Source organism: Streptomyces sp. NBC_01257 (assembly GCF_035917255.1).
Classification (GTDB): domain Bacteria; phylum Actinomycetota; class Actinomycetes; order Streptomycetales; family Streptomycetaceae; genus Streptomyces.
Window position 1 is genome coordinate 170,925 of the sequence record NZ_CP108472.1, and the last position, 56,212, is coordinate 227,136.

Sequence of the window (56,212 nt, forward strand, 5' to 3'; positions counted from 1 at the left end):
ACATCCGCAGCCGGTTGTAGACGCCTCGCCAGTTGCCGTACTTCTCTGGGAGGTGGATCCACTGCGATCCCGTCTGGAACTTCCAGGCGATCGCGTCGATCACTTGTCGGTGATCCCGCCACCGGCCACCCCGCTGCGGTGTCCGATCTGGGAGCAACGGCTCGATCCGCGCCCACTGCGCGTCAGTCAACGGCACACACGAACAACGACTGGCGGTGCTGGTTGGAACGGCACCGCTGTCAGGCGGTCGGCCCAGTGCGAAGCCGCCGCACGTCCCGCACGAGCGTGCACGAAGCGCTGAGGAAGATCACGACTCCAGCCACGAGCCAGAGGACCGAAGCGCCAGAGCGGTACTCACGAACGCCCGCGACGGCCACAATCACGCTGGCAAGGACGCCGAAGGCTGAGATCAGAGCGCTGAAGCGGTGAGTCACATGGACATCATCAACGACAACCTCGGCCAGCGGAGGTGATCCAAACGAAACGGCCTAGTTCCACGAACGCATCGAACGCGGCTTCAGCCTTCGCGCCTTCGCACGCGACCTCCAGCTCAGCCGCGGCACGGTCAATCGCTTCACACGCGCCGCAGAAGTCGATGAACTCCTCGTCGCAGTCATCAACCGGCCTATCCTGATCGACGACTACCGCCTCTCACCGCACCATCGCTGGACGGCAGACTGCACGAACGCTTCCGCGCTCCCGGGAGACCCGGAGCCGGGCTATCGCGGAGACGTCAGCAGCGTCCGCCAGCACTTCAAGCCCTACCGCAGCGGTGCGATCCCGGCTACCGCCCCCTGGCCCCACCCGGCCGTCCGCAGGGTCAGCGACTGGATCACGCGCCGGCCTGAACACCTCACAGACGTTGAGCGAAAGAGTCTCGACGAACTGTGGGAGCGGAGCCCGGAGCCCCGCGCCGGCGACGACCGGGGAAATACGCACACCGCCCCGCACTCATGATCCGCGAACGTCGCAGCGAACACCTGGCCCTGGACATCTGGATCGCCCACGTCGCATCGACGGCCAACGAGAACCCCGGGCTCTGGCCAACGACATGCGATGCGAGCACGCAGCGGTCCAGGCCGTCCTCGCCATGACCTGCACCTCCGGGGCCACCGAAGGCAGTCACCAGGATCAAGTCACTGAAGAGACAGATGTATGGCCGGGCCAACTTCGATCTCCCCCCGACGCCGCTTCCTGCTCGCACCATGATCAAGAATGCAGTACCTCTTAAATCGATACAGAGCTTGAGAGTTGAGCCAGAAACACGACTCGTGGATGAGGCCACCCGGGCGCTAGGGTCAGCGAAATCGGATGGACCGGCATGGAATACGGAGTAAAAAGTGATCAAGGGACTCGACCGGCTTGAGGTCATCACGCTCTTCGTCGAGGACGTCGTCGAGGCGAAGCGGTTCTACCAGAACGTCTTCGGCCTCGAGGTGATCTTCGAGAACGAGGACTCCGCGGTGGTCAAGCTCAGCAACACTCTGATCAACCTGCTGGTGACCGAGAACGCACCGACGCTGGTCGAGCCGCATCCGATCGCAGCCCCGTACGCCGGCGCGCGACTGCTGCTCACCATCGAGGTCGAGGATGTCGACGCCGTGTGCGCCGAGCTCGTGGAGCACGGCGTGAGCCTTCTCAACGGTCCGACCGACCGCCCCTGGGGTCGCCGTACCGCCGCCTTCGCCGACCCCTCCGGCAATGTCTGGGAGGTTGCGCAGCTTCTCGCCGGTGAGTAGGCGGGACTCGGTTCAGTACCGCAGCACTGTGGTGCGGTACAGCAGCCTCTGACCGACATGCCGGTCAGAGGGCGTACGGGTGAGCATGGTCGCCTCGTTGCTCCACATCACCACAGCGCCCGCGCGCCACTGGTGGGGGTACACATACCGGTCGGCCGTCGCAGAGTCGTGAGACTCCTGGGGCAGCTCGACGCTCTCCTTCCGGTCAAGACCCACGATCCCGCTGATGATCATGCTGCCGAGTAGAAGCGACCTGCGGCTGACGCAAGATCCTCATTCCCCCACGCCTCGCCCACGGCAACCAGCCAACCTCGCCCTTCATGCCGGCCGGTTCGACACACATCTTCGTCGTAGACCTGCGCGCCGTCGCACCCTGCAACCCCCCAGACACCCGCCGCACGGAACCAAGCCGACACCGGAGTAACACCCGCCCACCGACGGACCGCGACACCACGCTGCCGCCTCTCGCGCTCGTCCGCCGGGACAGAACACGGACACCACGACACTCGCCCCCTTTGCTGATCCGGTCCCCCGGGGACCCAGACCGGCGCAACTGCGCGGCCATGGAACGAACTTCACCAGGGGACCAGTTCGGCCTGCCGCCCGCTCACCACGCCCCAGGCCCGGAGGCCGACCGTGGCCAAGCCATCGGCAGGTGCACGGTTTCCAGCCGGTTCAGACTCAATCGCCCACCACACCCGCACGGCTGGGATACCTCGGAACCTCCCCCCTGGGCTCCGGCGGCCCGCACGCCGAAATAACGGCCGGAAGTCAGCTATTGGTGACGGGACGCGGCTTCCAGACGCCGCTCCATGTCAGTGTCGGCCAGGTGCGAGGGTTCGGGATCGCGGCAAGAGGTTGCGGAACACATCACGGGCGTGGCTGCCTGCCGGAGCCAGGAAGACGAAGAGGTGCTGGTCGGGCTCCGGCAGGGCGAGGGTCGTGTACGGAAAGGACTCGGTGCGCAGTTCGGGGTGGAGGATCTCCAGGAAACCCTCGCTGCGCATACCGGCGCGGTGCTGTTCCCACAGCGCGGCGAAGACCGGGCTGGCGGCGGAGAGACGGACCACCAGGTCGGTCAGCCCGCGGTCGCTCGGGCAGTCCGCATGGTGCGCGCGGAGTCCGGCCACCAGGTCGGCGCCGATCGAGTCGACCGCCTCGCGGTTGGCCGGAGTCCGCTCCCCGAAGGGGCAGCAGAAGACTTGCCAGAGCAGGTTCACCTGATGGGCGGGGCGGGTGTCCAGGCCGCCCAGCAACGCACTGGCCATCGGGTTCCAGGCGATCAGGTCGAAGCGGCGGTCCACGACAAAAGCCGGTGTCTCGTGCAGAGCCTCCAGCAGGACACGGGTGTTCACCGAGACGGCTGGCCGCGGCCGCGCGGCAGGGACTTGCTGGGTGTCCCGCGCGCCCAGGCCGGCCAGGCGGTGCAGGTAGACCCGTTCGGCATCGGCGAGCAGCAGGGCCTCGGCCAGGCCGTCGAGAACGGAGACGGTGGGCACTCGTTGGCGGCCCTGTTCGAGCCGGGCGTAGTAGTCAGCCGAGATACCGGCCCGCGCGGCCACCTCCTCGCGCCGGAGGCCGGGCGTGCGGCGGCGCGAACCGGCCGGCAGACCGGCATCGCCCGGGGCGAGGCGACGGCGACGGGCACGCAGGAAGGCTCCCAGCGGAGTGTCGGGCATGCACGAAAGGCTCCCACAGGCCAACTCCCCTATCCAGGACCTGGCGTTCCCGGGATAGCGCGACAGCTGACCGGGTGACCACTGGTCGCAGGAGGCAGTCGGCATCAGGCTCACCTCATGGGACTCCTTGACGACAAAGTCACAATCATCACCGGCGCCGGACGAGGCATCGGTGCCACAGCGGCACGCCTCTTCGCCGCCGAGGGTGCAACTCTCGTCCTCGCCTCGCGGACCGCGAGCGAGGTGGAAGCACTGGCCGGCGAACTACGTGCCGAGGGGAGAGCAGCAATCGCCGTAGCGGCCGACATCAGCACGGCGGAGGGCGCCCAGGCACCGGTCACAGCAGCACTCAAGGAGTTCGGAAGGCTGGACGCCGCATTCGACAACGCCGGCTCCGGCCCCTTCCCCGCACCGCTCGCCGAGCGTACGGAGGCGGAGTGGGACGCTGTCCACGGCGTGAACCTGAGAGGCAGCTGGCTGTGTCTGCGCGCCCAGCTGCAGACCATGGTCGCCGCGGGGCGGGGCGGTTCGATCGTCCTCAACAGCGGTGTCGGCGCTCTGCTGGGCGGATTCGGCGACGGCACCCAACAGGCCGCCAAACACGGACTGACCGGTCTCGTCAGAGCTGCCACCGCCGACTACGCCGTCCACGGCATCCGGACCAACGCCGTCGCCCCGGGCGTGGCCCGAACCTCGTCCACCGAGGACTGGTTCGCCGCAGGGCCCGAGTTCGAGGCAGCGGTCTCCCGTTCCGTGCCGTTGGGCCGCCCGGCCCGTCCGGTGGAGGTCGCCGAGGCCGCGGCCTGGCTGCTCAGTGACCGCGCCTCCTACGTCACCGGCGTCATCCTGCCCGTCGACGGCGGCACCACCGCGGCCCGCACCTTCTTGTGAGTGCCAGCCAGAGGCCAGAGTGGTTGGACGCCTCCTCATGCCCCTTGCCCTCATCGCGACCGCGTACCTGAACCCGGACGCGATACCAGCCCCCGCCGGCGGTGGCGGAGTCCCCGCCTCCTCCTCCACATCACCACCCCGCCGGACCAATCGCAGGTCTCCGCTCGTGCGGTAGACACTCACGTCCACCGCGGCCTCCCACTCCAGCGCTGGAGAAGTCGATTCCTCTGCACAGTGCTCGGTCGTGAGGCGAATCCAGCCGTGATGTCACACCCACGGCCCGGACATGGACGCCGAGCGCGGTCGGTTCGGCAACCAGTGCGTCGGCGCCATCCTCGGCCGGACCGCGTCGCGATGCCAGGCGCAATGGTCCTGCGCTGCGCTCCCGACCAGATCCCGGCCGATGATCTCGCGGTGCATCAGTGCGATCGGTGCCGCCGGTAATGAGGCAACTGGGGGACTTCAGGTCGCTGCGGTCTCCTGAAACTGTGCGACGTGGCCGGCGTTCAGTTCCACGTGCCTGCCGGTGAAGCGGGTTCGCATGCGGCGGTCGTGGGTGACGACCACCACCGCGCCTCGGTAGCAGGCCAGGGCTCCTTCCAGTTCTTCGACCAGGACGGGGGAGAGATGGTTGGTGGGCTCGTCCAGCAGCAACAGGTCGACGGGTTCGCTGACGAGGCGGGCCAGTTCGATCCGGCGCCTTTGCCCGTAGGAGAGTTCGCTCATTCTCAGGCGCAGGTCGGCAGGACTGAACAGGCCGAGGGACAACAGCTGGTCGATGTGCTCATCCAGACTGCCCCCGCGGCCGTGGGCGAACGCCTGTGGGACCGTCAGGTCGGGCGGCCATGGTGTCTCCTCCTGTCTCAAGTGCCCGACTCGGCCCCGCGTGCGCGCTGTCCCCTCATCGGGCTGCAGCTCGCCCGCCAGCACCCGCATGAGCGTTGTCTTGCCGGCTCCGTTGGGCCCGGTGACCAGCAGCCGCTCCTCGCCACCGATCCGCAGCGAGGGTACGTGCAGCCGGTCCGCGACACGGATGCCGGTGAGTTCCGCCGCGGCCCGCGCGGTCTGACCGTCGGCGGTGGTCATCCGGGCGGCGAACACCAGTGGTTCGGGCGGCGGCGCGACAGGGTTGTCCGCCAGCCGTTCGACACGCTCCTTCGCATTGCGGATACGGACCATCGCCCCGTGCCCACGGCTGCGGGCGCGGAATCCACCGTGGCCGACCACGGCAAGCGGCGCCTTGCGAGGGATCGCCTCCAACCGTGCCACGTTCGTGGCGGCCAACTTCTGATTGCGGGCCAGTTCCGCGCACCAGTCCGCGTATTCCTGCAGACGGCGCCGCCGCTCGGTGGCCTTGGCGGCAAGGTAGCCGCCGTAGCCGTCGCCGTGACGCGTCACCCTGCCCTCGCCGACCTCCAGGATCGTGGTGGTGACCCGTTGCAGGAACACCCGGTCATGGGTGACCGCGAGCACCGTGCCGCGGTGCTTCCGCAGGTGTGCCTCAAGCCAGCCCACCGCCTGGTCGTCCAGATCGTTGGTCGGCTCGTCCAGCAGGAGCAGCTCCGGCTGCGACGCCAAGGTCGAGGCCAGCGCCAACCGTGATCGCTCACCACCCGACAGCGTGCCCAGAGTCCGATCCCGAGCCAGACCCGGCAGGCCGAGCCCGTGCAGGGCGATGTCCACCCGGGCGTCGGCTTCGTAGCCGGAGCGCGCCTCGTACTGGGCGACCATGTGGGCGTAGGCGTCCATCGCGGCGGCGAGCTCTACCCCCGTCAAGCCCGTGAGACCGGCTTCGGCGCGGTGCATCCCCGCTTCGAGTTCGCGCAGGTCGGCAAGAGCCAAGTCCACTGCGGCCTGGACGGTGGCCTCGGGGGGCAGGGCCAACGACTGGGACAGATAGCCAGAACCGCCTGGTGCGATCACGGTCAGTTCGCCGTTGTCGGGCCGGTCCTGCCCGGAGATCAGTCGCAGCAGGGTGGATTTTCCGGCTCCGTTGTCGCCGATGATGCCGACCCGCTCGCCCGGCTTGATGTTGAAGGACACGTCGTCCAGCACGACGTGGTCGTCGTAGCGGCGGGTGATGTTCTGAAGAGATAGCTGTGCAGTAAGCATTTAGTCCCCTGTTCTCGGCCGGGCCGATCGGCATGGGCGGACGGACGCATCCGTACATGCCGGAGACACTTCGCGGCACGCCGAACAGACGTCATCGCGAAAGGACCGGAAGCACGGATGAGCACGCGCGACGGCGGAGCCAAGCTCAACGCGGCCGCACGGGGACTATCACAGGGAACCCATGCGCAACACCGTAGATGGGGAATCCGTGTGGCTGCAAGCCGTTTCTTCGGTGAGGTGGTGGCAGAAGGGTGCAACACAGCGGCGGGTGAACCCCCGCAGCGACCGACGGCGACGACAAGTACGAGTACTGCACCGGCGCTGACGGCATGGAAAGTCAGCCTCTTCGCCGGGATGGTGGGTCCCGCCTCGCGTCCCCGTTGAGCTGGAGCGGCTCGTCACCGTCACCCAGCTCCTGGCCAGGGTCCCGGTACAGCGGCCGGCCTCCGCCGGGAACGTACAACGTCCTCAACGAGATCAACGACCGGCACTTCGGGACGGCACCACCCAGCCGTGGTCGGGACCGCGCGTATGAGACTCAGGTCGGCGAGGCGCAATCCGCAGCAGGCGCGATCACTCCGCTGCGCATCACCGCCACGTCGCGGATCCCACGTCGCGGAACTCGTCGCCCAGGACCACCTGGAGGTGGTCGAACGCTACAAGGGCCGACCGACGCTCGCCTCGGCTTCCGCGCGCGACCTCCACGACGCGCCGCCCATCCTCCGGCGCCGCACCCGAGATCAGTTGCATAGACGTCGCTTCACGGAGCCGGGTCTGGGCATCGAAGGCCATGGAGGCCGGCGGGGGTTGCCCAGCCGCGCAGCACGGCATCGATCGTCGAGCGGAACGCGGTCTCGGCTGCGGTGCCGTCGAGGGCGCCGGCGAGTTCGAGGGTCACGAGCCCGTGCAGGGCAACCCACAACGAGACGGCGATCAGCGTGGTGTCGCCCTCGAGGATCTGATCCGCCACGGCACGGTCGATCGCCGCGACGAGCGGTCGCACCGGGTCTCGGTCGCCGACCCAGGTCGACGGTACGAAGGACTGTGCGCCACCGAACAACACCGCGTACAAGTGGCGGTGTTCGCGTCCCCAGCGGCGATACGCCACGGCCAATGCGTACAGGTCCTCCAGGGCGGCCTCGGAGCCGGGAACGGCCGTCAGGTCCTGGAACAGGCCGGCGACCGCCTGGGCGCGCACCTCGCGGATCACTCCGTCCTTGCCCCGGAACAACGTGTACACCGCAGCCGTCGACGTCCCGGCGGCGGTGGCCAGCGCGCGGACCGTGACCGACTCCTGCGGGCGGGTGGCGAACATCTCGGTCGCGCACGCGATGAGCCGCTCTCTGACGTCGGCGTCGTTCGTTCTCGGCCTTCCCATGAAAACCAGTTTACCCATGCTGATAACATCGTTTCAAAACGTCGTTCCAAAACTCTGAGGAGATCATCATGCCGTCGTCCGCCATACGCCCCTTGCGTCTTGCCGGCCGCCTGCTGGCGGCCGCCGCCGCGGTAGTAGGGCTGGCCGCCTTATTCCTCGCGCTGCTCATCGCCACCGACGGCGCGGGATCGGGGTTCGCCGCATGGTCCGTGGCCGTCGGGATCGCGGTGGTCGCGGCGATGTGGCTGACCCGCGGCCGCTCCTGGCGGGCGCGGCTGGTGCCATTCCTGCCGGTCCTCGTCGCAGCGGCCCTGACCCTGTCGGTGTGCATACCCACCGTCCCCACAACGCGCCACCACCCGTCTGCCCTGTCGTTCGTGGCCACCGAGCACTGGCGCTTGTCCACCGGCAGCAGGGTCGCGGTGTACCACTACCCGCCCGCCGGCAACAGCTCCCGGCAACGCGTCCCGCTCGTCTACCTCAACGGCGGCCCGGTGCGCGGCATCTCAGTGCTCGACCACCGCTTTCTGCAGCGGCTCGCAGGGCAGGGCTACGACGTATACGCCTACGAGCAGGCCGGTGGCGGACGGAGCGACCTGCTGCCCATGAACGAGTACTCGATCACGCGGTCCGTCCACGACCTCGGCGCCTTCGTCAGCAAACTGGGCAAGGGCCCCGCCGACGTGCTGGGATTCTCCTCGGGTGCGGTCGTGCTCACCCGCGCGCTGGCCGAACCGGCCATCGCCGACCATCTGCACCGGGCCGTCATCGCCGAGCCGGGCCCAATGGACGGCCCCACCGCCCGGATGGCCGAGCACAAGGGCCGGCCATCGGCCCGCGGCATCGCGCCGGCCATGACCGGGCCACGCTCCACACGCGTCCCGCGGTACGCCGTCGCCTTCGGCCTCATGCGGCTCGGACTGCTCAGCCCGGACAACGGGCTGGTAGGACAGGCGGAAGGCGACAACGCCTTCACCGCCGCCGATCTCGGCAGCGACACCGCGTCCGCCTACTGCGCGCGGGACGCGCACCGCATCCCGGTCGAGGACACGGAGCGGAACTTCTCGTTCAGCGCCGCCGCCAGCCTCCGCATCCAGCAAACGATCAAGGACTCCCCCTCCATCGTCCCTCAGCTAAGGCGGTCCCGGACACCCGCGATGCTGATGATCGCCGAGTGCTCCTCCCAGGTCCGGCAGTGGCAGACAACCGTCCTCGCGGACAACCCCGCCATCCAGCGGACCCAGTACATGCCCGGTGTCGGCCATCACATGTGGAACGGCCTGGATGAGAACGACCAACGAGCAGCAGCCGTCATCACCGCGTTCCTTCAGGACAAGCCCGCACCGTTGCCCGACTACCCGACCCGAGCTGACATCCCAGCCTTCCTCAGAGACCACAAGTAGGCGAGCAGGCCTTGGACGTCGCGCTCAAGCTGCAGGGACAACTCGGCAGGATCCACGGGCCAGGTCCTTACCGGTAGCAGCGGCGACACCACGCATCTGCTGGCTGGTCAACTCACGTCGTTCCCTCACCACCACGGCAGGGCACGAAGCACCCCAGGCAGCACTGGCCCGCGCACCGCCCACAGCCCGATCCGGTCAGCCTGGCACTCGACCAGTCCGGTGCACGGCCCCAGAACCTGCCGATCAGGCAGGACACCGCAAGCGGCGGGGCACGGTCGGCCGGCAGCCTCCGGTCTTCGACCGCGAGGACCACAAGGCTCAGCACGCAATCGAGTGCGGGATCACCCAGCTGAAACGGGGCCGGGCGGTGGCCAGCCCACCCGGTTCGACAAGCTCGCGGTCCGTTTCGAAACAACCGTACTCATCCCCGCGATCAACGAATGGCTGTGACCTGCCGGGGGTGTCGGTCCCGTATGTCATTCTGGCCGCGATCAGGTCAGCGGGCTGAGGGGAGACATGGGCGATGAGGGCTGCGTACTACCGGGCCGAGAGCGAGAGCGGTGACCACATCGAGGACCCGTCCGAGGACGCGCTGTTCATGCTGATCGACGACCTCAACGCCGTGGACAATACCTTCGTCGTCATCCAGCCCGACGAGGACGACCCAGTCTGGTTCACCTCGGTCGCGGTCCTGGACGAGGGGGGCTATGAGGTCGTCCGCCGCGACACCTCCCGCCCAGAACACGACGTCGCCGCCGCGACCAGCATCGACCAGATCGCCCGTGACCTCACCATCTGGATGGCCGCCCGCGACTTCCCCGGACGGCCATCCCAGCACACCGGCGACTTCTGAAACTCCCCCCTAGCCCCGCTCGCACTGACCGACCTCGACATCAACCGCTGACAGTTGATCAAGACCCAACGCAGTCAACCACCACCAGCACGAGAACCCAGGAGCCCTGCCGCACCAGCACCGTCGAGCAGAGGTTTCAAGATGGTGGATCTACGCTCCGGCCGACTCCCTGCCTGTCTGCCCTGCAGTGTGGTGCTTCATCTGCTTCATCTCCGTCGCAGTGCCTGGCGGAGCTGGACGCCAGGCCGGTCGCCGACTGTCAGTCGATGCCTTCGACGATGCGGAAGTCGCGCTCGACGCCGTCGGAGAGGGCGACCAGCGCCTCCTGGTAGGCCTCGCTCTCGCGTGCCGCGAGGGCCTGTTCAAAGCTGTCGAACTCGATCAGTACGGTGCGCTCGGCGATTCCGGCGTCCTGTGCGACGACCCGGCCGCCTCGGACGAGGAGCCGCCCGCCCCCGGCCCGGACGGCCGGACCGGCCAGTTCGTTGTAGGCCGCCAGTTTCTCAGGGTCGGAAATGGTGCGGTAGACACTGACCCAGTAGCCCTTGGGCATGGAACCTCCTGTATTCGAAGAGCACATCTGACTTCGTATTCGCGATTCGGTTCGGTCACACCCGGCGGCAGGTCGCCGGGATGATCCGGAGCGCGAGCTGGTCGGCTGCAACCCTGCGATCGACCGTCGCAGGCTCGTCCCGAATGCCGGAGCGTGCAGTCGCGTCGCAATTGCGACGCTGGGATCCTGCGATTCGACCGAGGCGGCTGACTCGGTTTCTCAGGATGGGGAGATGCTCAGAAGCATGCTCAGATCCATGGCCGGCGCGCTGTGGGTCAGCGCGCCAATGGAGACGGCATCGACACCGGTTTCCGCGACGGCGCGCAAGCCGTCCAACGTGATCGTGCCCGAGGCCTCCAACTTGATGTCTGAGTCGGGGGCCAGTTCGCGTCGAAGGCGGACGGCTTCGGCCAACTGCGGCACGGTCATGTTGTCGAGCATGATCCATGACGGCTCGGCCCGCAGCGCTTCACGGGTTTGAGCGAGCGTGGCCACCTCCACCTCGATGGCCAGGGTCTTGCCCTCCGACGCCATGTTCTTGCGGATGCTGTCGATGGCGGCAGTGACGCCGCCGGCGGCCGCGATGTGGTTTTCCTTGAGGAGCACCATGGTGCCCAGGTCCAGCCGATGATTGTGCCCTCCGCCCGCGGCGACCGCGTACTTGTCCAGTAACCGAAGTCCCGGGGCGGTCTTACGGGTATCCAGGACGCGAACAGGCAGATCGCGCACGGCGGCCACATACCGTTCGGTGAGTGTGGCGATGCCGCAAAGCCGCTGGAGAAGGTTCAGCACCGTCCGTTCGCCGGTGATGATCTGGTGTGCCGGGCCGGACACTGTCGCCAGGACGTCGTTGGCCTCAAGTCGAGTGCCGTCGGGCACCGATTCGTCGATCCGTGTCTCGTCGCCGATACGGGCGTAAACCTCGGCAGCCAGGGGCATCCCGGCAGCCAGACCCGGTTGGCGGGTGATGATGACTGCCGTCGCCCATTGTCGCGGCGCGACGCTCCATCGAGTGGTGACGTCATCAGCTGCCGCGTCTTCGGACAGCGCGAGTGTCACGATGTTGCGCGCTGCCGTGTGGGGTAACTGCATGCGGGGTCCTCAGCTTCGGGTTCGATCGGATGGGGCGTGCCGGTGATCGCGGATCAGGCGATTGCCGGTGCCGAAGACACACAGGCGTCCTCGGCTCCGACAGCGCCGGTTCCGGCGGCATCTGTGGCAAGGGCTCGTGTTTGACGGTCAATCACGGCGTAGCGGTACGACGCGTGCCTCCAGCCGGCTCCTCGATCGGGTCGGTCTCGGGCGAGCGGTGGGCATGGGCGAGTGCGAGTGCGTGGCCGGCCAGGGTCCTGATGGCCCCGCGCCGACGCCGACCAGCGCCGCCGTGGTGTAGGCGCCATCGCTCGGGAAGAGGGTGGTCGGTGCCGACGGCCACGACCGGCCACCCTTGGCGCTGCCCAGGGAGTACCCGCCGCTGCAGACCACGTAGTTGACGCTCCTGGCGCTCGACGTCTCCCTCTTGGGGTGACGGCCAGGATGAGGCCGGGCATGGCGGCCGCAAAGCTGCCGACGCCGAAGCCCAGCACTCCCCTGGCCACGAACAGTTCGGCCAGGTTGGACCGGCCGCCACAAAGAGGACGAGATCCATAACCGCCGAGGACGGCACTGCCGACCAAGAGCAAGGGCGCGTCGATCCGCATCCGAGCCCGAGGCGTGGGCGTGACTGCGCCGAACCCCAGCACGCAGAACGGAACGAGCACCAGTCCCACCACGAACATGGAACGCCACGCAGCCAGGAAAGCAATGGCGATGACGAACAGGCCGAGGCCATGGGCGGCGCGCACCCCGCCGAACTGGGTGAGCAGGCCGGCGAGGGGGTAGCCGACACCGGCTCCGATGATGGAGACCACCGAGATCAAGGCGATCGTGGCCGTAATGCGCCGCTCGGGAGAATGATCGCGGACCACGCCCATCATCAGCGCCGTGAGACCGAGTCCCACGCCTTGGGCAGTCCTGCCGACAAGCAGCAACGCCAACAGCCGCGGAAACACGGTGAGCGTGCCGCCGACCACGGAGATCGCCGGCGTGGCGAGAATCCTGGCCCGCCGGTGCGGACCGGCTCCGAGCCGGCCGAGGACGGGCGTGGCGACGGCACCTCTCAGCAGCGCGGTGGTCAGCGTCCACTGCGCGCTGTCGAGGGAGACGTGGAAGGTGGTTGGTCGCCACGCGGGTCATGAGCGGTGCCGCGAAACTGGCGACCGCCGCCACGACCAGGGCGATGACCATCAATGGGGGAAGCCAGCAGCCGCGTCTCGTAGCGCTCCTGGGCAGTGCTCATCAGTCGGTCCCGGTCGTGGCGGGGAGAAAGTCGGCGAAGCGGGGCGCGCCGGGCTCGTGCGGCACGCGCGTGGCGCGCGCGGCGAAACTGACGGCGTGGTACCAGCCGCACAGCAGAAGCAGATCGAGCAGCTGGATCTCGTCGAAGGCCGACACGAGTTGTGTCCACAGCGCGTCATCGATGTCGGAACGCTCGTGCAGTGCGTCGACGGCGAGGATGAGCAGCCGTTCCCGCTCGGACGTCCAGCACTCGTCAGCGGGGTCGCCGTGCACCAAAGATGCCGCCTGCTCGCGGGTGAGCCCGACCCGTTCGCCGAACGTCATCATGTGCACGCCCCACTCGTACTCGCAGCCGCACAGCACGCATGTCCGGTCGATGGCGATCTCGCGTTCCCTCATGGTCAGGGTCAGCTGTCGGCCCAGCTCATAGCGCCCCCATCCGTGCATGGCGCCGGCCAGCGGGAGGTTTCTTGCGAACATCCGGAACAGCCCGATCGGCGGCACGTCCCCGGGCATCATGCGCGCGAGCAGCGCGCCGGCGTCGTCGGTGTACGGCGGTTCCAGCAGGGCTATTCGCGGTACCGGCGCTTCCGTTGCGGGGAGCGCTTGGTCGATCTGTGTGGGGTGCGGCGGTCTGTGCGGTTCGCTGCGCATCATGCGGCCGGGCCTTCCTGCACCTGCCAGTGCTTCCACTGCCAGCGCTTCTATTTTCGAATCACACTATGATGCTTCGAGAAACGAAGCGCAAGGAGAAGAGGGGAACATGGGAGGCAGAACACCGCGGCCCGGCCTACCGGTGCGGGGGTCCACATCAGGCCGCCCCGTCATGGCAGCACTGGACCTGTTGGGGCGGCGCTGGACTCTGCGCATCCTGTGGGAGCTGCATCAAGCCCCGGTCGGTTTCCGCGAGTTGCAGCGCCGGTGCGAGGGCATGTCCTCCAGCGTTCTCAGCACCCGGCTCGGCGAACTGACCGACACCCGTCTGCTGACCCTGCGCGAGGACGGATATCAGCTCACCCAGCTCGGCGGGGACCTCATCGACGCCCTCCAGCCACTGACCGCATGGAGCCGGCGATGGGCAGAGGAAACGGACGCCGGTCCGGCACAAGGATCACGGCACTGCGATGATGAGTAGGCATGATGCCGGTCATGATCTCGCGGCGGGCCGTCAGGGAGTGGCCTCGTACGCCTTGAGTCAACTCACTCAGGGCGTAGGGCGCCACACCAGCGCACTGGCACGTGTTCGGACACCAAGCACAGGCGTCCTTGATCTGCACGCAGCCACTTCACAGTTTCGACGAGTCGTCGCGGTGCCGCCGGCCACGCTCCTGATCGGCACAGCTGTACCCCGCCTCGCCCGCTGCCTCGACAAGCACCCGGGCGCTCCGAACGAGGGGCTTTCGCCGGAGGTAGGCCGGAAGCTCCTTGTCCCGGCATCGACCTTCGCGTGATTTCCGCTTTTCGGACCCGCGCCCTTCGTACCCGCTGCCGAGTCCCGTGAGAGGACGCAGCCGTGACCGGTGCTCCTCGAAGTCCTGTAACTGGATCCCAGGCCGGGGATTTGTGTAACTACTGCTACTCCGGCGCCAGTTGGCCGACCACCCGCACCAAGGCTTCTACATCAGGAATGAGTTGGTCTCGCTCAGCCATGCCATTCTGCCGGAACCCCTTGAGGCGCACGCGTCGCGCGGTGCTCCGTTCCAGTTGCTCGGGATCCATGCCCCGTGACGTAGGGGCCACGGCTGCAGTCGTGACAGGTCTCCCGTCGGGCCTCAGATACCACCCAGCTCTGGAAGGCAGGTGCCGTCGGCGGGCAAACGACGGCCTCCGCATCAACCTGACCCGTACTACCGAGCGCACGTACGAGCCCGTGCGAGGATCTCGACGTGAACGATCTACGCTTCCGCCTCGCCGAGGCAACCGACCTTGCCACTCTCGTCCGACTTCGTGACGAGGCCGCCCACTGGATGCTTGCCCGAGGCATCACCGGCCAGTGGCAGCCCGGTCAGCTCGACGAGGATCATTTCCGCAGGGTCATGACCGGTGGTGAGATCTGGATCGCCGAGGCTGATGACCGTGTGGCCGGTGCGTGGGAGGTGTGGTGGGAGGACGTGGATGCCTGGGGAGCGCAGCCACCGGTGGCCGGCTACGTGCACCGGCTGATGGTCGACCGCAGCAACACCCAGCCGGGGACGGGACGGCTCCTGCTGCGGGCCGCGGAGCGCCGTATCGCTGCGGCCGGGCGGGCGTTCGTACGTTTGGACTGTTTGGCCGGCAACGCACGTCTGAACTCCTACTACCAGGACGCCGGCTACCAAGTCGTCGGCCACAAGGCCGGCAAGCCCCAGCCGGGTGGTGAACCCAAGTCGTTCACGCTTCTGGAGAAAGCATGCGGACCGGCCGCGGGTGGCCAGCGACCGCGGCCCGAGGAAGTAGACCTGCACTGAAGACGTTCACGACGGTAGAGGTCGGTTTGGGGCTCCGACAAAGGCGTGGGGCGTCGTGGCGGTGGGTGATGTGGCATGACGTGGCCCAGCGAGGCTTCGTGGATGTCGTCGCATCGTTCCCATCCGAATCCGGAGACGTCGGAAGCCGTGGGGCGCCGACAACCGTCCACGGCCGATGCCGGTCGTGGACGGCGGCCCCTGCTACGCATGGTCGCTCCCTTCAGGAAGAGAGACGACGACCCGCCACTCCAGTAACAGCGTTCACGCAACTCATTGACAGCACCATCCGCGCAGGGAACCATCCCCCCTTGAAGGCGGTTGACAACGTTGTCCAACGGAGGCTTCATGGGTTCGCATGAGCAGCAGAGTGGACTGTCGCGACGGCAGTTGATCCGGGCCGGCACTGTGGCGGGGCTGACCGCGGCAGGAGCGGCGGCCGGTTCGCCCGGTTTCGCTGCGCCCCGGAGCGCAGCGGGCGGGCGGCCCGCCATCGAGTTCGGCGGCGGCCAGGACCCGCTGCTGGGCGGGGCGTACCGGTCGGCGCTGAAGAACCTGCTGGACATCAACACAGTGCCCTACGATCCTGCGCAGTACAACCAGACAGGACTGATGACCGACTCCCCCGGCACGTTCATCCGGGCCGGCGGGGGTTATGAGCAGCCGTGGACCCGGGATGCGTCGGTCAACTCGTGGAACGCCGCCAGCCTGCTGTCGCCCGACGTTGCCCGCAACACCCTGTGGGCGGTGTGCCGTCGGCAGGACGACGGCTCGCTGATCGTCCAGCAGGACAACCAGTGGTGGGACCAGATCGTGTGGGCGGTCGCCGCCTGGCAGCACTATCTGACCACCGGGGACCGGGAGTTCCTCAACGACGCCTACCAGGCCGCCGCCAACACCCTGCGAGCCGACCGGTCCCAGCACTTCAACGAGAAGTACGGGCTGTTCGAGGGACCGGCGTTCCTCCAGGACGGTATCGCCGGTTACCCGAGCCCGCCCTACGACCCGGGCAACACCTCTTCGTTCGTCCTCGATCACCCGGGTACGGACAAGATGATGTGTCTGTCCACCAACTGCCTCTTCCACGCGGGGTATCTGGCCTGCGCCGAGATGGCGGACGAGACCGGTGACCGGCGCTCGGCGGCCGGCTTCCGGGTGGCTGCCGCACGGCTGCGCACCGCGATCAACACCCGTATCCGGCGGCCCGGCACCGGTGGTTACGGATACTTCATCCACGGCACGGGCGAACGGGCAGGCCGGTTGGAGACGTACCAGGAGGCCAACGGGCTCGCGTTCGCCGTGCTGTGCGGGGTGGCATCGCCTCACGAGGTGCGTGCACTGCTCGGCGCCACCCATCACGAGCCGCATGGCGTCGTGAACGTCTGGCCGCACTTCTCCCGCTTCGACGACGCCCATCCGGGGCGGCACAACGTGATCGTGTGGCCCATGACAGTCGGCATGTGGGGGCATGCGGCAGCGATCGGCGGCCGCATCGATCTGCTGGCGCAGGCGGTGACAGACATCGCCTCCCTGGAGCACCGCGACGGCCGCTTCTGGGAGATCCACAACGCCCGCACCGGCGCGGTGGACGGGGGCTGGCAGACCGGGCACCAATGGGACTCGCAGCCGGACCAGACCTGGTCGGCCACGGGCTACCTGCGTCTGATCCACCAGGGCGTGTTCGGCATCACCCACGAACGGGACCGCCTGCGGTTCGCTCCGAGCCTGCCGCCCGGCTGGGGCCCGGTCACCTTGAGCGGCCTGCCCTACCGCAGGGCGACGCTCGACATCACCCTCACCGGAGCCGGTCACCGCGTCGCCTCGTCCACGGTCGACGGCCGTCGCCGCACCACCGTGCCATCCGACCTGGAGGGGCGGCACCAGGTACACATCGAGCTGACCTGAGAGCGGCTGCACCCGACATCGATCGTGTGCACGCGTAGCGCGCACACAACCGCAGTGCCGTAGGCGGTGTCTGATGGGACGTCCGAGTGGACGACGAAAAAGCGGTCCAGGCCGACGACGCGCAGAGTACGGGTGTGGGGCATGCGGCAGCGATCGGCGGCCGCACCACTGTCGAGGAAATCTTGCGCGCCGACGTCCCGGCCTCACACCTCTCTCCCGCGCTCTTCCCTCCGCTCCCCCGTCCTCGGCCGAGCTGCCTCTGGATGCGCCGCCACCGTCTGCCAGGCCATGGACATTCGCCAAGGGGTCGAGATCACGCCGCCGGTCATGAGTCCGGAGCCGTGACACCGATCGCGGCCGGCCGTCAGGATTGCGCAGATCGCCCTTCGTTGACGTGGTCCGGGGCGGCCAGCGCTTCCAGGTAGGCGTCGAGGAGCTGGACCTGCCGCTGCGGCGGGAACACGGTCGGGGCGAACAGTGCCTGAACGACCAGGCCGAGAACAAACGACTGAGCCCCGGCCGCGACGTCCGCGGCGTTGCCCGGTGGCAGTTCGCCGAGGTCCTGGGCCGCGGCCACCCGATCGGTCAGTCTGTCGCGGCTCAGTGCGTACTTGCGGGCATGGTCGGCACTCAGATCGGGGTCGGCAAGCGCGGCATCCCAGGAGGACACCCAGATCCGGTTGCCGTCAGTGGCCTCGGGAGTCATCGGCAGGATGTCCAGCAGCGCATTCCTGAGGGCGGCCAAGCCCCTCCCCGAGTCCCGGCGAGGGCGGGAGAGCGTGCGTTGTTCGAGCAGGTCGAGGGCGTACTCCACCAGGGCCCGTTTGGTCGGGAAGTAGTGCGTGAGAAGGCCGGTGGTCGCACCGAGCTCGGCGGCGACGGCGCGCAGAGTCAGGCCGGCGAAGCCGCGGGCGGCCATCACCTGCCAGACAGCTTCGGAGACATCGCGTCTGCGTGCCTCGTGATCTCCCTTGGTGCGTGGCATAGCACCACGGTACATTCTCACAACACTTGTTATGCGAATGGGGAGGTCCTCATGTTCTCGTTGCCGCTGCGCGACGACGCCCACCTCGGCCCGCTGGAGGTCTGGCACGCCCAAGAGTTCGCCGAGCACCTCGACCGGGCGCGTGAGCACATCCGTCCTTGGGTCGGGCCGTCCTTCGTCACCGACGACCTGGCCGGCGCGCGCGCCACACTCCAGCGGTATGCGGGATTCCAGGCGAGCGACGGTGCCCGCCTGTACGGCATCCGGCTGAATGGTTTGCTGGTCGGTGGCGTGATGTTCACCAGCTTCGACGCCGCCTTCGGCTCGTGCGAGGTCGGCTGCTGGCTGGAGCCTTCCGCCGAGGGCCACGGTGTGGTCACGCAAGCATGCCGCGCGCTGCTGGACTGGGCGTTCACCGTGCGGGGACTGCATCGGGCAGAGTGGCACTGCCGGGCCGACAACGACCGCAGTGCGGCGGTGGCCAAGCGGCTCGGCATGACGCTCGAGGGTGTGCGACGCGAAGCATGGCCCTATGAGGGCAGGCGCTACGACAAGCAGGTCTGGGCTGTCCTCGCTCCCGAATGGCGAGACTTGGAACGATGACCGGAACCGGCCTGGCCCGACGGTCATGCCGTCTGCCTGATCGGCGAACAACTGGAGACTCTTCGCAGGTCAGCGCGTGAACCGGTCTCCCCGGGGCCGCCCGCCGCACATGGGCGGCCCCGAATCGGCGTGGATGGAAACCATCAGCCATGCCAGCAGGTCGAGAACGAGGAGCCGAGGCGCTTCAGCGCAGTCCCTCGTTACACCGACGTGTGAACAGACGCGTCTCAGGACGGACTGCCCACGCTGACCGTCCCCATAAACGGCCGCACACGCCGGGCATGCTCAGTGCTGTCGCGACCGTCGAACCATTCGCCGACGGGCACCTGATGGCGATCCTGGCCCCTTGTCGAGCACGACGACGAACCGACCATGTCCGGAGAACAGCACATCCTCCAACAGTGCGCCTCGGCCTGGTCAGCGTTCGGATTCATTGGCTGATGCCCCGCCGTCACCAGCCGACCAGTTCGCCACAGCCACCTCGTCCTTGCGCAATCCCCACGACGGGGGGCCACCGGGCCCGGCCAGCACCTCCAACGTGAAGGGCGCATAGTCGTTGCGGCTCTCGCGCACCGTGAACCCTGCCGAGACCAGAATCGCCGTGATCGCCGCAAGCATCGCCTCCAACACGACTTGTTGATGGGAGAGCACAGGATCGTCCAGGAGGTTGTGCTTCACCGCCCGGAGCACACAGTTCTGCAGTCGTGCGCTGGATCTCCAGGCCACGGAAACCCCGCCCGCGTCGTCATCGAACGGGTCGATGGTGACCTCAATGCCTTGTGACAGCACCGTATACAGCCCTGGCGCGACGACCGGCAAGGCGGCGGCCACCAGTTCGTCCCGCACCCGGGCCGCGATGCGCTCACGCTCGGCCAGAACCTCAGCATCCACCTTCTCCAGCATCCCGGCACCCTACCGAGGGCTGCTCACGCCGATCAGAGAGCCCCTGCCCATGACCGACACCAGCAGCACCCTCTCCCCCATTGCCCGAGCCCAGCCGCGACCTCCTGTGCGGCTCTGGACGAGGCAATCGCGCTGACGCACAAGCTCCCGCACATCCCACGCGCCTAAACGATGTCGTCCCGCTCGCCAAGGCCCAGCGACTCGCCCGCGAAGCCCGCCGGCGGCTCACGAGCATGAGCATCCTGAACACGGCAAGTTCGACCGAAGCTCGTTCACGGCGCCTACCGGGTATTGCCCTCGTCGAGATGAACCTCAGGGAGGCGTCACAGAACAGCCGTCTCGCTGGCTGCAGAAGCTGCATCTCAACCGTTTGGACGTGGACTGGCACGTGTTCCGCCTTCCCCCCGCCAGTAGTAGGAGGCTGAACGTCGAACGGCGAGTCTGCTTCATCGCCGCCTCTGCGGTGTCCCGCCCTTCGGTGATCTCCACTCTCACGGCCGTCATCGTGGCGTAGCTGTCGCCGGACTCGCAGTCGTGACCTACCTGAACATCCCCGATCCATCTCCCGAGGACCTCGCCGACAGGCTGCGCCGGACGAGCAGCAGGTCGCCAGGGCCGGTTCCCGCTCGTGCGATGGGTGCTCGCCCCGCGTACGACGTGGCAGGCGCGGCTCCCCCACCGAATTGGATGGGGGCATGTACGCCCGGACTGCCTGCGGGTAGTTGGATCTTGACGAGTCCGGCGGCCTGGCATTCCGACCGGGGCTCAGGCTTCCAGGGTCGCCCTCTCCTCGGGCGCCCCCGTGCGGTGGGGCGGCACACCCTCCGCTCTCTGAAGGAGGACGTCGTTGCCGTCGGCTCGAATGCTCGCGACGAGCCTTTGGAGTTCAGCCAGAGTGTCCTCGTTGAGGAGCGAAGGGTCCGTCTCAAGCATCAAGGCAACCTGCTCCCCGATGCGCTGGGGTGTGAGATCGTCTGTCGCCTCCACCTCAACCGGGCCGTTCTCTCCCTCGTCCACGACCCTGGCGTTGCGCAGCAGCCGCAGCTGCCCGTCGCTGTAGATCCTGGCCGCCACCGCCGCGGCGAACCGCTGTCGCGCCTCTGCGCCGCTCATGACCTTTCGCCGATCCCGCGGAACGGTGATGGCGTCCTGCAGATCTCCCATCGCCTCTGCGCGGCGGTCGCTGACGCGGCTTCGCACGCTGGCCCATTTCGTCTTCACGGACGGGAGCGCCTGGCCGTTCCACTTCGTCCTCATCGCCGGAAACGCTTGTTCGGACCACCACTTCTTGACGTGGGGCGCGGCCTTCTCCGCCACTTTGAGACCGATTTGGAAGATGACCTCTGCCAGGAACTCCGCGTTCTCTCGACGCTCCTGCTCCAGGGCCTCCGATGCGTGTTGGTCGGAGTCGGGCCAACCGTGCGGGCACTCCACCACCGGGTCCGGCCCGTTCTCCTCCTTCAAGAAGATCTCGGCATGCCCCAGCTCGTTGTCGGGGTCGCGTGTCATACCGCGACGAGCACCTGCGGTCTTGCTCGACTGCAGAAGACGCGCGCCCTTCGGGACTCTGATGGTGGCGTCGAGCTCGTCGTACTCGCTGTTGTCCATGCCCCCGCCTTCGGCTTGTGGCCACCGCCCCGCGCATACCGTGAGCGAGCCGCTGAATACTCTACGTCCGGTCATCCGACGGCTCACCCCATACGGACCGATAGCCTGGGTCAGCAGCAGCTGCTGAGTCCTCACGAGGCCACCGGCGCCGGTGTTCCTCGGCAGCCCGTCAGGCAGACCGTGGACGTGCACTTACGAAACCAGGCGTCCGCGCCCGACCACCCACCACAACTGCCCGCCCGCGTCGCCCCCCTACAGATCATTCGGGCTTGAAGTTGCTCGTGGTGGTTTTCGGGAGGGGTGAGGCGAGCGGCTCCGCACACTCCGCGCGTCCGCCACCTTCCTGCCGCGCGGTGCTCCTCGGGCGCCCCTGCGACACGGCGGTGACGGCGAACTGTTTGTATCAGCGCGTTGATGACGCTTTCGTATCTGCACGAGCGCCACCCGATCCGCGGTGGCGCGCCGGCACCAGGGGTGGGATCAGCGTTGAGGAATACGTCAGGAAGACGCAGCAGACTGACGACAGTGCTGCTGGCGGGCGCGCTGGCCGGGTCGGCGCTGACGGCGGTTCCCGGTACCGCGTCCGCGGACCAAGGGACCGTTGCGGGGGCCGTGGTGCAGTCGGGCCCGGGTATGGAGCTGTCGGCCGCGTCGTTCACCCAGATGACGGTGGACGAGGCCAGCCAGCGCGTGTGGATCGCGGGCGACCGGGTCTATCCGGACGGGTCACGGGACGGCGAGCTGGTCGGACTGCTCTACGGGGGCGCCGGGCCCGCCGTCGCGAGCGCCCACATGGCTGCTCCCCTGTCCGGCGTAGCGGTGGAGCCGGACGGCTCGAAGGTCTACGCCGGGCAGTCGGACCACATCGCGAGCTACTCCCACTCCAGTGGTTACTTGTACCCCCTCGACCCGGTTCCGGCGCCGGCCGACGGCTGTGGGCGGGAGCTGGTGCACACCGGCGGGCGCCTGTTCTTCACCAGCCGGCCGTCCGCGTCGCCCGAGGGTTGCGTCGATGGTCTGGGCAGTATCGGCGTCGCCGCGACGGCCGACGGCGGCGAGGCCGAACAGGTCATGTACTCGAGCTCTCCCGTCCATCTCGAGGCAGGGCCCGGAGGTCTGCTGGTGACCGCTCCAGAGCGTTCATCCCCGACCGACGACCCCGACCTGGGGATCTACCGGGTGACTGACGGGGCGGACGAGGCGGACGGGAACCTGCTGGAGTTCCTGGGCGAGCGCCGGTTCGCCGAGGACGGCACCGGCCGGGGCATGGACTTCCGGGACGCCGACTTCTCCGCGGACGGCTCCGTCCTCGCGGTGGCCGACGGGGTCCGCGGAACCGTACTGCTCTCCAGTCAGGACGCCCGCTTCCTGGAGAACCACTACGCGCCGTTGCCGGAGGGTGTGACGCCCACGGCCGTCGCCTTCAGCCCGGACGGCAAGTGGTTCGCCCAGGGCGGCGCGGCATCGGGCGATGCAGCCGACCTGACCCTGGCCTTCGCCGACCCGTCGGTCGACCGCCAGCCGTTGCGCATCAGCTTCGAGGACGAGGCCGCGGGCCAACGCGTCGTCCCCCGGGGCATGGAGTTCTCCGGGAACGGAGAACAGCTCTTCGTCGTGACGTCCAACCAGGAGGGCACGAAGTTCTGGCTGCACACGATTCAGACCCGAGAGGCCCTGGCTCCGTCGCGCTTCGTGGATGTGACGCACGGCCCGGCCGTCGCCGGAGAACCTTTCAGGGTGACGGGACGACTGGACCTGGACGGACTGGCACCTACCGAGGCGCCCCGGATCACGGTCCAGCGGCTGAACGGCTCGGAGGTCGCCGACCTGCCGCCGGTCCCGGTCGCCGAGGACGGGACGTTCGTCCTGGAGGACGTCCTGCCGGGCCAGGCCGGGAACGTGCAGTACATAATCGGCTATGCGGGTGACGACGTGCACTACCTCTCGGAGCACTGGCTTGTGGTGGACACGGTCGAGGCATCGAGCACAGTGAACCGAAGCAGCCGATAGCCGGTAGCCGGGCCGCCGCGCGGCGGACTTCCTCGCGGCGGCCTTGCGGGTCTTGTCGAAGGTGACCGGCCCCGGCCGGTGTCCGAGGTGTTCGTACGGTCATCATCGGCACGATCCGCTCCGGACCGGGCCGGGCCGGAACCGTCGACAGGGCCTTCTCCCGTTCGGCCGATGTCCAGGCACTGTCCGCCGCGCAGTGACGAAAATCGGAGGCCGCCTCGGCGTTCACCGCTCCAGGCTTTCCGCAGTTCCGGGCCGGCCGTCCTCATCCCTCGGCAAAAAACCCCGGAAGACCCTGGCGCGGCCGAGGGGCGTCACCCTGCAAGGAAGGTCGCTCTCGGGCATGCGAGGCGTGCCATTTCCTGTCGTCCACCCGCTGAATCGGAATCCGCCTAACGGCGGGTGAGGTGAGTGAGGGTGACTCCGTTGGGGAAGGCGGTGCGTTCGGCGACGTCGAAGACGGTGGGGTCGAAAGAGCCGTCGACCACCGCGACTCCGGTTCCAGCGATGACCGGATACGTCTTGATCAGGAGCTCGTCGATCTCGGACACCAGGGCACCCGCGAGCCGGCCGCCCCCGCAGAGCCAGATGTCCAGGCCGGCGGCCGCCTCCTCGCTCTTGAGTTCGCGGACCAGGCCGAGCGGGTCGCCCGGCACAACGGTGACGGCTGGGTCGGTGTCCGGTGCGAGCGTGCTGGACACGACGTACTGGCGCAGGTGTCCGTACGGGCTGGTGATCCCGTTGTCGAGGGCCGGACGGTAGGTGCCCAGGCCCATGACGACGGTGTCGAATCGTCGGTTGGGCGCGTCGGCGACTCCCACGGCCTCGCGATATGCGGTGGGGATCGTCTCCGGGTACAGCGCGTTCACCCAGGTCGAGTAGGCGGCGGCCTGCCTCTCGTCTCCCTGGGGAAAGAAGTCGAACTCACCACTGGGCCCGGCGATCCGACCGTCGAGCGAGATTCCGATGTAGTACACGAGCTTTCGCAAAGCGTTCCCCCACACGTAGTACTGTACTTGTAGTGGTTCGAACGTAGTACTACACCTGGAGTGGTGTCAATGGTGAGACGGAACGATCAGCGGCGCGCAACCCTCGTTGACGCGGCAATCGAAGTACTCGCCCGGGAAGGCGCACGCGGCCTGACCTTCCGGGCCGTGGATGCCCAAGCCGGTGTGCCCGCCGGCACAGCGTCCAACTACTTCGCCAACCGTGACGACCTGTTCACTCAGGCCGGCGCACGCGTGTACGAGCGGCTCCAGCCCGACGAGGCCACGATCGCCCGCCAGCAGGCGGCCGGCCGTGACCGGGAGGCCTACGCGAAGCTGATGCGCGAACTGGTCGGCCGCGTCGCCTCCTTCCGCAACGGTTATCTCGCGCTGCTGGAACTCCGTCTGGAAGCCACCCGCCGCCCCGAACTGCGCAAGGTCCTCACCGAGCGCGTCCGAGCCGACGTGGACGCCAACGTCGCCTATCACGAGGCGTCCGGCCTCCCCGGCGACACCACGGCGGTCAAGTTGCTCATGCTGACGCTGAATTGGCTGATCGTGGAACAGCTCACCCTGCCGGACGTCTTCACGGAGGCCGAGCGCGAACAGCTGGTGACGGCCGCAGTGGAGCGCATCGTGGCTCCGCATTAGCCTCCCGGACCCAGCCCGGCTCGAAAGCAGCTGCGGTGGAAGTCAGCACCGGCTCCGGATCTCCGTACCGGAGGTTCACCCCGCCTCCGCCGTTCGGACAGGAGGTGGGCGAGCCGTGGGCCGATGGTCGTCGTCGCGGCGGGCTGCCGTAGGCAAGAGCAGGAGTCGGGCGGACGCGCAGAGGGCGGCGGATCACGTCGGCCGGTAGCACGCTGAGGCAGCGCCGAAAGGCCTTCTGATCACTGCCGCTGCGATGATGGAGGCATGTCTGATGGGGAAGTCAAGGTGCCGGCGTCTTCGCGCGGGTACGCAAAGGGGCGGGCGCGCCGTGAGCAGATCGTGACGACGGCCGGCGAGGTGTATGCGGACGTGGGCTATCACGGCGCTTCACTGCGGGAGATCGCCAAGCGCGCCGGCATCAGCCACGTGGGCCTCCACTACTACTTCCCCAGCCGTGAAGCGCTGTTGGCGGCGGTGCTGGAGCGCCGGGACGAGGAGGACACCGCACGGCTCGGACCGAAGGAGTACTCCCCCACTGCGGCGGTGCAGCATCTGGTCGATCTGGCCGATCACAACGCCCGGCATGCGGGGATTGTGGAGCTGTACGCGCGTCTCGCGGCGGAGGCCTTCTCCGAGGATCATCCCGCGCACCAGTACTTCACGGATCACTACAGGACGACGCGGGAGTATGTGCACTCCGCGTTGCGGGAACTGGCGGATCAGGGGGCGCTGCGGGAGGGTGTCGATCCCCGTGCGGCGGCGACCGGGTTCGTGGCACTGATGGACGGGCTGCAGGTGCAGTGGCTGGCAAGTCCCGATGAGGTGGACATGGCCGGGGTGCTGCGTGCCCATGTGGAACTGCTCCTCAAGGAGCCTTCCGCGTAGTTGCGTGCAGGCGCCGCAGGAGCAGGAGGGCGACTGCCGCGGTGGCGACTTCACCGGCTGCCAGGGCGGTCCAGACGCCTGTGGTGCCCAGTCGGCCGAGTGTGGCGATCAGGGGCACCTTGATCAGGAGCAGGGTGCCGATGGAGATGAGGTACGCGGGTGCCGGGCGCCCCAGTGACTGGGCGTATGCCGCTACCAGGGGGCCGATTCCGGCGACGGTGAGACCGATCGCGATGATCGGCAGTGCCTGCCCGGCGGCGGTGACGGTGTCGGCATCATTGAGGAACAGGCCGGCCAGGGGTCTGGCCAGAGCGGCCAGGGCGGCGGCGGTGAGCAGTCCGTACAGCACTGAGGCGATCAGCGAGTAGTTGCGGGCTTTGAGTGCGCGGCCGGGCAGGCCGCGGCCGGTGTTGTAGCCGACGATGGGCTGCAGCCCCTGGCTGATGCCGGTGTGCGGCATCATCACGAAGGTCTGCAGGCGGGCGCAGACGGCGTAGGCGGCGAGCGCGGTGGCCGATCCGGCGGCCGCGAGGGTGGCGTTGACGAGAACCGCCAGGAGTGTGACGCCGGTGCCGGCGAGGAACGAGGGCAGGCCGACACCCAGCAGTGCTCGCAGCGTCGGTCCGTGGGGCAGGAGGTCCTGTGGGCCGATGCGGTAGGGGCGGCGCCTTTGTACGAGGAAGAACCACAGGCTCATCGCCGCGGACACTGCCTGGCCGCCGACGGTGCCGAGCGCGGCGCCCCGTACACCCATGTCGAATCCGAAGATGAGCAGTGGGTCCAGGGTGATCTGTACGGCGACGGGCACGAGCCACAGCAGGGTTGAGAACCCCATGCGGCCTTCGGCTCGCACCAGGCTGGAGAAGCCGGTGGACACCAGGGCGCCGCACAGGAGCACCACGGCGTAGGGGCGGGCGGTCGCGCCCAGTTCGCCGGTGGCTCCGAGCAGGGTGAGCAGCGGGTCCAGGAAGGCCAGGCCGAGCGCGGTGGTGGCTGCGGCGCAGGCCCAGAAGAGGGCGAAGGAGTTGCCCGCCGCGCGGGCGGCGGCCCGGTGGTCTCCGGTGCCCAGGGCGCGGGAGATCAGGGAGGCGCCGCCCGCGCCGACGGTGGTGGACACCGCGCCCAGGAGCAGCAGGAGCGGGGCGACCAGGTTGACCGCGGCCATGGCGTCGTCGCCCACGCCGCGGCCGACGAACCAGGCGTTGGTGAGGGCGTAGACGCCGTACACGCCGACTGCGGCGGTGGTCTGGGTGCAGGCGCGCCACAGCAGCCGGCCTATCGGGTCGGTGCCGAGCCGGGTCGTGTGGTCGGTTACGGGAACCGCTTGCGCGGAGGTCACCGGCGGGTGCGGCCGAGCAGAGCCATGGCCTCGTCGAGGCGGGGGCGCGCCCAGTCGTACTGCTCGGTGTCGGTGTGCCCGCGGTACACGGTTTCGATGACCATGATCAGTGCCAGGTAGAGGCAGTACAGGCGGCGGCGTGTCTGCTCGGTTCCGGTCAGCTCGCCGTGTCCGTAGCCGTGCATGAAGGGTGCCGGGTCACCGAAGGCGGCCATCTGGGAGCCGGTGAAGCCGGCCTCGATCAAGGGGTCGCCGTAGAAGGCGCGTTCGTGGTCGATGATGCAGATGATCTTGCCGTCGCGGACCATGACGTTGCTGGCCCACAGGTCCCACTCCACCAGACGGGCTTCGGTGACCTCGTCGAGGCTGTCGGTGTGTGCGGCAATGGCCGCGCGCACGGTGTCGTACTCCCAGCCGATGTCGACGCCACGGCGCTCGCCGTCGACGAGCACGTTCTCGATCATCGTGGTGAACGCCTGCCGCCAGGTGGCATGGCCAGGTCCGGCCAGCGGCCCGAAGTGCGGACCGCGGACGGAGTTGATCTCCCGGTTGAACGCGCCGAGCTGCGCCATCAGGTCATCTCGCTCGGCCGCGGGAAGCGACTCGGCGATGATGCCGAGGTTGTCGGCGTCTATGTACGGCATGAAGAAGTAGTCGGCGTCGCACAGCTCGCGGCTCCGGTCGGCGAAGTCGACGGCGGGGACCGGCACGGCGGTCCGTGTTCGCAGCAGGTCCAGCGTGGTGAGTTCGATCGGCATGGCGCCGTGCTCGTAGGTCATCACCTCCACAGCGGGCGGCGGGGCGATCTTCAGGACGACTTCGGCGCCGTCGCGCAGGCGGATGCGGTAGGCGACGTTGAACCACCCGTGCCCCAGCTCACTCGCCCATCCGTCCCCGGCCGGGACCTGCCCGGCTCCGTAGGCACGCTCGATCATGGCGCGCAGCACCTCGGGAGACTGCCTGTTCTTGGTGATGCTCTCCATGATCATTCCTTCGTTGATGGCGAGTCGGTGGCGTCTCCGCGAGAGAAGGGACAAGACCCCCGACGCGCGGTCGGCCGCGAGCGTCACAAATACTTACCACGTGGTAGAAATTCTTCGCCAGGGGGTGGGAGCAGGTTCTCGCACCGGCCTGCGAGGTGAACGACGGATGCGGGGACTCGGCGCCCTTGCGGGCGATGCGATGGCGCACTCCACGACAGCGGAGCCATCGGCACAGATGGCCGCAGTCGTAGCCCCTGTCCGCGTGCAGTTTCGTCGGCCGTCGGCGTCGCGGCCCGCTGCGTGATCGGATGGGCGGAACACCGCGCAGCGGCCGCTCCGACCCCTTCCCTGACTGGTGCGACATGGCCGGCCAACAGTCGGCGGGGGGGCGGATGACCCGCCTGCGCCGTCGCAGCGCAGCGCGGGCCCGCCCCCTTCCGGGAAGAGATTCCGGGACGAGATCAAGACCTGACGTAGGCTCGGAGCGAGGGTTCGATGTCGGTGACGGCAGCCCCTTCCCGACCGCCGGCCTGGCCGCCTGTGCCGGACTCGCCCCACGACCCGCGGTTCCCGCCGCTCGATCCGCGGCGAGCAACCACCCCGACGCGGAAACAAGCAGCTCGAACGGGCCCTCTCCCTCGCCGCGTTCACTTCCCTGGGCGACCCGACATCGCGGACTCACTACGACAAGGGATCGCCCAGGGAAGGCACCGCACACAGGCCTCGCTCTGCCTCGCCAGACGGCGGGCCGACGGCCTCGTCGCGATGGAATTCTCCATGAGTCCCGTCCCGCCGCAGCGACTTGAGACCCTCTCGTCCTGCGGACAGGTGCGGGATCAGCTTCGGAGATGGGGCCCGGGAGTCCGAGCACATGAGACTCATCCACCGTTGGCTCGCCGGCGAGGTGGTCAACAACGCCGTTGACATCGAGGTGACCGGCCGCTCAGCCCACGCACTGGCACGGGAACGCAGCCGATCAGCCGGGCAGGGGCGCCGAACGTACAGCGCGGATCTGACGAAGACCGAGTGGCGGGAGATCCGTCCGGCGCCGAGGAGGTGGACGGGGAGATCACGTTGTCTGTGGCCATCCGGGGGTAGCGTGCTCGCCATGGACCTGCGCACCACCGTTGAGCGCGCTCAACGCCTCAATCAGCTGCACGCCGAGTACAAGCCGCTCGTACTGCCGACCGTGTGGGACGTCTGGTCAGCGCGGACGGCATCCGATGCCGGGTTCTCCGCGCTGACCATCGGCAGTCATCCGCTCGCCGACTCCCGAGGGGCCGACGACCACGAGGGGCAGACCTTCGAGGAGGTACTCGCTGCCGTCAGACAGATCGTCGCGTCGGTCGACGTCCCGGTCTCGGTCGATTTGGAGGCCGGGTACGGACAGGAGCCCGCGGACCTCATCGCCGGACTTATCGAGGCCGGCGGCGTTGGGCTGAACATCGAGGACACCGTCCACTCCGACGGCGGCCGCGTGCGCAGCACGCAGGAGCACGCACAGTACATTGCCGGCCTGCGCGCGGCGGCCGACGACGCGGGGGTTCCTGTCTGGGTCAACGGACGCACCGACCTCTTCCTGCACGCGGAACGCCCTTCGGACGTCCTCGACGAGGCGGTCGAGCGGTTGCGGGCCATGGAGCAGGCGGGCGCCGACAGCGTCTACCCCGTGCGCATTCAGGACGACGACGATCTGCTCACCGCCGTGACCGGGGCCGTGACCATTCCCGTGAACTCCACGGCTCATCCCGTGAAGCACGATCTCGAGCGCTTCCGGCGTCTCGGTGTAGGCCGGATCACCTACGGCCCGCTGCTGCAGTTCGCCATGACCGATGCGATGAAGGACATGCTCGCGCCGTGGGCTCCCTGAAGAGTTGAGCGTGCGACGGGGCGCCTTGAAGAAGAGGTGCCCCGTCGCACCGGCGGTGGCTGCCCGGTCGCTCCACCTGACTGACGGGGTCAACAGTTGACGCCCCCCGCCGGGACTGTCCCAAGTTCTGCGCTTCTCTTCTGTGACGTCAGCGGCTACACCCGACTCCGGAGGAGTCCGTGTCCGGTGTCCGCAGGTCAGACCAGGGAGCAGCCTCCCGAACGAGGCGTTCCTGCTCCCCTTGACAGAAGTCGAACCAGACCATCACCCGTGAGTGGAGCCACTCGCCCTTCTGGCGACCAGTCATCCCTCTACGATCCCTCGGCGCCGGCGTCCTGGGCTCGCGCCGCAGCTGCGGCCTCCAGCAGGGACCAGCCGTCGACCTCCACCGGCTGCCGCTCCTCCGGTTGCCAGCCACGGGCCAGCACCACATCGAGCAGGGCCCGAACGGCACCCGGCTCGTGCAGGTTCAGGTCCGGCCCGCGGATGAAGCCCACGTCCCCCGAGCCCAGGGGCGCCCCGCCAGGAACGTATCGGCCGGGGCCCTCCACAAAGACAATGCGCAACCGGCCACAGGTGCCGGCCGGCTGGGGGGACAGGGTGAGGGTCTGGCGGCAGTCCACGGACCGCCCATCCTGGTCCTTTCGGTGGCTATGACGCACTGTCCACATGTACACACGTCCGTCGGCGACCAACCGGCGGGGCTTCTTCGAAGAGCGAGGCACACAGTCGAGGCTACGCGGCCTGACCCGCAAGACATCCCCCGGGCCGGAATGCGGTCGGCTCCCCCGCCCAGGGCTCAAGTCTCGGCGCGTTCCCGCATCAGGTGCTGAACGGTCACGATTACCCGGTCGGCCTCGTACACACCCCTGCCGAGAGGCAGGACGAGGCGACTCCCGGTGACCTGAGGTACGCAGCGGGTCCCCGCCTCCATGCCTCGGCCCGGAACTCGCTCGCCGAGACCCGCGCTATGCCCGCGGACTCCGGGAACCCTGCTGGTCCAGGTACCTGATCACAGGCGTGGCGGTCACGCCGTGCAGGAGCACCGAGGCGAGGACCGTGAACGCCGCAACCGCCCACAGCTCGTCGGCGTACCTGCTGAACGGCCCCTCTCCCAGCGCGTACGCGAGATAGAAGAGCGATCCGATCCCCCGGATGCCGAACAGGGCCGTGACCGCTCGCTCGCGCCGCCCGACCGGAAACCCCAGTTGGGCGGCAGCACCGGCGAGCGGGCGGATCACGATGATGAGGACGATTCCCAGGAGAACTTCGCGTGGACCGAGGACCGACAGTCCGTCGGCAACCAGGTAGCCGCCGAGGAGAAAGAGCAGCACGGCGGTCAGCAGTCGCTCGATCTGTTCACTGAAGCCGTGCAGCACTTGGTGGTATCCGTGGCTGCGTTCGGCGGTCCGGATGGTGCAGGCCGCGACGAACACCGCGAGGAAGCCGTATCCGTGTACCAACTCGGTGACCCCGTAGGCGGTGAACGTGGCGCCGAGGGCCGTGAATCCTTCCATCTGGTGCGAGAGGCGCACGTGTGGGGAGCGGAAGAACAGCCAGCCGAGCAGACGGCCGACGGCCACTCCCGCGATCAGCCCGACGGCTGCTCGCAGCAGTACGTCGACCAGCAGCCAGTGACCGATCCAGTCCGCGGACCAGCCATCACCGGCCGCGGTCGCCAGCGCTATGGCGGCGAGTACGAACGGCAGGGCCAGGCCGTCGTTGAGACCGGCCTCGGACGTCAGCGTGAACCGCACCTCCTCCTCGTCCTCCTCGTCCTCGCCGCTCGTGGGCTCCCCGACCCGTACTTCGGCGGCCAGCACAGGATCGGTGGGCGACAGCGCCGCCGCGAGCAGCAGGGCCACCGCCGGGGGCCAGTCCATGAGCCACCAGCCCAGGACCCCCATGGCGGCGATGGTGAGCGGAAGGGCAACACCCACGAAACGCCAGGCTCCTGCCCACGCACGCCAACCGAACGGCCTGTCGATCGCCAGACCCGCGCCCATCAGCGACACGATCACGCAGACCTCCGTCGCATGCTCGACCCAGACCCGGTCACGTACGGGGTCCACGACGGGCACGCCCAGCGGCAGCAGGACCGCCGCGGCGCCCGCGATCAGGAACACCATCGGAAGGGAGAACGGACGCCGGTGCACCACCGGGGGGAGGACTGCGGCCAGGAGGATACCAATGCCTGCTGCCACGTATATGCCGTGCGCCAACGTCATCCAGTCCCCGGGCCTTCTGTCGTTTCGGGCCGCAATCAACCGCACGCGAAAAGCGCGCTGACTGAGATTGCGGCAGGAGTTACATCCGGTACCCCGCCGCTCGGCACCCACGCACGCTCCACGGGATGTCCTCCCCGAAGCGGATGGATCTCCTCCGACTGCGCGGCACGCACTCACTGCTCGACAGCAGCCCTCGGACCAAAGTCCACCAGCACGGTCAACCAGTCGTGACGGCCTCGATGGACAACGCCACCATGTCCACCGTGAGCTCGGCGGTGCGGATGCTGTCCAGCATGGCCCGCGAGGATCTCATCACCGTTGCGCATCGGATCCCGTGATGCACGGTCGCCGATCGGCGAACCGGTCCCGAAGGACTCCGTGGCCCCGTACGCCCGCACGAAGGTGTGGCCGACCGCGAGATCTCCTGTGTCTCGGCCGCGCCGACCTTACGTGTGCCGAGCCGCGAGCGCGCTTGCATCGGCCCGTGACGAGATCAGCGGCGTGCGCCATCGCGTGCCGGAACACAGCCGGCGCATCGAGCGGTGGCGCCGGGACCGGCACGCCCGTCGGCAGTACCCATCAGTTCCACGCGGACACGAATGCCGTCGTGAACGTGCTGGGTCAGCAGCACCTCAACACCCCTCCCGCCACTCGACTTCGATACTCGATCAACTCCAACCGGTCCAGCACGTAGGCGGGTTCAGAAAAGTTGAGAAATCCTCATGTTTATCTGTCCGGACCGTTGACTGTGCCGGCGGTGGTCGCGATTCTGATAACCCGTCAGTAACTTCAGTGGACATGTCAATCAAAGTGGGTGATGGCCATGGCTCGACCTCCGCGCCGCAGATTCAGATCCCTCACGGTGGTGTCGCTGCTCCTCGCCGTGTTGTCCCTGGTCCTCGGCCCGATGCCCAGCTCCGCGGCGGAGCCCGACCCCGGTTGGTGGAACCCGACCTCGCGGCCCGAGCCCGACGCACAGATCAATGTCACGGGTGAGCCCTTCAAGGGCACCGACACCCAGGGGCGCGTACGAGGCTTCGTCGACGCCCACGACCACATCATGGCCAACGAGGGCTTCGGCGGGCGGCTCATCTGCGGCAAGCCGTTCTCGGAGCAGGGCGTCGCCGATGCGCTCAAGGACTGCCCCGAGCACTACCCCGACGGCTCGCTCGCCGTCTTCGACTTCATCACCAAGGGTGGCGACGGCAGGCACGACCCGACCGGGTGGCCCACCTTCAGGGACTGGCCCGCCCACGACTCGCTGACCCACCAGCAGAACTACTACGCCAATATCGAGCGGGCCTGGCGCGGCGGCCAGCGGGTGCTGGTCAACGACCTCGTCACCAACGGCGTGATCTGCTCGGTCTACTTCTTCAAGGACCGCGGTTGTGACGAGATGACCGCCATCCGTCTCGAGGCGAAGAAGTCGTACGACATGCAGGCCTTCATCGACAAGATGTACGGCGGCCCGGGCAAAGGCTGGTTCCGGATCATCACCAGCAGCGCGCAGGCCCGCGCGGTCATCGAGCAGGGCAAGCTGGCCGTCGTCCTGGGGGTCGAGACATCCGAGCCGTTCGGCTGCAAGCAGATCCTGGACATCGCGCAGTGCAGCAAGGAGGACATCGACCGCGGCCTGGACGAACTGCACGAGCTGGGCGTGAGCAGCATGTTCCTGTGCCACAAGTTCGACAACGCCCTGTGCGGGGTGCGGTACGACTCCGGCGCACTCGGTACGGCGATCAACGTGGGCCAGTTCCTGTCGACGGGCACCTTCTGGAAGACGGAGACCTGCCGAGGCCCTCAGCATGACAACCCCATCGGAAACGCCGTGGCGGCGGAGGCGCAGAAGTTGCTGCCGAGCGGGGTGGCCGTCCCCACGTACGCCTCGGGCGCGCAGTGCAACACCCGCGGGCTGACCAGCCTGGGTGAATACGCGGTACGCGGAATGATGAAGCGCCACATGATGCTGGAACTCGACCACATGAGCGTCAAGGCAGCGGATCAGGCCTTCGATGTCCTGGAGTCCGAGTCGTACCCGGGCGCCGTCTCCTCGCACAGCTGGATGGACCTGGGCTGGACCGAACGGCTCTACAAGCTCGGCGGGTTCGCCGCCCAGTACATGAGCGGCTCCGCGGCGTTCAGCGCGGAGGCCGAGCGTACGGACGCGCTGCGCGAGAAGTACCAGGTCGGCTACGGCTACGGCACCGACATGAACGGTGTCGGCGGCTGGCCGGCCCCGCGGGGCGGGAGCGTCCCCAACCCGGTGGAGTACCCCTTCCGCAGCACGGACGGCGGCTCGGTGATCGACAGGCAGACCACCGGCGAGCGCACGTGGGACTTCAACACGGACGGCGCGGCGCACTACGGCACAGTCCCGGACTGGATCGAGGACATCCGCATCGTCGGCGGCCAGGAGGTCGTGGACGACCTCTTCACGGGAGCCGAGTCGTACCTGCGCACCTGGGGGAACGCCGAGAAGCACCGGTCCGGAGTAAATCTGGCCTCGGGTTCGGCCGCCTCGGCGTCCACGTCGGAGTGGTGGAATCCGGTCGTCAGCTTCGCCCCCGGTCAGGCCGTGGACGGAGACCATGGCACCCGCTGGGCCAGTGAGTGGACGGACGACCAGTGGCTGCGGATCGACCTCGGGTCCGCGAAGCCGATCAAGCGCGTGACTCTCGACTGGGAGGCGGCATACGCGAAGTCGTACCGCATCGAACTGTCGCAGGACGGCAAGAACTGGCAGACCGCATGGTCCACGGCCTCCGGTGACGGCGGGCTGGACACAGCATGGCCCGCCCAGGCTCAGGCGCGCTACGTACGCATCCACGGCCTGGAGCGCGGAACCAAGTGGGGCTACTCGCTCCAAGAGGTCGGCGTCTACAGCGACTGACGACACCGAGGGATCCGCCCCGGACGGCCGGATCAGATCTTGATCCGGCCGGACCGGCTTCTCCTCAGCCCGGGCGCCGGAACTCGCCGCCCAGGCCACGCCCGTGCCACCGGCCCGCTGCTCGCACGCCGGTTCCCGCTTTGTTGATGCACCGCTCGACCGTGGTCGAAGGCCAGCGGGCGACAGCAGTTGTCGGCTGCCAGGCGGATCCTCGTTGTCAGACGCACGAGAGGCCTGGTTCGAATGCACCGCCGGCAGGCTCGTGATCAGCACCTCCGCACCGCCCGCCGCGAGGCCGGCCAGAGGTGGCCGCCTGCCGGCCCGGCGACCGCTGAACACCCCGAGTAGCAGGGGGTGACTGCCCCTCAGCTCGCGTCCACGGAGTGGAGCGTGCCCCCTCTACATCACCGAAACATTGATGTACGGTCCACTCGCATGCGTACCCGACTTGTTCTCGCGTGGACCTCAGCCGTGACGGCCGTACTCGCGGTCGCGGCCGCAGCCGGCCCCGTGGCCGCCGCCCCGGCCGGTCGCTCGTCCGTGACGCCGACGGCCCGCTGCCCCCAACTCTCCGACGATCTCCCCTGGTACGGCGGCAACCGGGCCCAGCTGCAGCGCGTGATCGACGAGCGCGGCACCTGCCACGGCAGGGGCGGGCCGCGCCCGGTCGCGGCGTTCGACTGGGACAACACCATCACCAAGAACGACGTCACCGATGCCACCATCAGCTGGTCCCTGCGGCACGACAAGATCCTTCGGCCCGCCCGCTGGAAGGACACCAGCAAGTGGCTGACCGACACCGCGAACAAGGCCCTCACCCAGGCCTGTGGCACCGACGTCGCGGTGGGAGCGCCCCTGCCCACCTCCACCAACGCCCGCTGCGCCGACGAGATCCTCCAGATCCGTGAGGACAGCACCACGATGAGCGGCGAGGCCGCCTTCGCGGGGAAGTGGAACCACCGCCGTACCGTCCCGCAGTACGCGTGGGTGCCCCAACTGTTCGCCGGACACACCGTCCCCGAACTGCGCGCGTACACCGCGGCCGCCCGCACGGAGGCCCTCGCCGCGCCTGTCGGTGCGACCCGCACCGTCGGCACCCACATCCTTCCGGCCTACGTCCGGTACTACGAACAGCAACGTGACCTCGTCCGTACGCTGCAGAAGGCCGGATTCGACGTCTGGATCGTCTCGGCGGGTTCCGAGCCGGTCACCGAGGTCTGGTCGCGCGGCATCGGAATCGACCGCGCGCACACCGTCGCCATCCGCTCCGTGCTCGACGCCAAGGGCCGCATCACGACCGGGAACGAGGGCTGCGGCGGGGTGGGTGTCACCCAGGGCGAGGCCATCCCGTACATCGACGGCAAGCGTTGCTGGATCAATCAGGAGATCTACGGGATCAAGGGCCGGGCCGCCTGGAACCAGCAGGCCCCTCACCGGCGGATCACGCTCGGCGGTGGTGACGCCGACACCGACGTGACGTTCGTCGGCGACGCCACGGGCGCGCACCTCGTGCTCAACCGCAACAAGAACGAGGTGATGTGCCGCGCCTACGACAACGCCGACGGCCGCTGGGTCGTGAACCCGATGTTCATCGAGCCGCTGCCCCGCAGGACCACGGCCTATCCCTGCTCGTCCGCCGCCTACACCGAGCAAGACGGCACGTTCGGCCCCGTGCGGCGTGGCGACGGCAGCGTCGTACCGGACCAGCAGGACACGGTGTACTGACGCGGGGCCGGCACCAGGCCGTCCGCGAGGCATCCCCACGTTTGCGGGGTTCATTCATCTCTCGGAGATCTGGCTGACAAGCCGAACGACTCCCCGGATCAGCTCGTCGTGAAGGCGAGCTGGTCACGGTGACGGTCGTCGAGATCGGCCCACCTGCGCACAGGGTCCGGTGAGCCCAGCGACGCGGTTCGAAGGCGGCCGTCATCGATGACATCGGCCTGGTACGCCGCTGCTGCTACCGGCAGGGCAACGTGTCCTCGCTATGCGCTTCCCGTTGCAGGGGCCGGAGGCGCAGGAGGTCGCTCGATGGTGAATGCGCGAGTGGCCGGATTGACCCGGGCGGGCAGCACCGTCCCCTGAGTGGCGCTGCCGAACCGGTACTTCAGGACTTCGTTCGCACACTCGAAGGGTTCGAAACCGGGGCCGCTGACACGCATCAAGAGCCGGACCTGGTAGTGGTCGTCGTTGGTCGGCGGGGCGGAGGCGACTGCCAGAACCAGGGCCGTCGCGTCGACGCCGAGGGCGGCCAGCTGGAGCGTCGCCCGTCGTTCCTCGCGGGCGGAAAGGATGGTGGACATCCCGACGCAGGCAACGAACGCCGCGGCCAGGGCGAGGCCGGCACCAGCCCACACCCACCCATCGCCGGGCTCGTCGAGGTCGGCAACAGTGTGGGCGCCGACATAGACGAAGGCCCCTCCCGCACCCAGGAACAGGACCGCGCCCACGCTGCACGCGATCGCTGTGATCACCGGGCCCTTGGGATCCAACAGGACGGGTTCGCGGGCGCGGGCGGTGGCCATGGTCGCACCCTAGCCGAGCAGACGCGCTGCGCTCCGTCGAGAACGCGAAGTCAGTGGCTACGAACGCTGTGAGCGGTTCGCACCAGGAGACGGCGCGAGATCGCCTGCACGAACATCAAGTCACATGAGAATCCTCTACGCCTTGATGGGTGCGGCCGACCTGGCGGCCTGCTCGATCTTCGCGCAGTACGCCGCACGGGCTTCCTCGTCGATCGGCTGCTCGCTCTCGGGCCGCAACCCGGTCCGGCCGTCGACGCCCTCGCGCAGGATGTCGGCATGACCGGCATGCCTGATGGACTCGCCGAGCACATGGACCATGACGGCGAACAGGTTCGTGTTGAGATAGGGCTCCGGCCACCACGGCACATGGCCGGGGGCATCGAGGGCAAGCTCGTTGATCGTCGCGTCCGAGTGTTCCCACGTACGCCGGTAGAACGCGATGATCTGATCGCGGGTCTCGTCCTCGGTCGCCCACTGATCGCTGCCGTCGGAGTCCTGCCATCGGGAAAGCGGTTCCGGGGAAGGGCGGTCGAAGACCTCGCCGAAGTACCTGGCCTCAACGGTGGCCACGTGTTTGACCAGGCCGAGGAGGTTGGTCCCGGTCGCTGTCAAAGGTCGGCGGGCGTCGTATTCGGACAAGCCGTCGAGTTTCCAGAGCAGCGCCTTGCGGTCCCGCCGCAGTCTCCCGTGCAGGTTGTCTTTCACGAACTCATCGATCATGCGACATGAGCCTGCCATGGGCGGCTCGTGGTCTCAAGGTCCCGCACGTGATGCGGCAACGCCTGACGGAGCCGAAGCCTGGCCATGGCCGCCGCCCTGACCTGCTACAACGAGCTCCCGAAACCTGCCCCGCAAGACAACCTCCGAGCCGGCGACCGAGAGCTCTCTCGGCTCCTGAAGGAGCAGCGGGAAGGGCGAGTTGGGTACGGATCAACCCGGGCCGCTGACCGAACGTCAGCGATGCGGAATCCTTGGGTCATGAGCGAAGAATCAGAACGCCTGGCGAAGGCTCTCATCGAGTTCCGGGAAGCCGAGAACATCTCCGTGAGGGAGCTTGCGCATCGCACCGGGTTGAGTCAGGCAACCATCAGGCTCCACGAGAGTGATCGCGGACAACCTCCGGCTCCCATCGCGGCCCGCCGCTTCGAGGAGGTTCTCGGCTGGGCGCCGGGCAGTATCGTGCCCGCGTCGCGCGATCTGACGGATCTCGAGCTTCCGCCTGACTCCCTGGAGGCCGTACCCGATCAGACTCAGCTCCCCAGCTGTGCGGTGTCGCATCCGAGGCCGGAGAGAGGGTGTTCGTCCGCTGGAACCGCTGAAGGGGCGCCGGCGGATCCGGCATGACCGGTCCTGTGACAGGGAGGCGGCGGGTGGCAGCGGTGATCATTCGGGGCCGGCATGTCTTGATGGTGCGTGAGCGAGGCATGGGTCCATCGGGCCGCCACGACGGACAGGAGTACTGGACACTTCCGGGAGGCGGTATCGAGCCCGGCGAGTCACCGGAGGACGCGGTAATCCGCGAAGTGGCCGAAGAGACCGGCCTGACCGCGATGTCCGTGCGATACGTGTACGACGTTCCGTACCCGTCAGGATGGACTGCTTGCTACCGCATGGACGTGGCACCGGGCGAGCCCGTCCTCGGCGTGGACGACGGGCTCGGCTGTGACTGTCCCCGGATGACAGGTCTCAGCTGGGTACCGCTGCCTGAGAACGCGTCCGGTAGTACGTACATGGTGCCGCCTCTGCTGATGTCCACCGCCCACACCAGCTGACACGCCGGCCGACAGACAGATCACCCAGCCACCCCCCAGAATGCCGACGCGGGCCCGCCGAGTGGAGATCGCTCAGAACACGGGCCTGCGATCCGCCTCTCCCCCAAGACCTTCGTGTCGTCGGCGCGCTCATCCCGACCCACGTGCCCCGGGGTTCACACACTCCCGTACGCATTGCTCTGTGCCGACGCCATCAGGACGGTGGTGCGGTCTGCCAGCTGCAGGCACTGGCAGACCGCTGATCCCGCTCCGGCCCGACGAGAGGAGAACTTCGGCCGGGACGAGACCTGCGCACCGAACGGCGGTCGTCGCCAAAGGAGTTCCGGCTCCTCGGGCCGCGAACAGGGGCCGACGGCGTCGGCTCCGGGGCGCGGTCCTGTGGTGGCCGAGTACCGCCGACAGGTCCGGTGCACGCGTGGGGTGGTGCACGCCCGGGGCCGGATCCTGCCAGGTCACGAACCCGGTTCCGAGCGTTGACGCGGGCCTCTGGCCGAGAAGCCCACTCCATCTGTCATTCGAAGACGCAGAGCTTGCGGATTGGACGCGGGCGAATGCAGCCGCGACTTCACCCGTTCGGGTGCGGCACTGGTCGATCTCGCCGCCCTGCTGACCGAGCGCCCGGGGATGGCGAGGGCCCACCTGTCACTGCCGGTGCCGGTGCCTAAGTGGTCGGCTTCGGACGTCTTTCGGGGGTTGACGCTGAAGGACCAGGTGTGGGTCCGGGACTGACATGAAGGGCTGCGGTGATTGCTTCACGTGCCCATGTGGAGCGTTTCCAGGTGCGGTTCAGGTTGCCGGGGCTGCGGCGATGACGGTGTCGAGCATGGTTCGCGAAGCGTGCAGCTCGTTGATGGCGTGAGTGATGCGTTCGCGCTCGCGCCGTAGCTCGGTGATGGTGTCGGAGCACACGGGGGTGAGGGTCGGCCCGTCGGTGCAGACGCAAGGCAGGATCCTGGCGATGACCGTCGTGGACAGGCCGGCGGCCAGCAGGCTGCGGATGCGCTGCACCGTGTCGATGTCGACGTCGTTGTAGACGCGGTAGCCGCTGGGGAGCCGGTTCGGGTGGAGCAGTCCCTGTTCCTCGTAGTAGCGAAGCAGGCGTTCGCTGACGCCGGTTCGCCGGACCATCTCTCCCATGCGCATGTGACCTGCACCTCACCGCGTTGACTCTCACATTGGTGTGAGACTTTAGCGTCGATCGCATGACGACGAACAGCGCGGTCTCGCTGACCGCCATCCCGCCCGCGCCGGTGCGGCGGCGCGCGGTACTGGCTCTGCTGACCGCCTGCGTGTTCGTGGTGGGGACAGCGGAGTGGGTGATGGTCGGGCTGCTGCCGGAGCTTTCAACGGATCTGCACCGTCCACTGCCGACCGTCGGAGCGCTGGTGACGGTGTACGCCCTGGTCGTCACCGTCGCTGGGCCTCTGGTGACCCTGGGGATGCTGGGCATCGCCCGCCACCGCACACTGCCGATCTTGCTGGGCGTGTTCGTCGCAGGCAACGCCGCCGCAGCGCTGGCCACAGGGTTCGGCGTCTTGGCAGCGGCAAGGATGCTGACCGCTCTGACGCACAGCACGATCTTCGCGACGGCGTTGGTGATCGCGGTAACCGCGGTTCCGGCAGGGCACCGCGGGCGTGCCATCGCCGTGATCACAGCGGGCTGGAACCTCGCCACGGTTCTTGGCGCTCCACTGGGTACCTGGATCGGCGATCACTATGGCTGGCGTACCACCTTTTCCGGCATCGCCATCCTGGGCGCCGCCATCCTCACGGCCACCACTGTGCTGGTCCGTCCGGCGGCACCGGAGACTGCCGGCCGTCCCGGCGGCGAGGTCCGGGAGATGTTCAAGCCCAGAGTGGCCGTAGTGCTGGCGATCATCGTGGTCACGCAGGCCGGCCTGTTCACCACCTACACCTACATTGCCCCGCTGCTGCGCCAAGTGAGCGGGTTCACCGCCTCCGGGGTCACCATGCTGCTCGCGCTCTTCGGCCTGGGCTCCGTAGTCGGCAACGTCCTCGGCGGCCGCCTGGCCGACCGCGCTCCGTGGGCAGCGTTGTGCGCGCTGCTTGCCGCCCTGGCCACGGTGCTGGCCGCCTTCACGCTCACCGGCCAGAGCCGCTGGGCGGCCGCTGCCACCGTACTCGTCCTCGGTGTCATCGCCGCCGCCGTGATCCCGTTGCTGCAAGACCGCGCACTGGCGTCCGCCCCCAAAGCACCCACCTTGGCCACGGCGGTCAGCGCCTCCGCGTTCAACCTCGGGGTCGCAGCCGGCTCCACCCTCGGCGGCCAAGCCGTCACCGCCGGCTCCTCACTCGACGACCTGCCGTGGATCGGCGCGCTGGTGACACTCGCCGCCGTCGGCCTCGCCGCCACTGCTGCCCGGCGCCGCCACGCTCAGCCACGCACCCCGCTGACCTGCTCCACCCCGTAACCCCCTGAGAACTCGAAGGAAAGACATCCCATGTCCTCAACTGCCCTGCCCTCTTCCTCCCTTGGCCGCATCGTGCGCGGCACCGGCCCGGGCCTGCTGCTCGCCCACGGTGCCGGCGGCGGCATCGACGCCAACTTCGGCCCCATCCTGGCGAGTCTCGCGGCTCACCACACTGTCGTCGGGCCCGACTATCCCGGCACCGGCCGCACCCTCCGCGCCGAAGCCCCCCTCGATCTGGACGTCCTCGCCGACGCCCTGGTCGCCGCCGCCGTCGAGGAGAACGTGGACACCTTCGCCATCGCCGGATATTCGCTCGGCAGCCCGGTCGCCATCCGCGCCGCCACCCGCCACCCCGACCGCGTCACCGGCCTCGTCCTGACAGCCGGCTTCGCCCTCCCCAATCCACGGTTCCTGTTGGCCGCCCGGCTCTGGCGCGACCTGCTCCGCTCAGGCGACCTCGAACGTCTGGCCGCGTTCGTGTCCCTGATCGGGCTGAGCGCCCCTGCCTTGGAGGCCATCGGTCAGGACGACCTCGACACTGCCTTGAAGACCACCGCGACCACGATCCCGCCCGGCACACTCGGACAGCTGGACCTGCTTATCGATCAGGTTGACGTCCGCGAAGACCTGGCTGCCGTCACGGTGCCGACCCTTATCATCTCCACCACGTTCGACCAACTGGTCACGCCCTCCCACCACCGGCAACTCGCAGACACGATCCCGGGTGCCGAGTACGCCGAGCTCCCCACGGGGCACCTGCCTTTCGCCGAGCGCCCCGAGGAATGGTCCGCGCTCCATCTCGGCTTCCGCGGCAACATCTCCACCTGACGGCGGCCCCCGGCCACCCAAGACGCGTGGTGGGCGAGCATCGCACCGAACTCGCAAGCTTCCCGGTGTCGGTGGCCTCGCAGGCCCCACGAGCTGAACAGCCCAAGGCCGTTCACACGTCACAGACACCAAACGATGTCTAAGTGTGGCTGCCGGTGAGCGTGGCGTATACGACGACGTTGTCGGTGTAGCGGCTGTCCTTCTTGGAGTAGTCGCCGCCGCACGTGATCAGGCGCAGTTCGGGGCGGCCGACATTGCGGTAGACCTCGACGGTGGGGAACCGGCCCTTGGGATAGCGGGCGGTTCGGTCGACGGTGAACTCAGCGGTTCGCCCGTCCGCGCGCCTGACGTCGATCCGGTCGCCGGGGTCGAGCCGGCCGAGCGCGAAGAACACCCCGGGGGTGCCGTTCCACGTGACATGCCCAGCGATCACGGCGGGGCCGGTCGCTCCGGGAGCGGCTCCAGGGCGGTACCAGCCGGCCTTGGCCGGGTCCCGCGGGGTCTCCATGGCCCGGTTCCTGCCGAGGTCGAGCATCTCCAGTGTCGAGGACACCTTGAGAGAGGGGATCGCGATGCTCACTGGGCGGGATACGGACAGAGCCGCGGTGTCCGGCGCGGCCGATGATGTCGCGGGCGGGTCCGGCTGCGCGGTGGGTTGTGCGGTGGCGACCGCCCGGCCCTTGTCGGTGGCAGGAGGCGGGGTGGGCTGCTGCCGGCTGGTTCCCAGAGCCAGCAACAGCCCACCGGTCAGGAGGAGGGCGACAGCGGTGACAGCGATCGTGACGTTGCGCCGCCCGGACATCGTGCGGTGCTCGCCGTCGTCGCGTGTGCCCTTCATTGCTTCACCTGTCCCTGCGTCCGGCTGTTACGGGGCGTCGATCGGTGCGAAGACTCAGCTGTCGTGCCGGACCGATGCCGGGCGCGTCCGGCGGCGCAGTACGAACAGCCCACCTGCGGCAAGGACGGCCGCGCCACCCGCTGCGAGCAGACCGGGCGCCTCCACGCCCTCGGTGGACCCACTGCCGGTCTCGACGCCGCCCACGGGCATGGAGCCGACGGCAGCCCCCTTGACCATGCCGCAGCTCGCCGGAGCCGTGGCCTCCTGCGGAAGCTTCGGGTCGAGCTCGCTCTTGCCCTTGCCGAAGTCGTACTTGGCGTTGCCGTTCGGGTCGATGCCGTGCTGGACGACGTGCAGATCCTTGATGTGATCGGCCACGGCCTGCGAGACGGTGATCGTCCGGGAGTAGCTCAGTTTGCCGTCCTTGTCCGCCACGGGCATCCGGTCGACGGCGAGGCCACTGCCCTTGGAGGTGTCTCCCTTGGTCGTCAGGGAGATGTTGATGTCTCCGTACATCGGCAGGCCCTCGGCGGTGGTGATGATGCCGTCGCCGTTCTTGTCCGCGCTCTTGTCCGGGCAGCGGAAGTCATGGCCGTCGGTCGAGCCGTGGATGTGCTGGGCGTGCGGCATGCCCGGAACCAGGCCCTCGACCTCGATCTTGACGGTGAGCTTGTCGCCCTCCACGCTCACCAAGGCCGTGCCACTCGCTCCGGAGTCGTTCAGTTGCGCCAGGTCGATCTGGTACGTGTCGCCGTCTGCGGCCTTCGTGGTGTCGCCCGCGACATGGCCGTCGTGCGCCATGGCAGGTACGGAGATCCCGAGGGTCAGTGCGGCGGGCACAACCAGCAGAGCGGTGCAACGAGTTGAACGGCGGAGTATCACGTAAACGCATCCCCTTCCGGCGGTTCCAGTACGCAATCGGAACCGCGTTCGGTCGCTGATGTCGTCTATTCGTCGCCGCCGACGGAAAGGATTGGTCCGAGCACGACAATTTCGGCCGCACGAGCCCACTGGGCGCGTGGACCGGGACGTGATCGAAGAGGTGGACGTGCACACGTGGGGCTGGCTGTTGACCCACTGTCAGAGGTCGCTGTCGATCCCGGTGACGGCAGGCGTCCCCAACGGTGCGTCCTCCTCTGCGAACCCTGTCTCCCGCAGAGCGCGGGACACCAGCCCCACGGCATCCAGCTCCGCCTGGTACCGGTCCCCGGCCTCGACTTCGAGGCGGATGGAGAAGGTGCCGTCATCGTTGACGCTGAGCAGGTCGAGCCCTTCACTCTCGCTCAGATCCGTGTGCTGACCGGCCAGCTTGCCCTCCAGAGTCGCGCGGGACGTGTCCGTGATGCCGGCGACAAAGGTTCCGGGCACGGTGATGAAAAAGGTGGTCATGACAGCTCCTCACGTACGGCGGATGATTTACACGTATCGCTCCGGCTTCCCTGATTCTCGGAAGTTATCGAGGAAGTCGCCGTGAGACCGATGATCAGGCACCGCGGCCCGTCCGTGCCGGAACGACGCCGACAACCCGGGCCCTGCCACGGCCCTGCTCATCGAGACAAAGCCCGGCCTCCTGCGCGCCTCGGGCACTCTCGTACTCCGCCCGGAACGCCGTTCGGGCATTCACCATGGATGGGCAGACGAAGGGCCGGCCTTCCGCGACGCACGCGGCCTGGTCCCATGCCTGAGGCTCGACCAAGGAACGTTCGTGCCCCGAGAGGCCCGCCGTCGCCCCAGGGCGCTCACCGCACTCACCGCACGGGATACCGGCCAGTCATGGCCGGGGGCGCTGCTTCAGCGCCCCATCCCCGCCTCCGGTCAGCTCCCATCGGTTCGCGGAGCCCTCGTTGTCCGGCTGGCTGTCGTGCGGGAGGTCTCTTCTGTCTGCCGGCTGCGGAAGGCCGCGACGCGCGCGCGGTTCTGGCAAGTGACGGAGCAGAAGCGGCGCCGGCCCCCTGGCGATGCGTCGATGTAGACGTCGGCGCATCGGCGTCCGGTACACAGGCCGAGCCGCTCAGCACTGTGGTCGGAGAGGTACTGGCGCAGGGTGATGGCCGCGGAGGCGAGGACCGCGTTCCCGCTCGCCTCGACGAACCATCCGGGCTGCAGACGGTCGGTCATGGTCCGCACGGTCGGACGGACTGCGGTGTCCGTCAGAAGCGCAGCGATCAGCCGGGCGCGCTCGGCGAGATCGGGAGTGGCGAACACGGGATGCAGGCGATCCGCGGTCTCCGCCAGTTCCCGTTCGGTGAGCACAGCGCTGACCGGCATCAGACCGGCAAGGCGCTCGGCCATACCCGCGCAGTTCGGATACGCCTGTCCTCCGCGGCCGTCCGCGACGCGCGGGGCGGTACCCCACTCGTTGACCAGTGCGGCCAACGTCTCCAGCGGCATCGCCTCGATCATCATCACCATGTCCCCACCGTAACGCGAAGGGTGGGACCTATGCGTTGCACGCTTCATTGACATGACGTAACGTATTGAAAACATTCTACGCGTTACAGGGGTGGTTTGACGTGATCGATCCCGCGGTTCTCCCCGGATATCTCACGGCAGTGCTGCTGGTCACGGTCCCTCCCGGGCCCGACAACGCGTACATCGTCGCGGTTGCCGTGGACCGGGGTCCCCGCGCCGGCGTGCTCTCCGCTCTGGGGATGTCGCTCGGCATGGTCGTGCATGTCACGGCGGCTTCGCTCGGGCTGGCCTTCCTGCTGCAGTCGACACCGGCTGCTCTGACCGTGATACGCCTGGGTGGAGCCGCCTATCTGACCTGGCTCGCGATCACCACTCTGCGAACTGCCAGGCAGTCCGGCCTTGTCGCGCAACCCGCGCCCTCGGATCGGCGAATCCTGGGGCAGGCTGTCCTCACGAACCTCACCAACCCCAAAATCATTGTGTTCTTCGCCGCGTTTCTGCCGCAGTTCGTGCGACCTGGGAACGGTCCGACCGGCGTGCAGTTCCTCACCCTCGGCGTGATCTTCCTGCTGGTGGGCCTCACCTGGGACAGCGTCATCGGCCTGTTCGCGGGACGGCTCGGCGCAACCCTCAGACGCGGAAGCCGCGCAGCCACCGTTCTCGGCATCTCGGCGGGAGCAACTTTCGGGGTACTGGCTCTGCTCCTGATCCTTCAGATCGTGCACCCCGACGCCGCATGACCCGGACGCGAACCCGGTCGCACGCCGGTTGACGAACCCTCCGCGAACGGCTCCAGGCCGGCACGGGCCGAGCCCGTGATGAGGTGCTGAGGCGCCGAGGAAGGTGCGACCATCCTGGGATGCGAGAGATCGACGAGTTGGTCAATGTGGATGATCCGGCGTGGCGGGAGCTTGAGGAGATGCTTTCGGCAAGCTCCGTGCCCGTTCAGGCGCTGCCGGTCGATGTTGACGAGGGCCGCCGATGTCTTCTGCAGTTGCAGGTCACGGCGCGTTCGATGCTGGGTGCTCTGGCGTTGAACACCGGCGGGCTGCTCGTCGACAACGGATGGATGCGGGTGTTCGGTGGGGGTTCGGTCATCAGCGGAGGGCTCCCGAGCCTGGGGACGGCCAACCGCTTCCCCGCCGGCTTCGATCCGGTCTGGCACCCCGCGACGGGTCTGGTCGTCGGCCATGACGTCGTGGGTGGGGTGTTCGCGCTGAACGGTGGTGATCCTGCGGCTGCGGGCCGGCCTGGAGGGCCCGGGCAGATGACCTACTTCGCTCCCGACACCCTTGAGTGGGAAGCGATGGAAATGGGCCACTCCGGATGGGTTTCCTGGTTGCTGTCGGGCCGGTTGGAGACGTTCTACGACGGCCTGCGATGGCCCGGCTGGCGTGAGGAAGCTGCGGCCCTGGCCTTCGGTGAGGGCATCTCCGTGTATCCGTTCCTCTGGAGCAAGGAGGCGCGGGACGATCTCGCGGCGACGAGTCGGCGACCTGTGCCGATGCGTGAGGTCATCGGAGTCGCTGCGGACTTCGCCCGGCAGATGGGGCCGTCCGACCCCGGGTTCCTCGGCGACGTGTGACCGGGATCCGCCGTCACAGGACGCCGGGCGTGGTGGCCCGCCGGGCCCACCGGTGAGCTATCCTCCGCGCATGCGCGACCAGTTCACCGGATGGCCGGAGCAGGCCATGGACGTGTTGTGGCAGCTCCAGGGCGAACCGGCCCAGGCGACCCGCGAGCGCCTCCGCGCGGACCGCGAACGCCTGGTCCGGCAGCCGATGATCGCCCTGCTCAACGAGCTCGCGGACGCCGTCCCCACGTACGAGGACTTCTCCGTCTGGCACTACCGCACCGACTCCTGGTGGTGGCAGCACCAGAGTGCGGTGATCCGGCTCGGCCGCAAGATCGAGATCGGTCTCCGGTTCTCTCTGGACGGCCTGCGGATCCAGGGCGCCTGGTGGTACCCCGACCCCGGCCAGGTGGACACGTTCCGCACGGCCGTTGCCTCCGAGGGCAGCGGTCGCGAGCTGTCCGCCATCGTCGACGAGCTGCGGAAGAAGGGCTACGACATCTCCGGGGACGTGATGAAGCGTCCCCCGCGCGGCTGGCCGACGGATCATCCCCGTGCGGACCTGCTGCGCCACCGCTCACTGATCGCCGCCCGCGATCTCGGCTGCGAGGAGTGGCTGCACACCCCCGAGGCGGTCGACCGGGTGCTGTCGGCCGCCGCGGACCTGGACGCCCTGTTGTCGTGGCTGGTCCACCACGTGAAGCGTGCCGCTTCCTGACGGCGCGGGGGGCGACACGCGGCACGGGAGCCCACACCCGTGATGCCGGTGACTGCATGGGGTGCGGATCTCTGGCGCACGGCCAACGCCTCGTGGTCCCCGGTGGCGGGATGGTCTCGACGGGCCTTCCCACCCCGGGCGAGGGCTGATCGGGACCAGGATCGGGCAGGAGCCGATCAGGCCCCAGGCAGACGACCTCGTCGACGGTGTGCAACACCTTGGTTCTCTGCGACCCCTAAGCGGAGTTCGCCCGTCCGTGACTGCGTAGTTGCGGTGGGGGCACCCGAGGCTCATGCAACGAAATCTCTTCGATCCCGAGAACATCATCCAGCCGGCCGAGACCCTCGGTCTCACGCAACAGAACCCGATGGCGGTGCGGTACGCGGTCAAGGGCGATGCATACGCACGCCAGGGCACGATGGTCGCCTGGCGCGGCTCCCTGGAGTTCGAGCGGAAGGGCCAGGGCGTGGGCAACTTCCTCAAGCGCGCCGTCACGGGGGAAGGCCTGGCCCTCATGAGGGTGACCGGCGAGGGCGAGGCGTGGTTCGCCTCGGACGCGGCCCACTGCTTCCTCATCGACGTGGACGAGAACAACGGCCTGACGGTCAACGGCAAGAACGTACTGTGCTTCGACGCCTCGCTGAGCTACGACATCACCACGGTGAAGGGCGCCGGGATGGCGGGTGGCGGCCTCTTCAACTGCGCCTTCACCGGTAGCGGCCGACTGGCGCTGAGCAGTGCGGGCATCCCCCTGGTACTGCCGGTCTCCCCGCACGCACCGGTCTTCGTGGACACCGATGCGGTCGTCGCGTGGACCCCGCGGCTGAGCACGTCGCTGCACCGTTCGCAGGGAATCGGCTCCATGCTGAAGGGCGGCTCCGGAGAGGCGGTCCAGCTCAAGCTGGAAGGCGAGGGAGTCGTCGTCGTCAACCCGGGTGAGCCGAAGCCGGCGCAGCAGGCGTCCTGACCGGCTACGGGAAACGTCTTCCGCCGAAGACCTCCCGGACGAGGACGAACCAGGCCGTCATCGTCGAGTCCGCTCACCGCCGGATGTTCGCTCACTCGGTGGCCTGAGCCGCTCCGCCCTACGACGGCGGCCCGAACCCGTACGGGCTGACCGGGCCGCTCGTCGTACGCCTTCCCCGGGCCGGACTCACGCGGTGAGGTGCTGCTTGGTGACGGAGCCGTCGGCAGCGGCCTCAGGTGCAATGCCGTGCTGTTCTTCTTCAGGACGGGCGTTCTTGGGCAGCAAGAAGGTGATGGCGAGGAAGACCAGCAGCAGACATGCCTGGACGATCAGCGCGCGGTGGAAGCCGCCGGTGAAGTCACCGGTCTCGGCCCGGGCGAAGAACACCGAGCCGAAGACCGCGACGCCGATGGAGCCGCCGACCGCCTGGACCGCCGAAAGGACACCGGAGGCGGATCCGATCTCGTCGTCGTCGACTGCGGCCAGGATGAAGCTGAACAGGGCGGCGATCACCATGCCGGCGCCGATGCCCGCCACCGCCACGCCGGGAACGATGTCCCAGATCGAGAACGAGGCGGCGTCGAGGCCGTCCAGTTCGAACCACAGCACGGCGGCGCCGCACAGCTGAATCAGTGGTCCGATCTGCAGCACCTTGCGGCCGATCCTGTCCGCGAGGAACGCTCCGCTGATGGCGCCCCCGATCGCGGTGCCCACCGCGAGGGGCAGGTTGCCGAGTCCCGCCTCACCGGCGGTGAAGTGCCGGCCGATCTGGAGGAACAGGGTCAGCACGAGCTGGGTGCCGATCAGTCCGCCGAAGAACAGAGCGATTCCGCTGAGGCCGACGGTGAAGGCCGGCTTGCGGAGCAGGCCCGGGGTCACCAGCGGCTCGCGGCCCGCGGCGGCCGTGCGGCGCTGCTGGAGGGCGAAGAGGGCGAAACCGATCGCCGAGGCGGCCATGGACAGCCACGTCCACAGCGGCCAGCCGTTCTCCTGTCCCTGGTTCAGCGGCAGCACCAGCAGGGCGCAGGACATCACGACCAGGGCGGCCCCGGTCATGTCGACCCGTACCGTTCGGTCGCCCGCCTTCCTGGGCACGAACTTCGCGGCGACGACCAGCGCCGCGATTCCGATGGGCAGGTTGACCAGGAACACCGACCTCCAGCCCAGGCCGAAGAAGTCGCCCTCGATGAGGAAGCCGCCCAGGACCGGGCCGATGATGCCGCCCAGACCGAGGACCGGTCCGAAGATCGCGAAGACCTTGGTGAGCTCGGGGCCGGAGAAGTTCTCCCGCAGCAGGCCCAGGCCCTGGGGCAGCAGCATCGCTCCGGCGATGCCCTGCAGCAGGCGGAAGGCGATCAGCGACTCGATGTTCGGCGCGATCGCACACAGAAGCGAGGCCGCGGTGAAGGCGGCCAGGCCGATCAGGAACATCCGACGCCGGCCGTACCGGTCGCCGAGCCGGCCTCCGAGCACGAGGCCGGCGCCCAGGGTGAGGGCGTAGCCGCCGATCACCCACTGCAGTCCGACGGAACCGGCCCCGAGCGATTTCTCCAGGTCCGGTCCGGCGACGTTGACGATCGAGGCGTCCAGGAGATCCATGATCTCCGCGACGATCATCACTGCCAGGATCAGCCAGCGCCACCGGTAGGGCTCGGTCGTCTCGTCGGGGGTGGGAGATGGGTCACGCACGCCAGATACCTCCATGGTGAAGTAATTCCACGATGAAGGTAAAGTGATGGCGGTAGGTTGTCAAAGCGAAGCGACTGTGCGGACCGCACGGCAGGGAAGAAGGGCAGAGGCATGGAGGAAGCCGTGCGCGACAGCGTCGCGGAGCAGCGCGAACGGCTGATGGAATCGCTGAGGATCTACGGCGGCCACTACGCCGAGTTCGGCCGGCGCTTCGCCGCCTGGCTGGACCTGCACTCCACCGACGCAACCGCGGTCCTGGAGATCGCCGCCGCCGAGGAGCGTGGCACTCCCCTGTCGCCGGCCCGGCTGAGCGAGCGGATCTCCCTGTCCACGGGCGCCACCACCGCACTCCTGAACCGCCTCGAAGCGGCGGGGCACATCACACGCACCCGCGAGCACTCCGACCGGCGCGTCGTCACACTCCGCAGCGGCGCGCACATCCAGGAACGAGCGGACGAGTTCTTCGACCCGCTCTCCCAGCGCCTCGACGCCGCGATGTCGCACTACCCGCCCCAGCTCCTGGAACGGTTCGAAACGTTCATGGCCGACCTGAACACCGCCATGGACAGCCACCTGAGGGATCAGGACTCGGTGACACCGCCTCCGCCGTCCCGGTCGCAGTAGGCGGATGAGCTCGGCTCACACCCAGTCCTTCTCCGGAGTCGCCGCCCGCAGCACCTCGCTCGCACCTTTCAGCACCGGCTCGCCGTGCGGGACGCACAGTGCTTCCACCTCCAGTGAGGCCAGCCGCCTGAAGGAGGCGATGGCCTGCTGCCTGTCCACGTTGAACGGACCGAGGATCGCCCGCCCCTGCGCGGTGGCGACGATGTCGCCCGGGAACAGGACTCCACTGGAAGGGAGGTGCAGCGCGATGCTTCCCGGGGTGTGTCCGGGCACGTGCAGGACCTGGACGGGCTCGCCCCAGCCTTCGATGCTGCCTCCGTCGTGCAGTTCCACATCCACCGCCACATGTTTCAGGGGCTGGCCGTACGCCTCGGAGAACCCCGCCACGATCTGCTCGTGGAGCGCGCGTTCCGGGCCGGTGTGTACGGGCTGGGGTTCGGGCGCCGTGCCGCGGATGAACGGGGCGTCCACGGCTCCGGCGAGGACGCGAGCGCCGGTGGCCTCAACGAGGTCCGCGGCCGAGCCCATGTGGTCGATGTGCGAGTGTGTGAGCACGATCTGCCGCAGGTCCTGCGCCCGGCCGCCGAGCCGCGCCAGAGCATCCAGGATCGCGGGTGCCGAACCCGGCATGGCGGTGTCGACCAGGCCGAAACCGTCGGGCAGGCGCACGAAGTGGACGTGTCCGACCGGGAAGGCCAACTGCCAGATGGCAGGGGTGACCTGGGTGAGTTCCATGGCTCGACGCTAGCGTGGGGGCCGGACAATGTCCGGGCACTTCCGCCGCCGGCGAATTGCGCGCAGCGTGAACGCGGAGGCCGGACCGCGCGGGCACGACACGGGCATGCCTCGCCGGGTGCTTGCGGTTGCATTGCCTTCCTCGACGATCGATACGATCATCGACCGATGTGGAACGAGTTGATCACTCAGCACGCCGGCACGGACGAGGTCGGGTTCACCGCTCCGGCTACGGATGACGCGCTGCGCGAGGCCGTGGAACTCCTTGGGCACCCGCTGCCGGACATGTTGGCCTCGGTGCTGCGGGAGAGCAACGGCATCCTCGGCGAGGACGGCTTTCATCTGGTGTCGCCGCTCGAAACGATCATTCAGACGAACCTGGAGCTTCGGCGCTCCTTCTCCGACCAGTACATGGCCTTCGACCAACTGTTCTTCTTCTCGGACATCCCGGGTAATGGCGATCTGTTCGGCATCGTCCTCGTCCCCGGGCAACATGATCAGGTGTTCCTCTGGGAGCACGAGACGGACAGCCGCAGGTGGGCAGCCCCTTCGGTCGACGAGTTCCTGAAGCGATGGCTGAACGGAGTGCTTCCCGAGCAGCTCGACCGTTGATCCGGGGCCGGTTCAGGTCGCGCATCACGGCCGACCGCACCACCGGATCCATGCCGGCAGCTCAGCCGGCGTTCGCCCGTCACGGCAGGCCCGGCGACCCTTGCGCTGCGCCGACGTCGGCGGCCGCGCCGACCCCGCGACCTGGCTTCTGAAGCGCCCTGCGTCGCAGGAGACAAGGCCCGCAATCACCCTCGCCGCCGAGCCCTTTCCGTACGCATGCGACTCCGCCAGAGCCGAACGATCCACGGAACGGATCCCACCCATGCCGCCACCCCTCTTGCGTACCCCACGACAGACCCCATAAGTTACCGGCAGGTAGGGACAGTTGAAGTGGGCCCCGCACATTCGGTCGGAAGGGTGGTGGGACCGTGAGGCCCCGCAACCCCGCAGGAGTGACGGCCGCGACCAGGTTCTCGGCGCCACTGTGCTGCCACGGAGATACGAGGCGAGCGCGACCGGCATCGACCGCGTCCTCGCCCGTCGCCGAGCCCCTCGGGTCCGGCTTGCCACCACTCCCCCATCGACGACCCTCTCCTCCACCCCCTGCATGACCGCCCGAGTACCGATCCCGCGTTCCGACCCAAGGCGTAGCCCGCAGACCTCGACCCGGATCACCTCACATCAGGCCAGATCTGACCTGACCCGACCTGACCAGTCACGAAAGAGACGTCATGCCCTCACTCGACCGCCAAGACAACGTCTTCGTCCTCGACCTCGGAGACGGGGAGAACCGCTTCCATCCCGACTGGCTCACCGCCGTCGCCGCCGCGCTCGACGAGGTGGAGAAGGCGGAAGGCCCTCGCGCCCTGGTCACCGCAGCCACCGGCAAGTTCTACTCCAACGGGCTCGACCTGGACTGGCTGTTCGCCCACGCCGACCAGCACCAGGAGTACGTCGCCTCCGTCCACGAACTGTTCGCACGGATGCTCTCGCTGCCGGTCGTCACGGTCGCCGCGCTGCAGGGGCACACCTTCGCCGCCGGTGCGATGTTCTCCCTCTCCCACGACTTCCGTGTCATGCGCGCCGACCGCGGCTACTGGTGCCTGCCCGAAGCCGACATCAACATCCCCTTCACTCCCGGCATGTCCGCGCTCATCCAGTCCCGCCTGGCCCCGCAGACCGCGCACAAGGCCATGCTCACCGCCCACCGCTACGGCGGCGCCGACGCCGCTGCCGCCGGGATCGTCGACCAGGCCCTCACCGAGGAAGCCGTGCGCTCCACCGCGATCGAGATCGCCCAGGCACAGGTGAACAAGGCCGGCGACACCCTCGGCACCATCAAGGCCCGCATGTACGCCCCGGTCCTGGCCACCCTGCGCGACACCACCGACCCGCTCGGCTGAGCCGGCGCCCCACCGACGTCACCACTCCCGTCTGCACAGCGGAAGGCCTCGACCGGGCTCCGACGTGCCTGCCTGCGCACACCCCATTACCGGCCTCATGCCGGCGGAACAGCGGGTGGTACGGTCCTGCTCAATAAAGGTTCATCGGTTTTCCGAACCATCATGTAGTCCGGTGTGAGGGTGGGGGCGCCCGGTTGCATTCCGACCTCAACAGGGCTGAAGTCTCCCGTTTGAGCAAGGCTCCACGACGGTCGCGGCCATCCGGCAGCTCCAGGGCGTGGACGGGCCAGACGACCGGGATGGTTCTGTCTTTCCCTGGAAAGGTTGAGAAGTGACCGCTTCACAACAAAGCGAGAGCAGTCCCCCCAAGGCCGACTCCCAAGACCGCCTGGACAAGAGCGTTCTCCTCGTGGCCGGCGTCATCGTGCTGGGCGGGATCATGTCGATCCTCGACATCACGGTGGTGTCGGTCGGACTGCAGACGTTCCAGAAGGAGTTCCACGCGACCTCGGCCCAGGTGGCCTGGACGATGACGGGCTACACCCTGGCTCTGGCGAGCGTCATCCCGCTCACCGGCTGGGCGGCCGACAGGTTCGGCACCAAACGTCTCTACCTCCTGGCGATCGTGCTGTTCGCCGCCGGCTCCGCGCTGTGCGCTGCCGCCACCTCGCTCGAGATGCTCGTGACGTTCCGCGTCCTCCAGGGCCTCGGCGGCGGCATGTTGATGCCTCTCGGCATGACGATCCTGACGCGTGCCGCGGGCCCCGAGCGGGTCGGCCGGGTGATGGCAGTACTCGGCATCCCGATGCTGCTCGGCCCGATCTTCGGTCCCATCCTCGGTGGCTGGCTGATCGACGCCGCCTCGTGGCACTGGATCTTCCTGATCAACGTACCGATCGGTGCGATCGCCCTGGCCTATGCGGCGATCGTTCTGCCCAAGGACCGTGTGCAGCCGTCGGAGACCTTCGACTGGCTCGGCATGGTGATGCTTTCGCCGGGGCTCGCGACCTTCCTGTACGGCGTCTCGTCCATACCCGAGACCGGAACGGTCTGGGCCGCCAAGGTGCTGGTTCCCGCAGGCATAGGGCTGGTGCTCATCATCGCGTTCGTGCCGTGGGCCCTGCACCGGCGCAACCTTCACCCGCTGGTCGACCTGCGCCTGTTCCTCAACCGGGACATGAGCATCTCGGTGATCGCGATGTCGCTGTTCGCCGTCGCGTTCTTCGGCGCCAGCCTGCTGTTCCCGCTCTACTTCCAGCAGGTGCGCGGCGAGTCGGCGCTGGACTCCGGACTCCTCCTCGCACCGCAGGGCGTGGGGGCGATGATCACGATGCCGATCGCCGGCATGCTCGCCGACCGGATCGGCCCCGGCAAGATCGTGTTGACCGGCATCGCGGTGATCACGGTCGGCATGGGGATGTTCACGCAGCTGGCCTCCGACACGTCCTACGCGTACATCATCACCGCGCTCTTCGTGATGGGCCTCGGAATGGGTGCCTCGATGATGCCGATCATGGCATCGGCGCTGGCGACTCTGACGGACCACAACGTCGCCCGCGGCTCGACGCTGATGAACATCGTCCAGCAGGTCGCGGCCTCGATCGGCACCGCCCTCTTCTCGGTGCTCCTCACCAACGGCCTCAAGGACGTCGACGCGACCACGCCTTCCGGGATTCAGGCACAGATGGGTGACGCGTTCGCCTCGGTGTTCCTGGTGGCGACCGTCCTGATCGCCTTCTGCCTGGCCCCGGCCGCCTTCCTGCCGCGCAGGAAGGTCAAGAACGCGGACCCGACCGTGCTGGTGGGCCACTGAGCCGGCGGCCTCAACGAGATAGGTGACGTCGGCGCCGGTCTCTTTCCTGTCGACGCGGATTCGGCCGTAAGGCGGTTCCGGCACGCTGAGAGGGAA

At 68.3% G+C, this 56,212-nt stretch carries 51 protein-coding genes and 3 pseudogenes (1 of these 54 running past the window's edge); 27 read left to right on the plus strand and 27 right to left on the minus strand.

What is annotated here, in order from left to right:
• On the minus strand, window positions 1-196 hold the 5' end (the start) of the coding sequence (locus OG408_RS40110; protein ID WP_442805990.1) for an IS5 family transposase. It extends 206 nt beyond the left edge of the window; only the first 196 of its 402 coding nucleotides appear in the window; it begins with the start codon at window positions 194-196; its stop codon lies off the left edge, out of view.
• Between the two features lie 1,144 nt (window positions 197-1,340).
• Between OG408_RS40110 and OG408_RS00820 the strand changes: the two genes are divergently transcribed.
• A complete protein-coding gene (locus tag OG408_RS00820) occupies window positions 1,341-1,739 on the plus strand; it encodes a VOC family protein (protein WP_326667410.1) in 399 nt (132 codons plus the stop codon).
• Window positions 1,740-1,751: 12 nt separating this feature from the next.
• On the opposite strand, the pseudogene OG408_RS00825 reads toward OG408_RS00820, so the two are convergent.
• Both OG408_RS00825 and OG408_RS00830 read right to left on the minus strand, forming a co-directional pair.
• Window positions 1,752-1,985, minus strand: a pseudogene (locus OG408_RS00825) (TauD/TfdA family dioxygenase); the annotation flags it as partial.
• A 569-nt stretch (window positions 1,986-2,554) separates the two neighbouring features.
• The gene (locus OG408_RS00830; RefSeq protein ID WP_326667414.1) at window positions 2,555-3,418 is read right to left on the minus strand and encodes a helix-turn-helix domain-containing protein; all 864 of its coding nucleotides are present in this window, start codon (window positions 3,416-3,418) and stop codon (window positions 2,555-2,557) included.
• Window positions 3,419-3,535: 117 nt separating this feature from the next.
• Between OG408_RS00830 and OG408_RS00835 the strand changes: the two genes are divergently transcribed.
• The gene (locus OG408_RS00835; protein WP_326667415.1) at window positions 3,536-4,309 is read left to right on the plus strand and encodes an SDR family NAD(P)-dependent oxidoreductase; all 774 of its coding nucleotides are present in this window, start codon (window positions 3,536-3,538) and stop codon (window positions 4,307-4,309) included.
• A 462-nt stretch (window positions 4,310-4,771) separates the two neighbouring features.
• Here the strand turns inward: OG408_RS00835 and OG408_RS00840 are convergent, their stop codons facing one another.
• Window positions 4,772-6,421: a TlrC/CarA/OleB/SrmB family ABC-F type ribosomal protection protein gene (locus tag OG408_RS00840; protein WP_326667416.1), complete on the minus strand. Its 1,650-nt coding sequence runs from the start codon at window positions 6,419-6,421 to the stop codon at window positions 4,772-4,774.
• A gap of 760 nt (window positions 6,422-7,181) precedes the next feature.
• On the minus strand, window positions 7,182-7,799 hold the full coding sequence (locus OG408_RS00845) for a TetR/AcrR family transcriptional regulator (protein ID WP_326667418.1): 618 nt from the start codon (window positions 7,797-7,799) through the stop codon (window positions 7,182-7,184).
• A 68-nt stretch (window positions 7,800-7,867) separates the two neighbouring features.
• On the opposite strand from OG408_RS00845, the gene OG408_RS00850 reads away from it, so the two are divergent.
• Both OG408_RS00850 and OG408_RS00855 read left to right on the plus strand, forming a co-directional pair.
• Window positions 7,868-9,202, plus strand: coding sequence for an alpha/beta hydrolase (locus tag OG408_RS00850; RefSeq protein ID WP_326667421.1), 1,335 nt, complete (start codon window positions 7,868-7,870; stop codon window positions 9,200-9,202).
• Window positions 9,203-9,725: 523 nt separating this feature from the next.
• Window positions 9,726-10,055 carry a hypothetical protein gene (locus OG408_RS00855; protein WP_326667423.1) on the plus strand — a complete coding sequence of 110 codons (330 nt, stop codon included), beginning with the start codon at window positions 9,726-9,728 and terminating at the stop codon, window positions 10,053-10,055.
• A gap of 259 nt (window positions 10,056-10,314) precedes the next feature.
• Here OG408_RS00855 and OG408_RS00860 read toward each other — a convergent pair whose 3' ends face one another.
• The 4 genes from OG408_RS00860 to OG408_RS00875 form a co-directional block, all read right to left on the minus strand.
• Window positions 10,315-10,608 carry a DUF1330 domain-containing protein gene (locus OG408_RS00860; protein ID WP_326667424.1) on the minus strand — a complete coding sequence of 98 codons (294 nt, stop codon included), beginning with the start codon at window positions 10,606-10,608 and terminating at the stop codon, window positions 10,315-10,317.
• 219 nt (window positions 10,609-10,827) lie between these two features.
• Window positions 10,828-11,700 (minus strand): carboxylating nicotinate-nucleotide diphosphorylase, encoded by an 873-nt coding sequence (gene nadC / locus OG408_RS00865; RefSeq protein WP_326667427.1) that lies wholly within the window; start codon window positions 11,698-11,700, stop codon window positions 10,828-10,830.
• A 53-nt stretch (window positions 11,701-11,753) separates the two neighbouring features.
• Window positions 11,754-12,785: an MFS transporter gene (locus OG408_RS00870; protein WP_326674441.1), complete on the minus strand. Its 1,032-nt coding sequence runs from the start codon at window positions 12,783-12,785 to the stop codon at window positions 11,754-11,756.
• Between the two features lie 160 nt (window positions 12,786-12,945).
• Window positions 12,946-13,602: a carboxymuconolactone decarboxylase family protein gene (locus tag OG408_RS00875; protein ID WP_326667429.1), complete on the minus strand. Its 657-nt coding sequence runs from the start codon at window positions 13,600-13,602 to the stop codon at window positions 12,946-12,948.
• Between the two features lie 106 nt (window positions 13,603-13,708).
• Between OG408_RS00875 and OG408_RS00880 the strand changes: the two genes are divergently transcribed.
• From OG408_RS00880 to OG408_RS00890, 3 genes are all read left to right on the plus strand, one after another.
• Window positions 13,709-14,080: a winged helix-turn-helix transcriptional regulator gene (locus tag OG408_RS00880; RefSeq protein ID WP_442805991.1), complete on the plus strand. Its 372-nt coding sequence runs from the start codon at window positions 13,709-13,711 to the stop codon at window positions 14,078-14,080.
• Between the two features lie 751 nt (window positions 14,081-14,831).
• Entirely contained in the window at window positions 14,832-15,392 is a 561-nt protein-coding gene (locus tag OG408_RS00885) for a GNAT family N-acetyltransferase (RefSeq protein ID WP_285567770.1), read from the plus strand.
• Between the two features lie 345 nt (window positions 15,393-15,737).
• Window positions 15,738-17,294: an MGH1-like glycoside hydrolase domain-containing protein gene (locus OG408_RS00890; protein WP_326667435.1), complete on the plus strand. Its 1,557-nt coding sequence runs from the start codon at window positions 15,738-15,740 to the stop codon at window positions 17,292-17,294.
• A 364-nt stretch (window positions 17,295-17,658) separates the two neighbouring features.
• Here OG408_RS00890 and OG408_RS00895 read toward each other — a convergent pair whose 3' ends face one another.
• Complete coding sequence (locus OG408_RS00895) at window positions 17,659-18,279, minus strand: TetR/AcrR family transcriptional regulator (RefSeq protein ID WP_285567767.1); 621 nt, start codon at window positions 18,277-18,279, stop codon at window positions 17,659-17,661.
• Window positions 18,280-18,330: 51 nt separating this feature from the next.
• Between OG408_RS00895 and OG408_RS00900 the strand changes: the two genes are divergently transcribed.
• A complete protein-coding gene (locus OG408_RS00900) occupies window positions 18,331-18,882 on the plus strand; it encodes a GNAT family N-acetyltransferase (protein ID WP_285567765.1) in 552 nt (183 codons plus the stop codon).
• A gap of 417 nt (window positions 18,883-19,299) precedes the next feature.
• On the opposite strand, the gene OG408_RS00905 is transcribed toward OG408_RS00900, so the two are convergent.
• Both OG408_RS00905 and OG408_RS00910 read right to left on the minus strand, forming a co-directional pair.
• Window positions 19,300-19,785: a hypothetical protein gene (locus OG408_RS00905; protein WP_326667439.1), complete on the minus strand. Its 486-nt coding sequence runs from the start codon at window positions 19,783-19,785 to the stop codon at window positions 19,300-19,302.
• Window positions 19,786-20,550: 765 nt separating this feature from the next.
• Window positions 20,551-21,393 (minus strand): hypothetical protein, encoded by an 843-nt coding sequence (locus OG408_RS00910; protein ID WP_326667441.1) that lies wholly within the window; start codon window positions 21,391-21,393, stop codon window positions 20,551-20,553.
• Between the two features lie 525 nt (window positions 21,394-21,918).
• On the opposite strand from OG408_RS00910, the gene OG408_RS00915 reads away from it, so the two are divergent.
• Window positions 21,919-23,403, plus strand: a complete 1,485-nt coding sequence (locus tag OG408_RS00915; protein WP_326667443.1) for a hypothetical protein — start codon at window positions 21,919-21,921, stop codon at window positions 23,401-23,403.
• Window positions 23,404-23,795: 392 nt separating this feature from the next.
• On the opposite strand, the gene OG408_RS00920 is transcribed toward OG408_RS00915, so the two are convergent.
• A complete protein-coding gene (locus tag OG408_RS00920) occupies window positions 23,796-24,392 on the minus strand; it encodes a dihydrofolate reductase family protein (RefSeq protein WP_326667445.1) in 597 nt (198 codons plus the stop codon).
• Window positions 24,393-24,461: 69 nt separating this feature from the next.
• On the opposite strand from OG408_RS00920, the gene OG408_RS00925 reads away from it, so the two are divergent.
• Window positions 24,462-25,040 (plus strand): TetR/AcrR family transcriptional regulator, encoded by a 579-nt coding sequence (locus tag OG408_RS00925; RefSeq protein ID WP_326667447.1) that lies wholly within the window; start codon window positions 24,462-24,464, stop codon window positions 25,038-25,040.
• 264 nt (window positions 25,041-25,304) lie between these two features.
• Entirely contained in the window at window positions 25,305-25,925 is a 621-nt protein-coding gene (locus OG408_RS00930) for a TetR/AcrR family transcriptional regulator (RefSeq protein ID WP_326667449.1), read from the plus strand.
• Here OG408_RS00930 and OG408_RS00935 read toward each other — a convergent pair.
• From OG408_RS00935 to OG408_RS00945, 3 genes and pseudogenes are all read right to left on the minus strand, one after another.
• The gene (locus OG408_RS00935) at window positions 25,906-27,264 is read right to left on the minus strand and encodes an MATE family efflux transporter (protein ID WP_326667451.1); all 1,359 of its coding nucleotides are present in this window, start codon (window positions 27,262-27,264) and stop codon (window positions 25,906-25,908) included. The two genes, OG408_RS00930 and OG408_RS00935, sit on opposite strands and share 20 nt — an antisense overlap.
• Entirely contained in the window at window positions 27,261-28,247 is a 987-nt protein-coding gene (locus OG408_RS00940) for a phosphotransferase family protein (RefSeq protein ID WP_326667453.1), read from the minus strand. The genes OG408_RS00935 and OG408_RS00940 overlap by 4 nt, the downstream gene beginning before the upstream one ends.
• Window positions 28,248-28,419: 172 nt before the next feature.
• Window positions 28,420-28,575, minus strand: a pseudogene (locus OG408_RS00945) (IS5/IS1182 family transposase); the annotation flags it as partial.
• Between the two features lie 133 nt (window positions 28,576-28,708).
• On the opposite strand from OG408_RS00945, the pseudogene OG408_RS00950 reads away from it, so the two are divergent.
• Together OG408_RS00950 and OG408_RS00955 are read left to right on the plus strand one after the other, a co-directional pair.
• Window positions 28,709-29,015, plus strand: a pseudogene (locus OG408_RS00950) (transposase); the annotation flags it as partial.
• Window positions 29,016-29,355: 340 nt separating this feature from the next.
• Entirely contained in the window at window positions 29,356-30,117 is a 762-nt protein-coding gene (locus OG408_RS00955; RefSeq protein WP_326667455.1) for an isocitrate lyase/PEP mutase family protein, read from the plus strand.
• A gap of 311 nt (window positions 30,118-30,428) precedes the next feature.
• Here OG408_RS00955 and OG408_RS00960 read toward each other — a convergent pair whose 3' ends face one another.
• Window positions 30,429-30,788: a hypothetical protein gene (locus OG408_RS00960; RefSeq protein ID WP_326674442.1), complete on the minus strand. Its 360-nt coding sequence runs from the start codon at window positions 30,786-30,788 to the stop codon at window positions 30,429-30,431.
• A gap of 297 nt (window positions 30,789-31,085) precedes the next feature.
• Window positions 31,086-32,345 carry a cation:proton antiporter gene (locus tag OG408_RS00965; protein WP_285567742.1) on the minus strand — a complete coding sequence of 420 codons (1,260 nt, stop codon included), beginning with the start codon at window positions 32,343-32,345 and terminating at the stop codon, window positions 31,086-31,088.
• An 823-nt stretch (window positions 32,346-33,168) separates the two neighbouring features.
• On the opposite strand from OG408_RS00965, the gene OG408_RS00970 reads away from it, so the two are divergent.
• Both OG408_RS00970 and OG408_RS00975 read left to right on the plus strand, forming a co-directional pair.
• Window positions 33,169-35,235, plus strand: coding sequence for a galactose-binding domain-containing protein (locus OG408_RS00970; RefSeq protein ID WP_442805992.1), 2,067 nt, complete (start codon window positions 33,169-33,171; stop codon window positions 35,233-35,235).
• 435 nt (window positions 35,236-35,670) lie between these two features.
• Window positions 35,671-36,960, plus strand: coding sequence for a haloacid dehalogenase-like hydrolase (locus OG408_RS00975; protein WP_326667461.1), 1,290 nt, complete (start codon window positions 35,671-35,673; stop codon window positions 36,958-36,960).
• A 260-nt stretch (window positions 36,961-37,220) separates the two neighbouring features.
• Here OG408_RS00975 and OG408_RS00980 read toward each other — a convergent pair whose 3' ends face one another.
• Together OG408_RS00980 and OG408_RS00985 are read right to left on the minus strand one after the other, a co-directional pair.
• A complete protein-coding gene (locus OG408_RS00980; RefSeq protein WP_326667464.1) occupies window positions 37,221-37,760 on the minus strand; it encodes a hypothetical protein in 540 nt (179 codons plus the stop codon).
• Window positions 37,761-37,895: 135 nt separating this feature from the next.
• Window positions 37,896-38,480 (minus strand): DinB family protein, encoded by a 585-nt coding sequence (locus OG408_RS00985; protein WP_326667466.1) that lies wholly within the window; start codon window positions 38,478-38,480, stop codon window positions 37,896-37,898.
• Window positions 38,481-38,738: 258 nt separating this feature from the next.
• Here OG408_RS00985 and OG408_RS00990 point away from each other — a divergent pair, with 258 nt between their 5' ends.
• Together OG408_RS00990 and OG408_RS00995 are read left to right on the plus strand one after the other, a co-directional pair.
• Window positions 38,739-39,104 (plus strand): helix-turn-helix domain-containing protein, encoded by a 366-nt coding sequence (locus OG408_RS00990; protein ID WP_326667468.1) that lies wholly within the window; start codon window positions 38,739-38,741, stop codon window positions 39,102-39,104.
• Complete coding sequence (locus tag OG408_RS00995) at window positions 39,101-39,532, plus strand: NUDIX hydrolase (RefSeq protein WP_326667471.1); 432 nt, start codon at window positions 39,101-39,103, stop codon at window positions 39,530-39,532. Before OG408_RS00990 ends, OG408_RS00995 begins: the two co-directional genes overlap by 4 nt.
• Window positions 39,533-40,318: 786 nt before the next feature.
• Here OG408_RS00995 and OG408_RS01000 read toward each other — a convergent pair.
• Window positions 40,319-40,675: a MerR family transcriptional regulator gene (locus OG408_RS01000; RefSeq protein ID WP_326667472.1), complete on the minus strand. Its 357-nt coding sequence runs from the start codon at window positions 40,673-40,675 to the stop codon at window positions 40,319-40,321.
• 59 nt (window positions 40,676-40,734) lie between these two features.
• Between OG408_RS01000 and OG408_RS01005 the strand changes: the two genes are divergently transcribed.
• Both OG408_RS01005 and OG408_RS01010 read left to right on the plus strand, forming a co-directional pair.
• The gene (locus OG408_RS01005) at window positions 40,735-41,964 is read left to right on the plus strand and encodes an MFS transporter (RefSeq protein WP_326667473.1); all 1,230 of its coding nucleotides are present in this window, start codon (window positions 40,735-40,737) and stop codon (window positions 41,962-41,964) included.
• A gap of 30 nt (window positions 41,965-41,994) precedes the next feature.
• On the plus strand, window positions 41,995-42,792 hold the full coding sequence (locus tag OG408_RS01010; RefSeq protein WP_326667476.1) for an alpha/beta fold hydrolase: 798 nt from the start codon (window positions 41,995-41,997) through the stop codon (window positions 42,790-42,792).
• A 139-nt stretch (window positions 42,793-42,931) separates the two neighbouring features.
• On the opposite strand, the gene OG408_RS01015 is transcribed toward OG408_RS01010, so the two are convergent.
• The 4 genes from OG408_RS01015 to OG408_RS01030 form a co-directional block, all read right to left on the minus strand.
• Entirely contained in the window at window positions 42,932-43,630 is a 699-nt protein-coding gene (locus OG408_RS01015; RefSeq protein ID WP_442805993.1) for a class F sortase, read from the minus strand.
• Between the two features lie 54 nt (window positions 43,631-43,684).
• On the minus strand, window positions 43,685-44,512 hold the full coding sequence (locus OG408_RS01020; RefSeq protein ID WP_326667478.1) for a hypothetical protein: 828 nt from the start codon (window positions 44,510-44,512) through the stop codon (window positions 43,685-43,687).
• Window positions 44,513-44,710: 198 nt separating this feature from the next.
• Complete coding sequence (locus tag OG408_RS01025; protein WP_285567724.1) at window positions 44,711-45,019, minus strand: hypothetical protein; 309 nt, start codon at window positions 45,017-45,019, stop codon at window positions 44,711-44,713.
• A 426-nt stretch (window positions 45,020-45,445) separates the two neighbouring features.
• Entirely contained in the window at window positions 45,446-46,042 is a 597-nt protein-coding gene (locus OG408_RS01030; protein ID WP_326667481.1) for a CGNR zinc finger domain-containing protein, read from the minus strand.
• Between the two features lie 101 nt (window positions 46,043-46,143).
• Between OG408_RS01030 and OG408_RS01035 the strand changes: the two genes are divergently transcribed.
• The 4 genes from OG408_RS01035 (at window position 46,144) to OG408_RS01050 (ending at window position 49,300) form a co-directional block, all read left to right on the plus strand.
• Entirely contained in the window at window positions 46,144-46,782 is a 639-nt protein-coding gene (locus OG408_RS01035) for a LysE family translocator (protein ID WP_285567720.1), read from the plus strand.
• Between the two features lie 119 nt (window positions 46,783-46,901).
• Window positions 46,902-47,627 (plus strand): DUF2625 family protein, encoded by a 726-nt coding sequence (locus OG408_RS01040; RefSeq protein ID WP_326667484.1) that lies wholly within the window; start codon window positions 46,902-46,904, stop codon window positions 47,625-47,627.
• Window positions 47,628-47,697: 70 nt separating this feature from the next.
• Window positions 47,698-48,333 carry a DUF2461 family protein gene (locus tag OG408_RS01045; RefSeq protein ID WP_326667486.1) on the plus strand — a complete coding sequence of 212 codons (636 nt, stop codon included), beginning with the start codon at window positions 47,698-47,700 and terminating at the stop codon, window positions 48,331-48,333.
• Between the two features lie 292 nt (window positions 48,334-48,625).
• Window positions 48,626-49,300 carry an AIM24 family protein gene (locus OG408_RS01050; RefSeq protein WP_285567714.1) on the plus strand — a complete coding sequence of 225 codons (675 nt, stop codon included), beginning with the start codon at window positions 48,626-48,628 and terminating at the stop codon, window positions 49,298-49,300.
• 186 nt (window positions 49,301-49,486) lie between these two features.
• Here the strand turns inward: OG408_RS01050 and OG408_RS01055 are convergent, their stop codons facing one another.
• Complete coding sequence (locus OG408_RS01055; RefSeq protein WP_326667489.1) at window positions 49,487-50,989, minus strand: MFS transporter; 1,503 nt, start codon at window positions 50,987-50,989, stop codon at window positions 49,487-49,489.
• 111 nt (window positions 50,990-51,100) lie between these two features.
• Between OG408_RS01055 and OG408_RS01060 the strand changes: the two genes are divergently transcribed.
• A complete protein-coding gene (locus OG408_RS01060) occupies window positions 51,101-51,613 on the plus strand; it encodes a MarR family winged helix-turn-helix transcriptional regulator (RefSeq protein WP_285567711.1) in 513 nt (170 codons plus the stop codon).
• A gap of 15 nt (window positions 51,614-51,628) precedes the next feature.
• Here OG408_RS01060 and OG408_RS01065 read toward each other — a convergent pair whose 3' ends face one another.
• On the minus strand, window positions 51,629-52,348 hold the full coding sequence (locus tag OG408_RS01065) for an MBL fold metallo-hydrolase (RefSeq protein WP_326667492.1): 720 nt from the start codon (window positions 52,346-52,348) through the stop codon (window positions 51,629-51,631).
• 168 nt (window positions 52,349-52,516) lie between these two features.
• Between OG408_RS01065 and OG408_RS01070 the strand changes: the two genes are divergently transcribed.
• From OG408_RS01070 to OG408_RS01080, 3 genes are all read left to right on the plus strand, one after another.
• Complete coding sequence (locus OG408_RS01070) at window positions 52,517-52,960, plus strand: SMI1/KNR4 family protein (protein ID WP_326667495.1); 444 nt, start codon at window positions 52,517-52,519, stop codon at window positions 52,958-52,960.
• 671 nt (window positions 52,961-53,631) lie between these two features.
• The gene (locus OG408_RS01075; RefSeq protein ID WP_285567704.1) at window positions 53,632-54,303 is read left to right on the plus strand and encodes an enoyl-CoA hydratase-related protein; all 672 of its coding nucleotides are present in this window, start codon (window positions 53,632-53,634) and stop codon (window positions 54,301-54,303) included.
• Between the two features lie 409 nt (window positions 54,304-54,712).
• Window positions 54,713-56,116, plus strand: a complete 1,404-nt coding sequence (locus tag OG408_RS01080) for a DHA2 family efflux MFS transporter permease subunit (protein ID WP_326667498.1) — start codon at window positions 54,713-54,715, stop codon at window positions 56,114-56,116.
• Window positions 56,117-56,212: the final 96 nt, after the last annotated feature.

Bases quoted from the DNA above. Each gene is read 5' to 3' on its own strand.
- OG408_RS01005 (WP_326667473.1), top strand. From the start codon at position 40,735: ATGACGACGAACAGCGCGGTCTCGCTGACCGCCATCCCGCCCGCGCCG.
- nadC (WP_326667427.1), bottom strand. From the start codon at position 11,700: ATGCAGTTACCCCACACGGCAGCGCGCAACATCGTGACACTCGCGCTG.
- OG408_RS00975 (WP_326667461.1), top strand. From the start codon at position 35,671: ATGCGTACCCGACTTGTTCTCGCGTGGACCTCAGCCGTGACGGCCGTA.
- OG408_RS00985 (WP_326667466.1), bottom strand. From the start codon at position 38,480: ATGATCGATGAGTTCGTGAAAGACAACCTGCACGGGAGACTGCGGCGG.
- OG408_RS00855 (WP_326667423.1), top strand. From the start codon at position 9,726: ATGAGGGCTGCGTACTACCGGGCCGAGAGCGAGAGCGGTGACCACATC.
- OG408_RS00980 (WP_326667464.1), bottom strand. From the start codon at position 37,760: ATGGCCACCGCCCGCGCCCGCGAACCCGTCCTGTTGGATCCCAAGGGC.
- OG408_RS00960 (WP_326674442.1), bottom strand. From the start codon at position 30,788: ATGTGGACAGTGCGTCATAGCCACCGAAAGGACCAGGATGGGCGGTCC.
- OG408_RS01065 (WP_326667492.1), bottom strand. From the start codon at position 52,348: ATGGAACTCACCCAGGTCACCCCTGCCATCTGGCAGTTGGCCTTCCCG.
- OG408_RS00970 (WP_442805992.1), top strand. From the start codon at position 33,169: ATGGCTCGACCTCCGCGCCGCAGATTCAGATCCCTCACGGTGGTGTCG.
- OG408_RS01030 (WP_326667481.1), bottom strand. From the start codon at position 46,042: ATGGTGATGATGATCGAGGCGATGCCGCTGGAGACGTTGGCCGCACTG.
- OG408_RS01025 (WP_285567724.1), bottom strand. From the start codon at position 45,019: ATGACCACCTTTTTCATCACCGTGCCCGGAACCTTTGTCGCCGGCATC.
- OG408_RS00875 (WP_326667429.1), bottom strand. From the start codon at position 13,602: ATGATGCGCAGCGAACCGCACAGACCGCCGCACCCCACACAGATCGAC.
- OG408_RS00905 (WP_326667439.1), bottom strand. From the start codon at position 19,785: ATGCTGGAGAAGGTGGATGCTGAGGTTCTGGCCGAGCGTGAGCGCATC.
- OG408_RS00930 (WP_326667449.1), top strand. From the start codon at position 25,305: ATGTCTGATGGGGAAGTCAAGGTGCCGGCGTCTTCGCGCGGGTACGCA.
- OG408_RS01040 (WP_326667484.1), top strand. From the start codon at position 46,902: ATGCGAGAGATCGACGAGTTGGTCAATGTGGATGATCCGGCGTGGCGG.
- OG408_RS00850 (WP_326667421.1), top strand. From the start codon at position 7,868: ATGCCGTCGTCCGCCATACGCCCCTTGCGTCTTGCCGGCCGCCTGCTG.
- OG408_RS00830 (WP_326667414.1), bottom strand. From the start codon at position 3,418: ATGCCCGACACTCCGCTGGGAGCCTTCCTGCGTGCCCGTCGCCGTCGC.
- OG408_RS01050 (WP_285567714.1), top strand. From the start codon at position 48,626: ATGCAACGAAATCTCTTCGATCCCGAGAACATCATCCAGCCGGCCGAG.
- OG408_RS00890 (WP_326667435.1), top strand. From the start codon at position 15,738: ATGGGTTCGCATGAGCAGCAGAGTGGACTGTCGCGACGGCAGTTGATC.
- OG408_RS01045 (WP_326667486.1), top strand. From the start codon at position 47,698: ATGCGCGACCAGTTCACCGGATGGCCGGAGCAGGCCATGGACGTGTTG.
- OG408_RS00880 (WP_442805991.1), top strand. From the start codon at position 13,709: ATGGGAGGCAGAACACCGCGGCCCGGCCTACCGGTGCGGGGGTCCACA.
- OG408_RS00990 (WP_326667468.1), top strand. From the start codon at position 38,739: ATGAGCGAAGAATCAGAACGCCTGGCGAAGGCTCTCATCGAGTTCCGG.
- OG408_RS00995 (WP_326667471.1), top strand. From the start codon at position 39,101: ATGACCGGTCCTGTGACAGGGAGGCGGCGGGTGGCAGCGGTGATCATT.
- OG408_RS00900 (WP_285567765.1), top strand. From the start codon at position 18,331: ATGTTCTCGTTGCCGCTGCGCGACGACGCCCACCTCGGCCCGCTGGAG.
- OG408_RS00965 (WP_285567742.1), bottom strand. From the start codon at position 32,345: ATGACGTTGGCGCACGGCATATACGTGGCAGCAGGCATTGGTATCCTC.
- OG408_RS01010 (WP_326667476.1), top strand. From the start codon at position 41,995: ATGTCCTCAACTGCCCTGCCCTCTTCCTCCCTTGGCCGCATCGTGCGC.
- OG408_RS00835 (WP_326667415.1), top strand. From the start codon at position 3,536: ATGGGACTCCTTGACGACAAAGTCACAATCATCACCGGCGCCGGACGA.
- OG408_RS01070 (WP_326667495.1), top strand. From the start codon at position 52,517: ATGTGGAACGAGTTGATCACTCAGCACGCCGGCACGGACGAGGTCGGG.
- OG408_RS01015 (WP_442805993.1), bottom strand. From the start codon at position 43,630: ATGAAGGGCACACGCGACGACGGCGAGCACCGCACGATGTCCGGGCGG.
- OG408_RS00910 (WP_326667441.1), bottom strand. From the start codon at position 21,393: ATGGACAACAGCGAGTACGACGAGCTCGACGCCACCATCAGAGTCCCG.
- OG408_RS01000 (WP_326667472.1), bottom strand. From the start codon at position 40,675: ATGCGCATGGGAGAGATGGTCCGGCGAACCGGCGTCAGCGAACGCCTG.
- OG408_RS01060 (WP_285567711.1), top strand. From the start codon at position 51,101: ATGGAGGAAGCCGTGCGCGACAGCGTCGCGGAGCAGCGCGAACGGCTG.
- OG408_RS00955 (WP_326667455.1), top strand. From the start codon at position 29,356: ATGGACCTGCGCACCACCGTTGAGCGCGCTCAACGCCTCAATCAGCTG.
- OG408_RS01075 (WP_285567704.1), top strand. From the start codon at position 53,632: ATGCCCTCACTCGACCGCCAAGACAACGTCTTCGTCCTCGACCTCGGA.
- OG408_RS00925 (WP_326667447.1), top strand. From the start codon at position 24,462: ATGGTGAGACGGAACGATCAGCGGCGCGCAACCCTCGTTGACGCGGCA.
- OG408_RS00860 (WP_326667424.1), bottom strand. From the start codon at position 10,608: ATGCCCAAGGGCTACTGGGTCAGTGTCTACCGCACCATTTCCGACCCT.
- OG408_RS00895 (WP_285567767.1), bottom strand. From the start codon at position 18,279: ATGCCACGCACCAAGGGAGATCACGAGGCACGCAGACGCGATGTCTCC.
- OG408_RS00845 (WP_326667418.1), bottom strand. From the start codon at position 7,799: ATGGGAAGGCCGAGAACGAACGACGCCGACGTCAGAGAGCGGCTCATC.
- OG408_RS00840 (WP_326667416.1), bottom strand. From the start codon at position 6,421: ATGCTTACTGCACAGCTATCTCTTCAGAACATCACCCGCCGCTACGAC.
- OG408_RS00940 (WP_326667453.1), bottom strand. From the start codon at position 28,247: ATGGAGAGCATCACCAAGAACAGGCAGTCTCCCGAGGTGCTGCGCGCC.